Origin of the sequence: Mesorhizobium sp. WSM4312 (assembly GCF_002294875.1) — a bacterium.
GTDB lineage: Bacteria > Pseudomonadota > Alphaproteobacteria > Rhizobiales > Rhizobiaceae > Mesorhizobium.
This window is the reverse complement of record NZ_NSFU01000023.1, coordinates 1-56127: the sequence shown is the minus strand read 5'-3', so window position 1 is coordinate 56127 and position 56127 is coordinate 1. Positions and strand designations below refer to the sequence as shown.

The window sequence follows — 56127 nt, the reverse complement described above, 5'->3', positions numbered from 1 at the left end:
GTCTTCCGCTTTCCGGAACTGGCAAGCGGCGTCATTTCGCTGTCGGGGGTCTATTCGGCCCGCGATTTCTTCGGCAAGGCGCTGGAGGGCGACATCTTCTACAACTCGCCGCTCGATTACCTGCCCGGCATCGTCGATCCGAAGCTTTTGGCCCGGCTGAAGGCGCTGCGGCTGATCTTTTGCTGCGGGCAGGGCGCCTGGGAAGAACGCATGCTGGTCGAGACGCGCCAGCTGGAACAGATCCTGCGCGACAAATCCATTCCCGCCTGGGTCGACTATTGGGGCGGCGACGTCAGCCATGACTGGCCGTGGTGGCACAAGCAACTGGTCTATTTCTTCGGCCGCTGGCTGGATGATGATCTGATGCACAGGTTGGACTGATGAGCACGCGCGACGCGATCCGCCGCCTTGTCCAAGCCACCAATGCCGGCGATACCGAAGCCTTCTAGCCGCATCTAGCGACGATGCTTTCCTGAGCGACTGGGGTCGCGATTTCCGTGGCCGCAACGGGATCGCTCGGTGGAACCTGTCGGACAATATCGGCGTCCAGTCCAACCTTCGCATCGTACGCGTCGCGCAACGCGACGGCGTCTATCATGCCCGCGTCGCCGTGACGGGCAACGGCTTCAAACAGCGAGGGCGACATGCCCTTGACGCTGGACGGCGATCGGATCGCAAGCCTGGCCATCAGCTGAAGACCGGATGCGTCAAGGCGCCTTCCCGCGGTTTCGTCCAAAAATATGACTGTAATAATCATGTTTTAGTGGCAATGCCGCCGGCGCTGTGGCATGCCGACGCTTGTCGACACCGAGCTTCAGCCGGTGTCGCCGCACTGGGTATGGAAAGGCCGACGATGAAGCCCTTGAGCGCGCAAACTCGTATCCAAAGCGAAGGCATCTGCGCGGTGATGGACAGGCTGTGCGCTGAGCATAGCGACTATGAGATCGACACCGGCGTTGTCGGCCAATGGGAATTGCGCACGCATTACGGCTCGTTGAATGCCTCGTTCGAGGACGGTGGCGTGCTGATCCGCGTCGCGGCGGAGGACGAGACCTGCCTCTCCTACATGAAGATGATCTTTGCTGGCCACATCGCCGCGCATCTGCGCACGACCGAAGGGTTGCGCTGGCATGGCGACGGCGCGGATGCCGGCACGCCGGTGTTCTTCCGCGAGATTTCGGTCCTGTCCTCGACGCGATTGTCGCCGCATATGCAGCGCCTGCGTTTCTCAGGCCGCGACCTCGACCGCTTCAGCCATGGCGGATTTCATGTCCGGCTTCTGCTGCCGCCGACCGGACGGCAAGCGGTCTGGCCGACCATGGGTGCCGACGGCCTGATCGTCTGGCCGTCCGGCGAGGATGCGCTGACCGTGCGGGTCTACACGATTCGCGCGCTGGACGTGGCCGAGGGCTGGCTCGACATCGACTTCGTGCTGCATCCTGGTGCCGAGACGCCGGCCGCGGCCTTCGCGCTGGATGCGCGGAGCGGCGACGTCATCGGCATGATCGGCCCCGGCGGCGGCGGCTTGCCCGAGGCATCGAACCTGCTTCTGCTGGGCGACGATACCGCGCTTCCGGCGATCGGCCGGATGCTGGAAGAGCTTGCGCCGTCCGCTCGCGCCGAAGCCATCATCGAGGTCGATGGTCCGCGAGACCGGATGGCGCTGGCGGCGGGCAACAACATCGCCGTCCGCTGGCTTTACCGGCATGGCCGCGAAGCGGGCGGCGCCGGCCTGCTGCCCGCGGCGCTGCGTGAGCGCGGTCCCGCGGCCGACGATCTCTATGTCTGGGCCGGGTGCGAGTTCGCGGACTTCCGCGAAATCCGCAGCATCGTGCGCAAAGGATGGGGCCTGCCGCGCGACCGGCACCTGGTCACCGCCTATTGGCGCCGAGACGCGCAAGGCGAGGACGGGGCCGGCGAGGAATAGCGCTGTCTTCAGTCGCGGTCGCTGACCATGGCGATCGCCGGCGCCGCCAGCAGCGCGACCACGCCGGCGCCGCCGAACAGCGCGCCATAGCCGAGATGTTGCGCCACATAGCCGGCCAGGACGCCGCCCGCCATGCTGACCAATGCGTCCATGCATTGGAAAAGCGTGAAATCGACGCCCGCCTGCCTCGGGTCCGACCAGCGCATGAACTGCGCATAAAGCGCCACGAAGCCGAGCGCCATGATGCCCGAGGAACTCAGCATCGCTATCGCCATCAGCGGACCCGCCGGGAAAGTGCCCGAAAGCGCGAAGGCCGAGAGGGTGAATAGCGATCCGGCCTGCAGGACGAGCGCCAGGACAAGCACACTGCGCGTGCCCAGCCATCGCACGAGAGCACCGCCGGCAAGCGCGGCCGCGACGCCGAGGATCATGCTGCCGGCGCCGTTGACCAGCCCGATGGTGGCAAGGCTGAGCCCGGCATCGATCAGAAGCGGACCGAGCATGGCCAGCGCCGCCTTCTGCGCCAGAACGTAGATCGCCGATGCCGCAAGGCCGCGGCGTATCTGCGGGCGCCGCAACGCCGCGGCGAGCGCAGGAACGTGTTCGCGCATTTCCTCGCGCGATCGGCTGGCGATGCCGAGCAGGAAGGGAAGGCCGAGCAACACCAGCAGCGAGGCCATGGCCGAAACCGCCGCGCGCCAGCCATGGATTTCGACCAGATAGAGGAAAAGGCCGGCGCCGATCGCCGAGCCGAGATAAGCACCGCCGACCTGGGCGGCATTGCCCCAGCCGAGATTTTCCCCGGCAAGGTTCTGCACCGCAAAACCGTCGCAGGCGATGTCGACGGTAGAGGCCGCAAAGGCAACGACTGTCAGGCAGGCAATCACGGGCCAGAAGGCGGTGGGGCCGAGCTGGGCAACGGCCAGCAATCCGGCGATGGAAACCAGGCCGCCGACAAGGACGATCGCGCCCGTGCGGTTTTCGCCGGTCGGCGGAAGGCGGTGGCGCTCCACCGCCGGTGACCACAGGAACTTCAGCGCCCATGGCAGGGCGATCAGGGTGAGCAGGCCGATGCGGTCGAGCGGCAGGCCCTGGTCGCGCATCACGGCCGGCAGGCCGGTCCAGGTGATGCCGCCGATCACGCTCTGCGCGACATAGAGGCCGCCGATCGCCGCGACGACGGCGGCCGGCGACGACGCGGCCTGGTTTGGGACCGAGACCGACATCAGAAGCGATAGCGCAGGCTGCCGAACAGCGAGCGGCCTTCGTCGCGGTAGCAATAGCCGGCCGAGCAAATCGTCTGCTGGTTGTCGAACAGGTTCTTGGCGTTGATCTGCAGCTTGACCCCTTCGAGCTTCGGACTGCGGTAGCCGAAGTCGTAGGACAGCGAGGTGTCGACGAAGGCGCGCGCGTCGTTCTCGAAAGTGTTGGCGTCGTCGCCGTAGCTCGCGCCGGCGAAGCGTACGCCGGCGCCGAGCCCGAGCCCTTCCAGCGTGCCGTTCTCGAATTGATAATGGCCCCAGAGCGACAGGATGTGGTTCGGCGTCGCCGACAATTCCTTGCCGTCGGTGCCCTCGGCGCCGCGTTCGATCTTCACGCGCAGATAGGTGTAGGAGGCGATGACGCTGAAACCGTTGTCCAACGAGGCATTGGCTTCCAGCTCGACGCCGCGCGAGTTCAGGTCGAGCTGGCGCTGCTTGTTGATGCCGGTCGAGGCGTCGAAGACGACGCCGTCCTTCTGGTCGATGTCGAACAGCGCGGCGCTGATCGTCGCGTTATGGTCGGGGATCTCGTATTTGACGCCGATCTCCTTCTGCGTGGCAATGGTCGGGCGGGCGACGCGGCCGACAGAACTCGAGACGTCGTCATAGACAAGGCCGATGTTCGGCGAGAAGGAGGTCGAATAGTTGACATAGGGAATGATGCCCCATTCGGTCTGGTAAGACAGGCCGACGCGGCCGGAGAAGGCGCTGTCCTTCTGTTTCGACTGGCTGAAATCGGCCGCCGTTGAGGTGGTGTCGACCCAGTCGTAACGACCGCTGGTGAACAGGGTGAGATCGTTCCACTCCATCTGGTCGTGCAGGTAGACGCCGAGCTGGTTCATCTCCTGCCCGCCGGAATGCGGGACGGGGGCGGCCTCGATGTCGTCGACCGAGACGTAGGAAAGCCCGCTGCCGGCGTCATAGTCCGACCAGGCATAGTCGATGCCGGCAATCGCGGTGTGCCTGACCGGGCCGGTATCGAATTCGAGTTGCGCCATGTTGTCGACGACGAAGTTCTTCATCGCCTCGGTGTAGTGGCCCCAATAGCGCTGCAGCGGCTGGTCGGCGCCGACCGAATAGTGGCCGCTGTATTCGATGTCTGAATCGACGGCGTTGTAGCGCAGGTTCTGGCGCACCGTCAGCCAGTCGTTGAAGCGATGCTCGAACTCGTAGCCGATGCGCCCCTGGTCCTGGGTGAAGTCGTTCCAGGCCGCGTCGCCCTCATAGACATTCGACAGGACGCCATAGGCCGAATTGTAGAAGGCCGCGGTGCCGCCGGTGACGGACTTGGAATATTCGCCGAGGATGGTGAGTTTGGTGTCCTCGTCCGGCTTGAAGGTGACGGCCGGCGCCAGATAGAGCTTGTCGTCGGGATAGTCGGGCAGGCCGGTCTCGCTCAGGCGGCCAAGGCTGGTGAAGCGGTAGAGGATGCTGCCGTCGTCGTTGACCGGGCCGGAGGCGTCGAGTGCCGCCTGGAAGCGGTTGTGTTCGCCGGCCAGCAACTCGATCTCGTGGAACGGCCCGTCCTTGGGCCGCTTGGTGACGACATTGACGATGCCACCCGGACCACTGACGCCGTAAAGCGAGGAGGCCGGACCCTTGAGGACGGTGACGCCCTCGATGCCATAGGGCTCGGTCTTGAACCAGGCGGAGGGGCCGTTGTACTGGCGCAGCCCGTCGCGGAACATGCCGTTGTAGAAGGCCTGGAAGCCGCGCAGGAAGAAGGCGTCGTAGCGCGTATCGAAACCGAAGCTGTTGGGGTTGGCGCTGGCCGTGTAGCCCAGCGCGTCGTTCAGCGTGCGCGGCTTCTGGTCCTCGATCTGTTTTTGCGTGACGACCGAGACCGCCTGCGGGATCCTGGCAATCGGGGTGTCGGTCTTGGTGCCGATGCGGTCCTTCTTGGCGACGTAGCCGTCCTGTTTCAGGATCTCATTGCTCTCGGCTGTCACCTCGATCCGGTCGAGAATGGTGGCGTCGCCGCCATCCTGGGCAATTGCCGGCCAAGCATGGCAGAGGATGGCGCTGCCCGCCAGCAATGATAATCCCCGGCGCCATGTCCTCGACTGCTTCGACATTAACCCGTCTCCAACTCTCATGTTTTGGTTGCGCTTCCGCGCTCTCAAATATGAGTATAAAAGTCAAGTATTTTTTGACGCCTTGCCGGACTTGATGGCGTCACGTGGCGTCAGCCTTCCTGGCAGGCCGGGACAGGAGCGGCGTCTTGTTCCGGCGCCGAACCGCGACGTAGACCGAGGAAGACGACGATGGCGGTAAGCACGGTGATTGTCGCCAGCACGACCAGCAGCCGGTCGAAGGCCGTTTCGTAAGCATGGACCAAGGCACTGGCGTCGGCCATTGGCAGACGCTGCGCTGTTTCGCCGATGTTGCCGGTTGCCAGCAGTTGCGCTGCCGCGGCCGCTTCGGCGGGCGAGGCCAGCCCTTGAACCCCGAGTTGCGTGGCGGTGAAACCAGACAGCGTCGCCATGACGATCGCCACCGCCACGCCCTCGCAAGCGACGCGGGTGGTGTTGAAGATGCCGACCGCCATGCCGGCGCGCTCCCTGGGCACGACGCTGACGGCAAGCCCGTCCATCAACCCCCAGGGCAAGGCGATGCCGACGCCGATCAGCACCAGCGGCGCCACCAGTGCGACGGCGACCGGCGGTGTCAGGCTCAGCCAGACGAGGCCGGCGGCGGCGATGAGCAGGCCCGCGCCGCAGATCGTGGCCGGCGCGACCCAGCGCGCCAGCTGGCCGGCAAGCAAGGGCAGGATCAGCAGCGGCCCCGACAGGCAGATCATCAACTGCCCGGCCTGGATCTCGTTCATCCCTTCGATGCCGATGAAGCGGATCGGCAAAAGCACCAGCAGGACGACGAAGCCATAGGCGGGCGCCGCCGCCAGGAACTGGACGCCGACGAAGCGGGGAAAGCGAAACAGCGTGAGGTCGAGCATCGGCCTGCGCACGCGCCGCTCGACGATAACGAACGCGGCGAAGAACAGGGCGGCCGCCGCAAGCAGGGCGATGACGATGGGGTCGGCCCAACCGCTCTGCGGCGCCTGCAGGACGCCATAGGTCAGCAAAGCCAGTGCGATCGTGAAAGTGCCGGCTCCCGCCAAGTCGAGGCCGGTCGCATCCGGGTCGCGCGATTCCCGGATGGTGCGCAGGCCCAGCAGCGCCGAGGCGATCGCCAGCACTGCCACCAGAACAAAGATCGACCGCCAGCCGAGTGCGGAGATGAGCAGGCCGGAGGCGATCGGACCGAAGGCGAGGCCGATGCCGAAACTGGTGCCGAGGAACGAGAAAGCGCGGAGCCGCAGCGGCCCTTCGAACTCCTGCGCAAGTGCGGAGGCGCCGCCGGCGAAGGCCAGGGCACTGCCGATGCCTTGCGCTGCCCTGAACATGTCGAACCAAACGATGCCGGGCGCCAGCATCGCACCGAGCGACGCCAGGACATAGAGGCAGAGGCCGGCGAGGAAGATGCGCTTGCGGCCGTGGTTGTCGGCCAGCGCTCCAGCCGCCATCAGGCTGGCGCCGAAGGTCAGCATGAAGGCGTTCGTCACCCAGTTGAGCGCGATCGGGCTGCCGCCGAGATCGGCCGCGATGCGGGAGAGCGCGACGGCCGGGCCGGTGAAGGTCAAGGGCATGGTCATCGCGGCAAGGCATACCGACAAGAGCACGAGCCATCGCTCGGCCGGGCCGGTTGTGGTCTTCGAGGTCATGGATTTTCCTATCTGAAGCAGCATCCGCCGGCATGGGCGTGGGTCGCAGCGCCGGTCGCAACGATAAGATAGGTCGGCGGCCTTTCCGGAAAAATGGTATTATATCTCCTGACATACCGGACTGAAGCGCTCGAATGGAAGACTACGATGGATCGTCTCAGTGGCCTCCTGGCGTTCGCCCGCACCGCCGAGCTTGGCAGTTTCATCGCCGCCGGCCGGGCGCTCGGCATTTCGGCCTCCGCCGTCGGCAAGAGCGTCGCAAGGCTCGAGCAGGAGCTCGGCGTGCGGCTCCTGCAGCGCAGCACGCGGCGCGTCGGCCTGACGGAAGAGGGCAGGCTGTTCAACGAGCGGGTGCGGCGCATCCTCGACGATATCGACGATGCCGAGGCGATGCTGTCGCGGACACGGGAAACGCCGCACGGACGGCTGCGCGTCTCGACGCCAATCGTCACCTACCATCTGCTTTTGCCGGTGCTGTCGGAGTTCATGGCCCGCTATCCCGAGATCGAACTCGACATCGATTTCAACGACCGCATTGTCGACGTCATCGAGGAAGGCATCGACGTCGCGATCCGCAGCGGCGAGCTGCCCGATTCACGATTGGTGTCGAGACCCGTCGCACCCTTTCGCATGCTTTTGTGCGCGGCGCCCGCCTATCTCGACCGCCACGGCAAGCCCGGGGAGCCGGCGGATCTCATCCGGCATTTCGGCATCAACTTCCGCTTTCTCAACAGCGGCAGGCTGCTGGAGTGGCCATTCATGACCGGAAGCGCCGAACCGCAGATCCGCTCGAAGCTGACCTGCAACAATATGGAGGCCTTGAAGGGTGCCACGATCGCCGGGCTCGGCATCGCCTGCATGCCCGATTTCCTGGTCCGCGAGGCGTTGCTGGACGGAAGGCTGCGCACCGTGCTGGACGATCATATCGACGGCCGTGGTCAGTTCCGGATGCTGTGGCCCTCCAATCGCCATCTGTCGCCAAAGGTGCGCGTCTTCGTCGATTTCCTTCCCGAGCGGCTTGCGGCGCGATAGGGAGCCGGCGGTGAAGAGTGGCCTGTCAGTCCCTGATGCTTCTGGCAACCAGCCGGGCGACGCTCGGGCCGACGAGCAGCACGATCAGGAAGCGCGCCGATTGCAGCGCCATGACGAAAGAGATGTCGACGTGCTGCGCCGCGGCGGCGATGATGGCCACGCTGTCCATGCCGCCGGGGCTGGTCGCCAGATAGGCGGTGAGCGGATCGATGCCAAGGAGATGGCTGATCAGGAAGGCGAGCCCGCCGCAAAAGGCGATCAGCGCTACGATCGAGGCGATGATCTGCGGCAGCGCACGCGTCGCATGGCGCAGGATCGGCCTGGTGAAGTTCAGTCCGATCGACCAGCCGACCATGGCGTAGCTGATTGCCAGCAGCCAGGGCGGCAGCTGCATCTCGACATCAAGGCCGAGATGGACGACGGCGCCGAAGATGAAGGTGCCGAGGAAGAAGGGCGAGGGCAGCCGGCACAGCTTTCCCGCCAGGCCGCCGACCAGCGCGATGCCTGACGTGGCGGCGAAGGCTTGGACATCGATCGGCGGAAACCAGATGATTGGCGGGATTTCGATGCCCGATGTGTCGACCCACATTTTGGCGACGATTGCCGCCGTCATCGAAACGAAGATGACGCGCAGATACTGCATGAAGGCGACAAGGCGCTGGTCGGCGCCAAAAGCGCCGGCCATCAGCACCATGGCGGTAGCCGCACCCGGCGAGGAGCCCCAGACGGCGGTGGTGCCAGGCAGGATGCGCCAGCGGCTGATCAGCCAGCCAAGCAGGCTGGAGGCCGCGACTGTCGCAATCACTACGCCCAGGAACAGCGGCCACTCGGCATGGAAGACGGGAAAGATGGCGGCCGAGATCGACGCGGCGACGAGACAGCCGACAATGGCCTGGGCGGAGCCGAACAGCAGGCGCGGCACCCGCACCGTGGCGCCATTGGTGCCGGCGACGATGGCTGCCAGCATCGGCCCGATCAGCAACGCCGCCGGCAGGGCGGCGAATTCGAGCGCGCCTGCAAACAGGGCCGAGATGGTGAGCAGGACCATCCATTGCCAGGGCTTGCCCATCCGCGCCATGCGCTCGGTGGCGGGCTGGTCGCGAGGCTGCACCGAGGAATCCATGTGTCGGTCTTAGACCCGAAGCACGGCGATGCGAACCCCGCCGTGCTGAAAAAGCTGCCCGAAGGCCTCAGCCTGTCTTGCCGTCAGGCAACCCGAAGCCGCCAACGGGATTGGTCTCCACCTGGAACTCGAAGCCGGCGATGAAGGGTCGCGCCTTGGCGATTGCCGCCTGGACTTCCGGAAGCTGCAGCGAGGCCTTATGACTTGCCTGGTCGGTCCACACTTCGGTCACCCAGATCGCGTCGGCATCGGCCGGGTCGGTGGCGACGATATAGCTCAGGCAGCCCGGCAGGGCGCCGGTGCTGGCGCGCAGCACGTCCATGACCGCGTCGCGCTGGCCGCGCGCCGCCCGCATCTTGCCGATCAGTCCGTACATTCAGCTGTCTCCCTTCAAAATTTTCGACAAGAGTACGCGGACCGTCAGTATGCAGATAGCCGGTCACGGCATCAACTGGCCGCCATTCACCTCGATCACCTGGCCGGTGATGTAGCCGCTCAGCAGGTCCGAGGAGAGGAACAGATAGGCGCCGACGCAGTCTTCCGCCGTGCCGGCGCGGCCCTGCGGAATGGTGGCCACCATGCCCTTGATCTGCTCTTCGGTCGAATAGCGCTCATGGAAGGGTGTCAGGATCGTGCCGGGCGCCACGGCGTTGACGCGGATGCCGAAGCCGATCAGCTCCTTGGCCATGCCGCGCGTCACATTGGAAACGAAGGCCTTGGCCGAGCCGTAGAGGCCGGCGCCGCCGCCGGCACCATTGCGCGCGGCGATCGACGAGGTGTTGACGATGAAGCCGCCCTGCTTCTTCAGCCACGGCATCGCCTTGCGCGAAGCGGTCAGCACCGAACGCGCATTGAGGTCCATCACTGCGTCGTAATGCGCTTCGGTCTGGTCGGCGTAGGGTACGCGGCCGAGCATGCCGCCGGCATTGTTGACCAGCCCGTCGAGGCGGCCGAAATGCTGGGCGCTGTCCTCGACGACGCGCTCGACGTCGGCGGGGACGGAAAAATCGCCCTGGACGAGGAACACCTCGCCGCCGCTGTCGGCAATGGTCTTGGCGAGTTTCTCGGCGGCCTGGCGGCTCGAATTGTAATGCAGCGCCACCCTGGATTTCTGCGCGGCGTAGGCCAGCGCGAGTGCCGCGCCGATGCCGGTCGAGGCGCCGGTCACCAGCACCGCCTTGCCGGCGAGATCGGGAATGCTGAGCGTGTTGGTGGCTGGCACTGTTGTTCCTCCGGGATGTCTGCCGCCCTTCGTAGGCCTTTGCCACCCCGGTGTTCAAGCCTCAGGGGCGTAGATAGGCATAGCCCTGGCTTTGCAGTTCCGCGAGCTTGACGACGCCGCCCTTGTCGGCGGCATGAAAACCATCGAGCAGGTCGGCGAGCGAAATATCCATGCCCCGCATGGTGTTGCCGCAGGCTTGCGGCTCGAGGCCCTGCTGCACCAGGCCGGCGAAGCGGCCGGAGATAGCAGCCGATATGCCCTTCGACTTGAAGCTCGCCAGGGCCGGGCCATGCACGACCAGCGCGATGTCGACATTGCCGCCGGTGCCCTCATAGTGGTTCTTGATGTTGCCGAGCACGAAGTTGACCTTGTCCACATCGCTCAGGTGATAGGCGACCTTCAGCCTGGCGGGCTCCGTGGCCGCGGCCTGCGCGGCCCGCAGGCCGAGAAACGTTGCGGTCCCGGCAAGAACCGCGCGGAACATGTCGCGTCGGCGCATGGCATCCTCCTCAGATCCTACCGCGATTTGCGTGGCTGCGGCCGCAATACTAGCATAAATTGACGCTGCGTCTGTCGATGCGAGGAGAGGTCACATGACGTTCAGGGCAGGGGTATGGAAGACAGTCGCGGGCGCCGGATTTGGCGTCGTGCTGCTTGGCTTGCTGACGAGCACGGCCGTCGCCGCCGACGCACTCAAGCTTAAGGAACTCAGCCCGAACGGGGCGGACGTCTGTTTCGGCCGGGTCTATGACGCGGCCCATCTCAAGGCGCATCCGAAGCAGAAGGTGGCGCGGATCTTCTTCTACTATGGCCATGACCCGGTCAGCCGGCCGAACGAAGAGCCCACGGCAAATGCCGACACGTCCTACAATGGCTTTCTCACCACGACGGTGCGTGGCGCCAAGACGCCGCAATGGGCCGGCGGCTGGTGCAATCATGAATCCGAGGATGGCACATCAGGGCCGATCCGTTGCGGCATGGACTGCGACCGCACCATGGCCTCGCTGAAGGTCGATGACAAAGGCCGCCTGATTGTCACCGATGTCTCGGCCGACCTCTATCTCGATGCCGGATCAGAAGAGGAACTCGGCAAGGCCGAATATGACAGGCAGGCGCTGGGCTCAGAGGATGACAATTTCCGCCTCGACCCGATGCCGGCCGCGACCTGCAAGGCCGAGTTCGCGCGCATCGACCCGATCGATCCGGCGCTCGGCCCGCCGCTGCGCGAGCGGCTGAAGCCTGACCAGGCCTTCTGCTACGGCCGCGACTATGACGCGGCGCATCTGGCTTCGCATCCCGACCAACTGACGCAGTCGATCCGGGTTTTCCGCGGGCCGGTGGAACTGGCGTCCTTCGCTTCGGGCGGCGACATCGCCAACTGGCCTGACGGCGCCGACATCGCCGTCTCGGTCACGGCGCGGCTGAAGTCCGGCAAGATCACGCAGACTTATTCCTGCCAGGGCGAGGCCGATCAGTGGCGCTGCGCGGCAAGCTCGAAGATGAGCGATTTTTCCTGCGACATCGCGCAGAAGGAAATCTTCCTCAAGCGCGGCGCCAACGGCACGATGATGCTCGCCAACCCCAACAGCAGCCTGACGATCGTCGATCTCTGCTCGAAGGCAGCCGACGGCAAGACGAAGTCGGACGACAAGGTCTATCGGCTGGAGCCAATGCCGCAATCGGCCTGCGCACCATAAGCTGAAGGGCATCACGCAAACGGCACGGCCGTCGTGCCCTTGGGCAGCTTGGCCTCGTCGTCGGGCTCGACATGGATGGTGACGCGCACCGAGGGGATTTCGGCTTTCAGCGCGTCTTCGATCCGGTCGCAGATGACGTGGCTGGCGCCGACCGACATGCCGGCGTCGACGACCAGATGGAACTCGATGAAAGTGGCGCGGCCGGCGATGCGGGTTTTCAGGTCATGCACCTCCAGCGCGCCCTTGCAATTGGCCGAGATGACGTCGCGGATGCGCATGTTTTCCTGCGTGTCGACGGCACGGTCCATCAGGCCATTCATCGACGAGCCGATGACATGCCAACCCTGCCACAGGATGTTGAGCGCGACGATGACGGCGAGCGCCGGATCGAGGATCTGCCAGCCGGTCAGGATTGCCCCGACCAGGCCGCCGAAGACGCCCACCGAGGTGACGACGTCGGTCATGATGTGATTGCCGTCGGCGACCAGCGCCGGCGACTTTTCGGCCCGGCCGGCGCGGATCAGCGTCCAGGCCCAGAAGGCGTTGATCAGCGTGGCGTTACCGTTGACGGCAAGGCCATTCCAGGGCCGTTCCAGGGGCGCTGGCGCTTGCCAGGAGCGCCAGACCTCGTTGAGGATCAAAAGCGCGGCGACGACGATCAGCACGCCTTCGAGCACCGCCGAGAAATATTCCGCCTTGTGATGGCCGAACGGATGATCCTGGTCGGCCGGCTTGTAACTGACCTGGATCGCCCAGAAGGCGGCGACCGAGGCAATGACGTTGACGATCGATTCCAGAGCGTCCGAATAAAGCGCGACGGAGCCGGTAATGTACCAGGCGGCCAGCTTCAGCGCGAGCACGACAAAGGCGACCACGATCGACCAGAAGGCAAGGTTGGCGACCTTGCGCTTCGCGGCCTCCCTGGCTGCGATCGCCATCGTGTTCTCGGCTTCGGCCATCGAGGTCAGGCTGCCTTTTCCTTCGCCTTGCGCGGCAAATGAGCGACGATGTTCTCGATGATGCGCATGCCGGCATTGTGGCCGAGCGTCATGATCGATTCCGGATGGAACTGCACGGCGGCAATCGGCTCCTTGCGGTGCTCGAAGGCCATGATGATGCCGTCCTCCGTCTCGGCCGTGACAATGAAATCATCGGGCAGGCGCACCGGATCGGCGAAGATCGAGTGGTAGCGGCCGACGGTGACTTCCTTGGGCAGGCCGGAGAAGATGATGCCGGGCTTGGAGACGCGGATGCGCGAGGGCTTGCCGTGCATGGGAATGTGCAGCTGGCGCAGTTCCCCGCCATAGGCTTCGGCCAGCGCCTGCAGGCCCAGGCAGACGCCGAAGATCGGCAGGTCGCGGGCGCGCGCTCGTCTGATGGTCGCGGCGCAGTCGAAATCCTTCGGCGTGCCTGGTCCGGGCGAGAGCACGACGAGGTCCGGCTTCAGCCGCTCGAAGACTTCTTCCGGCACCGGCGTGCGCACGGTCGAGACATTGGCGCCGGTCTGGCGGAAGTAGTTGGCCAGCGTGTGGACGAACGAGTCCTCGTGGTCGACGAGCAGGATGTTGACGCCGTCGCCGACGCGCGCGGTGGTGCGCTCGGTGCTGGCGGAATTGCCCATCTTGGCGTCGCGGATGGCGGAGAGCATGGCGGATGCCTTCAGTTCGGTTTCGGCTTCTTCTTCCTCGGGAATGCTGTCGAAGAGCAATGTGGCGCCGGCGCGCACCTCGGCGATGCCGTCCTTGATGCGGATGGTGCGCAAGGTGAGGCCGGTGTTCATGTCGCCGTTGAAATTGACCATGCCGATCGCTCCGCCATACCAGGCGCGCGGGCTCTTCTCGTTCTGCTCGATGAAGCGCATGGCCCACAGTTTCGGCGCGCCGGTGACGGTGACTGCCCAGGCATGCGACAGGAAGGCGTCGAAGGCGTCCATGCCTTCGCGCAGGCGGCCCTCTATGTGGTCGACGGTGTGGATCAGGCGCGAATACATCTCGATCTGGCGGCGGCCGATGACGCGCACCGAACCCGGCTCGCAGACCCGCGACTTGTCGTTGCGGTCGACGTCCGAGCACATCGTGAGCTCGGACTCGTCCTTCTTCGAATTGAGCAGTTTCAGGATCTGCTCGCTATCCGAGATCGCATCGTCGCCGCGCTTGATGGTGCCGGAGATCGGGCAGGTTTCGACGCGGCGGCCGTTGACGCGCACGAACATTTCGGGCGAGGCGCCGATCAGATATTCGTTTTCGCCCAGATTGATGAAGAAGGAATAGGGCGAGGGGTTGATCGATTTCAGCTTGCGCGAAATCTCGGAGGGCTGGGTCTCGCAGCGCTCGTAGAACATCTGGCCGGGCACGACCTCGAACAGGTCGCCGCGCTTGAACGAGTCCATGGCGCGCCGCACAAGGTTGGCATATTCGCCCGGCTCATGGTCGCCGCGCGGCGGGATGCGGTCGGCGGTTTTGAACGGCTCGGCGACTGCGTCGCGCGGCAGGCCTTCGGTCGAAAATCCCTCGCCTGAATAGTCGTAGCGGTCGGTCCACGCCTTGGCCGAATAGTGGTCGACGACCAGGATCTCGTCGGGCAGGAACAGCACCAGGTCGCGCTGGCTCGGCTTGCGCTCGAGCTTGTAGTCGACCGGGTCGAACTGGAAGGCGAGGTCGTAACCGAAGGCGCCATAGAGGCCGAGATTGGCGTCTTCGTCGGTCTTGAACAAAGCGGTGATGGCGCGCAACACGGTAAAGACCGAAGGCACGCGGCTGCGCTCCTCCTCGGTGAAGACGCGGCCGGGTTTGACGACGTCGAGGCGGATCAGCGTCTTCGTCGTCTCTGCGATGGTGATGTCGGCAAGGCCGCCCAGCGTCTTGCCGATGACCGGCAACAGCGCCTCGCCACGGCGGTTCAGCGCTTCGATGCGCATGGCGCGGCCGCGCGCGGAGATGACCAAAGGCGGATCGATGATGGCGGTGTCCCACCGCGTGTAACGGCCGGGATATTCGTAGTTGGAGGAAAACACCGCGCCCCGGCGCGAATTCAAGCCATCGACATAGGCGTCGATCGCCCCCGCATAGGGCCGATCGTGGCGCTCACGCGCAATGGTGATGCCACCCGCGGTCACGAAACTTTCAGCGCCGTTTTCCAGAACCTTCATCGTCATTGCCGTCTCCATCAGCTTGTTGGGGCAACGGACCCGGGACTGGCTTTTAAAAAACAAATGGCCGCCCGGACTTTCCGTTGCGGCCACCCTCTTCTTTTCACGCACGCGCGTTCGAACAGGCCGCTGTCAGCAGGCCCACCACCAAATGGTCTTGGTCGAACGCATGTTCATGGCGAAATCCATAGCGGCGAAAAACCGGATGCGCAACAGGTTTGAAAGGTCCGTCCGGTGGCCGCCGCTTCAAGGGCTCATGGCACATCGCCAGGGCCGGCGGTCCCGGCTAGGCTGGACTTCCAACGATACCAAGACGGGAAACACCCATGACCGACCAGGCCCAGCGCGCGCGGACGTTCCATTCCCTTCACGTCAAGGGCAACCCGATCGTTCTCTACAATGCCTGGGATCCGGGCTCGGCCAAGATCGTCGAGAAAGCAGGGGCCAAGGCCATCGCGACGGGAAGCTGGCCGGTGGCGGCCGCCTTCGGCTATGCCGATGGCGAGAAAATCCCGCTGGAACTGGCGCTCGACAACATCAGGCGCATCGTGCAGGCGGTCGATCTGCCGGTGACCATGGATCTCGAAGGCGGCTACGGCGTCGAGCCGGAAGTCGTCGCCCGGACGGTGACACGCGCCTTGCAGGCCGGCGCTGTCGGCTTCAACTTCGAGGACCAGATCGTTGGCGGCACCGGCCTGCACGACATTGCTGTCCAGGTGAAGCGGGTCGAAGCGGCCGCGGCTGCCGTCAAGGCCTCGGGTATCCCGGCCTTCCTCAACGCCTGCACCGACATCTTCCTCAAGGCCAAGCCCGATGCGCATGACAAGACGCTGCTCGACCAGGCGATCGAGCGGGCGCATGCCTATGAAAGGGCCGGAGCGAGCGGTTTCTTTGCGCCGGGCCTTGGCGACGAGGGTCTCATCGAGGCGCTGTGCAGGGCGACAGCACTGCCGGTCAACATCATCGCATTGGCGCATGTGCCGCCGCGCCAGCGGCTGGCCGAACTCGGCGTCGCCCGCGTCAGCCACGGTCCGGTGCCATACCGGCAAATGGCGGAATGGCTGGAAGCCAAGGCGCGGCTGGCGATCTCGGGCTAGGTCAGTCCTCCAGCGTACCCGACCTGGCATCGACGCTCTTCCTGTCGCCGACCAGCTTCAGCAGATCCTCGCCGGCGCGGATGATGCGACGCGAGCGACGCGTCAGGATGATGCCGTCCTGCGGCGCGAACACTTCCGCGCGGCCATCGGTTTCGCCCGGCGCGTGGACGATGGTGGCGAGACGATCGCCCCTGATGACGCGATCGCCGGGCTTCACGTCATAGAGCACAGCGCCGGCCCGTGGCGCCGGCATCATGTCGATATTTTCCAATGGCGCGACGACGCCCTTGAATGGACCGGGCGCGGGCAGCGCGCTGTCGACGATCACACCGCGTGCCACCAGCAACCGGTAAAGCCCGTCGGCGTCCGCCGCGGCGAGCGCGCCATCGACGTCGAGTATGCCGCGATATTCGACCGTGGCGGCGACGCGCCGGTCGAACTTCGCCACGTCGGCGGGAACGTTCTGGTAGGGCATGATCGAGGCGCCCTCGAAGGTGCCGTCAGTGTCCTCGCTCCACAGTACCACTGCGTCGACGCCCATGGCGGCGGCGCAATCGGCCATGGCCGGCCACAGGCTGGTGTGGATGTAAAGATAGGCAAGGCCCTCGTCGTCGCAGTGCAGGTCGAGAACGATGTCGTGGCCGAGCGACAGCTGCACCAGGCGGGACTTCAGCCGCTGGTCGGCGCCGCCAAAGCTGGTGTCGGGCAAGAGCCTGGCGTCGGGCGCGGCAAGCAGCGGAAAGGCGCGGTTGAAATTGGTGCGGGTGCCCAGGTGAAAGCGGCCCTGATGCTCGCCGAAATGATATTGCGCGCGGCCGATCGGGTTGGCCCAGGGCACGATGGTGATGTCGCCCTTGATGCGGCCTTCGGCAGCGGCCTTGTTCAGCGCCGGCATCAGCGCGTCGATGGCGACGACGCCCGGCAGTTCGCCGGCATGGAGGGCAGCCTGCAGATAAGCCGAGGGCGTCTCCTTGTCGCTACCTGTGAAGCGGAACACCGGGAATTCGTAGGAAACGCCCTCGCTGTCGCCGGCGATGCGTTCGATCGATTTCTGCATGACTTTCTCCAGTTAGAGCGAGAAGACATGCCCATTTGAGGTATCGCTGTCGATTGGTCCAGTCGGCCGCGCTATGGGCGCAAGATTTCCGTCGCTTTGGCGAATGGATGCCTATTCGGCCGCAGCCTGGAGCGGGACAGGCGCGCGCCTGTCCAGCGCCTGCGACAGCACCGCGACGGTGACCGCCAGCAAGGCGAGCACCGTGCCGACCAGCGGCAGGTGGGCGTAGGAGACGCCCGCCGAAAGCGCCACGCCGCCAATCCAGGCGCCGCTGGCATTGCCGACATTGAAGGCGCCCTGGTTCAGCGTGGCGGCAAGGTTCGGCCCTTCGGAAGCGGCCTCGACGACGCGGATCTGCAGCGGCGGCACGACGACGAAGATGAGCAGTCCCCAAAGGAAGACGATGCCGATGGCGACGCCGGCAATCGCGCCGAACTGTGTGAAACCGACGAACAGCACCGCCATCAACAGCAGTGTGCCGATGACGGTCGGCATCAGCTTCCAGTCCGCCAGCCGCCCACCAATGATGTTGCCGATGGTCATGCCGGCGCCGAACAACAGGAGCACCCAGGTGACTGCAGAGGTCGACAGGCCGGACACGTCGGTGAGGTAGGGTTTTATATAGGTGAAGACGGCAAACAGGCTGGCCGAGGCCAGCGAGGCGATCAGCATCGCCAGCCAGACCTGCAGCCTGCCCAGCACCCGCAACTCGCCGCGCAGGCCGCCGCCGCTCGGCTCCGTGACATCCGACGGCACCAGCCAGGCGATGGCAGCGACCGAGATCAGGCCGATGCCGACCACGGCGATGAATGTGGAGCGCCAGCCGAAAGCTTCGCCAAGTGCTGTGCCGGCAGGAACGCCCAGAATGTTGGAAAGCGTCAGGCCGGCAAACATCAGCGCCATGGCGCTGGCGCGTTTGTTGCGCGGCACCAGGCTTGCGGCAACCACCGAGCCGATGCCGAAGAAAGCGCCGTGCCCAAAAGCGGTGAAGACACGCGCCGCCATCAGTGTCCAGTAGTCGGGCGCGATGGCGCAGAACAGATTGCCGACGACGAACGACGCGGCCAGCCCCACCAGCACCGGCTTGCGCGGCAGATGCGCGGTGGCCATGGCGACGATCGGGGCGCCGAAGACGACGCCGAGCGCATAGCCAGTGACCAGCAGGCCGGCCGAAGGGATCGACACGCGAAGGTCGGCGGCGACCTCCGGCAGCAGGCCCATGATGACGAATTCGGTGGTGCCGATGCAGAAGGACGCGATGGCAAGCGCAAGGATCGGCAGAGGCATGGAGCGTCCAGACTGAATCGGTTCAATCCAGAGATTGCGCGAGGAGTTGAGCTATGCGCAATGCACATTGCTGCAATGCACCAATGCAGAATGTCTGGAGCTTTAGGTGCCTCAGGCCAGCGGCTTCAGCTCCTGGGCAATCGTGGGCAGCAGTTCCGAGACAGTGGGGTGGATGTGCGTCGCGCGCGCCAGCGTGTCGACCGGCGCCTTGGCGTACATCAGATCGAGCACGCAATGCACCGCCTCGTCGCCGCCGGGACCGAGCACGCAACAGCCGAGGATCTGCCGCGTGTCGGCATCAACGAAGATCTTCATGAAGCCTTGCGTCTCGCCTTTTTCAACGGCGCGGCCGACGCGGGTCATCGGCCGCTGGCCGACCAGCGCGCGGCGTCCGGATTTCTTCACCGCCGCCTCGGTCATGCCGCAGCGGCCGAGCGGCGGGTCGATGTAAAGCGCATAGGCCTCGATGCGGTCGCTGACCTTGCGTGGGTCGTTGTCGAGCAGGTTGGCGGCGACGATTTCGTAGTCATTGTAGGAAGTGTGGGTGAAAGCGCCCTTGCCGTTGCAGTCGCCCATCGCCCAGATGCCTGGGACGCTGGTGCGCAGCTGGTCGTCCACGATAACGGCTCCACGCTTGTCGACGGCGACGCCGGCTCGGTTGAGGCCGAGATCGTCGGTGTTGAGCGTTCGGCCAAGCGCCAGCAGCACATGAGAACCGACGGCCGGCGGCTTGCCGGCCGAGAAGGCCACGGCGATATCGTCGCCCTGTTTGGCGAAACCGATGTCGTCGGCGCCGACATGGACCGTGATGCCTTCGTTTTCGAGGATGGACAGGATGGTGGCCGAGACGTCCTCGTCCTCGCGGCCGGTCAGGCGCGGGCTCTTCTCGATGACGGTGACTTCGCTGCCGAAACGGCGGAACATCTGCGCGAATTCGAGCGAGATGTAGCTGCCGCCGACGACGACCAGATGGCGCGGCAGGACCTCGAGATCCATCATCGAGGAATTGGTCAGATAGTCGATGTCGTGGACGCCGGGCAAATCGGGCACGGAAGCGCGGCCTCCGGTGTTGAGGAAGATCCTGTCGGCGGTCAGAAGGTCGTCGCCGACGCGCACCGTATTGGCGGTTTCGAAGCGCGCATGGCCGCGATAGAGCGTGCATTTGTCCATGCCGGCGATCCACGTTTCCAGCCCGGTGCGGGAGGCGCCCGAAACCTTGTCCTTGCGCGCCTTGATCTTGGCATAGTCGACACCGACAGGGCCGCTGAGCGTCACGCCATAGTCGGCGGCGCGCCGCGCCAGATGCGCGGCATAGGCGCTCGCCACCATCGTCTTGGTCGGGATGCAACCAGTGTTGACGCAGGTGCCGCCGACCAGCTTGCGTTCGATCAGCGCCACGCTCATGCCGGCTGCGTTCAGCCTGCCGGCGAGCGGTGTGCCGGCCTGGCCGGCGCCGATGATGATGGCGTCGAAAGTTTTTGCCGTCATGCCACCGCCGCCACGATCAGCAGGCCGCCGATGATCGCCACCGCGTCCTCGATGAAGGCGGCGGGCGGGTCCTTGCCGAAAGCAGCCGCAAGCCGGCCGCGCGCTTCGGCGCCGCCCAGCGTGCCGATGACGGCACCGATGGCGCCGGCGATCAGGCAGACGATGGTGGCGCCGGCGGTCGCGCCGATCACCGCGCCGGTGAAGGCGCCCATGATGATGCGGGCGCCGAACTGTTGCGGCACTTTACGGCTCGGCGTCGACGGCAGCTGGTCGGTGACCAGCTCGACGATGGCGAGGATGGTGAAGATGCCGACAGCGGCCCAATGGCTCATGAAGCTTGCCCAGGTGCCGGCAACCGGCAGCCAGCCGAGATAGGCGCCCCAGGCGACCGCGGCCGGCGCGGTCATGGCGCGCAGGCCGGCGATGACGCCGATCAGAAGTGCAAGAAGATAGAGCATGTTGATCCCCTCGATCACCAGGCCAGGACGGCCTCGAGACGGCAGGCTACCATAGGTCGGATATTTGGCCAGTACTTGGATTGGCGCTTTTCTGCTGGCCGCAACTGTGCTTTGCAAGGACGTCAATCGGAGACCCGCCATGGCTGGAAGCGAGCGCGTGAAGATGGCGGCCGGCGAATGGTACTCTTGCCTCGATAACGAGCTGGAGGCGCTGCGTGCCCTCGCGCGCGACGCGGTGTTCGAGCACAATTGCCTGCCGCCAAGGCAGCGCGGCAATCTCGGGCCGGGCCTGAAGGCATTGCTCGGCGGCGTGGGCGAGGGCGCCCGCATCGAGGCGCCGTTCCACTGCGCCTATGGCTTCAACATCGTTCTCGGCGATGGCGTCTTCCTCAACGCCGGCTGCACCATCCTCGACACGGCAAGCGTGCGCATCGGCAAGGGAACGCTGCTTGGCCCCAATGTGCAGATCTATTGCGCCGAGCACCACAGGCAAGCCGCGGGCCGACAGGCGGGGCTGGAGATCGCCAGGCCGGTCGAGATCGGCGCCCATGCCTGGATCGGCGGCAGCGCGGTCATCCTTGGCGGCGTCAGCATCGGCGAGGGCGCCATCGTCGGCGCCGGCGCGGTGGTGACGCGTGATGTGCCTGCAAACGAGACGGTGGTCGGCAATCCGGCGCGGCCGGTCAAGCGCGGCTGAATTTCCGCCGCAAGCAATCAGGCCTGCGCCATCCGTTCTTCCTGGTCAATCCGCTGGGAGAATTCGCGCCGATACTGCGCCGGCGATGTCCTCAGCCTTGCGGCGAAATGCTGGCGCAGCGAGGTGGCGCTGCCGAAGCCGGCCTCGAAGGCCACGATGTCCATCGATTTTTCCGTCGCTTCCAGCAGCCGCTGCGCCAGTTCGATGCGCTGGCTGGTCAGCCAATCGCCAAAGCTGGTGCCGATCGATTTCTGGAAGCGGCGGGTGAAGGTACGCCGCGTCAGACCGGCGGCCTCGGCGACGCTGTCGAGGCTGTGCGCCTCGCCGAGCGTGGCGCGCACCGCGTCAAGCGCCTGGGTGAAGCGATCGGCATTCGCGCTCTTTGCCACGGGGCGTTCGATGAACTGCGCCTGCCCGCCCTGCCTGTGCGGTGAGAGCACGACGTGCCGGGCGAGCCGCAGTGCCGCTTCCGCTCCATAGCGGGCGCGTACGATGTGCAGGCAGCAATCCAGCCCGGCGGCGACGCCGGCGGAGGTGACGATGTCGCCATCGTCGACATAGAGCACGTCGGCATCGACCGAGATGTCGGGGTGCAGGGCGCGCAGCTGGTCCGTATAGGCCCAGTGCGTGGTCGCCTTCCGGCCTGAAAGCAGGCCGGCGGCGGCAATGGCAAAGGTGCCGAGGCACAGGCCGACGATCAGCGCGCCGCGCCGGTGCGCGCGACCGAGCGCTTCGTCGAGCGGCCCGGCCAGCGGGGCTTCGAGATCCTTCCAGCTCGGGATGATGATGATGTCGGCATCGTCGAGCGCGGACAGACCGTGCGGGACAAGGATGCTCAGCCCGGCATCGGTCCGGATCATGCCTTGCTCGACCCCGCACACGCGGAAGTCGAAGCGCGGCAGGCCGAGCCTCGTGCGGTCGGCGCCGAACACCAGGCAAGGCACGGAGAGGTGGAACGGGCTGATGCCGTCGAAGGCGAGGGCGGCAATGATCGGGGCGGTCATGGGCGTTTCCGGTTCGGAAGCTGGATTGTCCCAATTCTTTCGAATGATGTCAATCGGGCCACTTTCGATCACTCCCGAAGCCGCTTATTTTCGGCCCATCGCATCCAAGCCGGAAGGAAAACACCATGTCTGCCCCAGCCAACATCACGCCACGCCGCGCGCTCATCGTCATCGACGTCCAGAACGACTATGATGGCGGCAATCTGGCCATCCAGCATCCGCCGTTCCGCGACAGCGTCGTCAATGTGGCGCGCGCCATGGATGCGGCTGCTGCCGCCGGCATCAAGGTGGTTGTTATCAAGCAGATGGCGCCCGAGAGCTCGCCGATCTTCGCCAAGAGTAGCCACGGCGGCGAACTGCATCCCGAAATCGCCAGGCGCGGCCGCGACCACTATGTCGAGAAGACCCTTCCATCGGCCTTCACCGGTACCGACCTCGAAGCGTGGCTGCGCGCCAATGCCATCGATACGCTCACGGTGGTCGGCTACATGACGCATAATTGCGACCTGTCGACCATCATCCATGCGGTGCATATGGGCTTCGCCGTCGAGTTCCTGTCGGACGCCACCGGCTCGGTGCCCTATGCCAACAGCGCCGGCTATGCCTCGGCCGAGGAGATCCACCGCGTGGTGACGATCATCCTGCAGTCACGTTTCGCGGCCGTACTGAAGACCGCCGAATGGGTCGAGTGCCTGAAGACCGGTGCATTGCCGGAACGCGACACGATTTACGCCTCCAACCAGCGGGCGCTGGCGCGCAACGCGGCCTAGGACCACTCCGCAAACGGAAAGGGCGCCGCATCGCTGCGGCGCCCTTTTCGTTTGGGATTTGAAGATTCTAGAACAGGCCTTCGATCTGGCCGACCTCGTTGAGGAAGATCTTTTCCGAGGACGGCGCCTTGGGCAGGCCGGGCATGGTCATGACCTCGCCGCAGATGATGACGACGAAGCCTGCGCCCGCCGAAAGCCTGACCTCGCGCACCGGCACGGTGTGGCCGGTCGGCGCGCCGCGCAGGTTCGGGTCGGTCGAGAAGGAGTACTGGGTCTTGGCCATGCAGACCGGCAGGTTGCCGTAGCCGGCCTGCTCCCAGGCGTGCAACTGGTCGCGCACCGACTTGTCGGCGATCGCTTCCGAGCCGCGATAGATGCGCTGGACGATGGTGTTGATCTTCTCGAACAGCGGCATGGCGTCGGGATAGAGCGGCGCGAATTGCGAGGCGCCGGATTCGGCCAGCGCCACCACCTTGTTGGCGAGTTCCTCGATGCCGGCCGAGCCGTTGGCCCAGTGCTTGCACAGGATCGCCTCTTCGCCCATCGAAGCGACATAGTCCTTCATCGCCTGGATTTCGGCGTCGGTGTCGGAATAGAAGTGGTTGATGGCCACCACCGCCGGCACGCCGAACTGGCGGATGTTCTCGATGTGGCGGCCAAGGTTGGCGCAGCCCTTCTTCACCGCCTCGATGTTTTCCTTGCCGAGGTCTTCCTTCTTGACGCCGCCGTTCATCTTCATGGCGCGCACGGTGGCGACGATGACGGCCGCCGCCGGCTTCAGGCCGGCCTTGCGGCACTTGATGTCGAAGAACTTTTCCGCGCCGAGATCGGCGCCGAAGCCGGCTTCGGTGACGACATAGTCGGCAAGCTTGAGCGCCGTCGTGGTGGCGACGACCGAGTTGCAGCCATGCGCGATGTTGGCGAACGGGCCGCCATGCACGAAGGCCGGGTTGTTTTCCAGAGTCTGCACCAGGTTCGGCTGCATGGCGTCCTTGAGCAGCACGGCCATGGCGCCGTCGGCCTTGAGGTCGCGGGCATAGACCGGCGACTTGTCACGGCGATAGGCGACGATGATGTCGCCGAGGCGCTTCTCGAGGTCCTTGAGGTCGGTCGACAGGCACAGGATGGCCATGACTTCCGAGGCGACGGTGATGTCGAAGCCGCCCTCGCGCGGAAAGCCGTTGGCGACGCCGCCGAGCGAACAGATCATCTCGCGCAGCGCGCGGTCGTTCATGTCCATGACGCGGCGCCAGACGACGCGGCGGGTGTCGATGCCGAGCTCGTTGCCCCAGTAGATGTGGTTGTCGATCAGCGCCGACAAAAGGTTGTGCGCCGTGGTGATGGCGTGGAAGTCGCCGGTGAAGTGGAGGTTCATGTCCTCCATCGGCACGACCTGTGCGTAGCCGCCGCCGGCTGCACCGCCCTTGACGCCGAAATTCGGGCCGAGCGAAGCCTCGCGGATGCAGACGATCGCCTTCTTGCCGATGCGGTTCAGGCCGTCGCCGAGACCAACCGTGGTGGTGGTCTTGCCTTCGCCCGCGGGCGTCGGGTTGATGGCGGTGACGAGGATCAGCCTGCCGTCCTTGTTGCCCTTCACCGATTTGATAAACTCGGCGGAAATCTTGGCTTTGTCGTGGCCGTAGGGCAAAAGGTGTTCGGTCGGAATGCCGATCTTCTGGCCGATCTCCTGGATCTGCTTCTTCTTGGCGCCGCGCGCGATCTCGATGTCGGACTTCACTTCGGCCATGACGGCTTTCCTCTGGATTGGACTGTGGAGGGGACGGGTTTGATCTCACTGGCAGGCAGGTTGGAACCGGGCGCGGGCTGTTTTAACCCTGTCGCTGCCGCGGCGTCAACTTGCATGCAACTATGTTTCCTATGAAGAAAATTCCTCTGCGGACCGGCCGACCTGTTCTCGGGTTCTTTCCGGCTCCGTTGCCGCGCCGTATAGAAGCCAGAGGACGCGCCGTTCCGCCGTCTCAAAACAGCCGCACAATGCACGGAATGCGACAGAGGCGACGGCGCAAATTCGCCATCGCCAGGCTAAAGCGCATCGCGCTTTAGCCTTTTGTTCTTATGCATGTCGTTCGCCCAAAACCGGGGCCACTTTCGGGCGACATGCACTGCGACCGGCGAACGCTATTGCGTCAGCACGTTGCTGATTTCGACCATGTTGGAGCGCACGCGCAGGATGTAGAAGCCCATTGTCGTCAGGTGCGTCGGCAGCAGCCAGCCATCCTCGCGGCCATTGGCGATGATGAAGGGCTGGATACGCAGGGCCGAGACGAATTGCGCGTCCATCGTGTCCCACAGGCTCTGCAGGTGCTTTTCCTTGATGACGTCCTCGAAGTCGGCCTGCGCGCCCTTCATCAGGCCGTAATAGGCATAGAGCTGGCCATAGGCGAACCAGTAGCGGTCGTCGGCGCGGGTGTCGAACCAGCCATTGTTGTGGTTCTCGGCGCGTTCCTTGAGGATGGCGGAAGTCGAGCCGATGTCCGATGCGATGCGGTCGATATACTGCTTCAGATTGTCGGCGCGGGCATCGAAAGTGGCCTGGCAGGTGGCGAGGCGGGCATTGAACGAGCGCAGCTTGCGCACCGCGTCGCGATAATAGCTCGGGGTCGGTGTCTTCGGGCCGAACGGGCTGACGCCGAAATACCAGGTGTATTCGTCGAACTGCAGATTGCCGCGCGCATCCTGCAGATCGGCATCGATCTGCGAAGTCGTGCGCACGCGGCCGAGATTGTCGGCGAGCTCGGTCGCCGTGCGCCGCACAGCCTGGTTGATGCCGCGCTGGAAGGACGCCTTGTTGTCCATCCACGGCGTGTTGTCCCAGTCGATGCCGAACAGGCCGAGCTTGTAGAGGATCATCGACGAGATCCAGGCATTCTGGTTGACGTTGAAGTCGGTCAGGTCCGCCGCGATCTGGGCAATGCCGGAATTGCCGCAGGTCTTTGCCGTGTCGGTGCCAGTGCCGGCGGCCACCTGCTCGCCGGCGGAAACATTGCGCTTCTCGAAAGTGTAGGTGTCAGGATAGTTCGGGTTGAAATTGTTCCACCACTGGGTGGCATAGAAGAAGTTGGCGTAGAGGCCGATCAGCACCAGCAGGGCCAGGCCGAGCACGGCCTTGAGGATCCAGCCGCGCTGCGTGTACCAGCGGCCGGCCCATAGGAACGGCCACAGGATGGCGCCGATCAGAAGGCCGATGCCGCGGCCGATCCACTGAAAAATCCTGACGAAGAAGTTCACGATCGGATCGAGCATGGCTGTGTCACCCCCTCAAAGCATGATGCCAAAAAGTTGCAGACTTTTTGGATAACATCATGTGCTAAAACAATAAGTTAGAACAAAATGACAGCTCGTTTCGTTCTAGTCGGTCAGGCCGTAGAGGCGTGTGCGAAACGCCACCTTGTCCTTCAAATATGTGGTTTTCAGAACGTCCACAACATGCGATCTCCAGGCGTCGCTGAAGCCGTCATAGTCCTTGTAGAAGCCCTGCTTGTTGAAGATGTAGCGCGAGACAAAGTCGGTCGGCACGAAATCCGAGATCAGCCGGTTGGTCAGCCAGGCGTCGGGATGGTCCGGCTTGGCGCGCACCACCAGGAAGCGCTGCTGCGGGAACACATCCTCGATCTTGAGATGGCCAAGCTGGGCGATCTCGCGCTTGGCGGCGTTGAGGAAGGGGAAATTGCCGTCCTTGGTAATCAGGTCGGCATGGCTCTGGATCCAGGTCTGCAGCCAGACCTTGTCGACATCGGTCAGATTGCGGTTGGGCTCGGCGTCACGGATCAGCGCGCGCACCACCATCTCGGCGCGGTGCTCGAGATAGCCGGACGTTTCTATCCATGAGGCGCGGGGCAGTTCGATGCGGCCGGTGCTGGCCAGGAACTTGAAGACCTTGTCGGCGTCGTTGATCGAGAGATAGCTCACCTGCCACGGCCGCGAGCGGCGAAAGCCCGGGGCCGCCGGATCGCTGATCACCGTCGTCATGTCGGGATCGACGAACACGTAGAGCCCGCCGAAATGGCTGGTCCAGTAGGCATTGTGGCGGAAGATCACCTGGTCTGGCACCAGCGCGTTCTCGCGGATGTCGCCGCAGATTTTCGCCAGCTCCACCATGCGCGTCAGCATGGCGTTGTCGCGCCAGGCATCGGGCTCCTGCTTCAGCCGGTCGACGAGCTTGCCGAGTTCAGCGGCCTTGCCCAGCACATCCTCGGCCGACAGAACCTTGAACTCGACCTGGTTGATCGACAGCAGGTCCTCGATGTCGTTGACCTTGGGAACGGAATCCTCGATCTCGCCGTAGATGACGTCCTTGATGGTCAGCGCGTCGATGGCGCGCTGGTTCTTGGACATGAACTCGAACATCAGCTGCGAGGTGTTGGAGAAGGCCGTGTGCACCACCGGCAGGTCGATCTGCGACGGCGTCAGGATGATGAAGCGGCGATTGACCTCGTTGGGGTCGAGATAGTCAGGGTCGCCGCACTCGTCGGCGATCTCGGGCGAGAAGCCGGTGCGGTCGATCTGGAAGCTCTTCAGCCTGGTCGGAGGCAGGCCAAACGCGGCCAGCGCCTTGTTGTAACGCTGGACGAGATGCGGCTCGTCGACGGTGAGCAGACGGCCGTAGATGAGTTCGTTGTCGCGCAAGAGGTCGGGTTTTTTGCTCACCTTTCCTTCTCCCCGTTCACGGGGAGAAGGTGCCCGAAGGGCGGATGAGGGGCGGCGCAAGCGCTCATTATTCTTGCTCCAACGCCGTGGCCGGCAGAAATTTCGCATCGACACCGATCATCTTGCGATCGAGTCGACCATCCAGCGCCGCGACAATCGTATCCAGCACGCTCGAAAGATTGGCTAAAACATCCGCGTGCCAGACCCTCAATACCGACCAGCCGTTGTCGTTCATCGTCTCGTCCCTGTACCGATCACTGAATTGACTGGCATGGTGGCTTCCATCGACTTCCACAACCAGATTCGCCTCGCGGCAGGCAAAGTCCGCGAAATAGGGGCCGATCGATAGTTGGCGAACAAACTTGTGACCATTCAATCGCCGTCCGCGCAATTCATGCCAAAGCCTTTCCTCGGCATCGTTCTCAACTCTCCGCAACTCGCGGGCTCTCACAATCTTTGGCTCGTTTCTTCCACGCATGGCGCTGCCCCTCATCCGCCCTTCGGGCACCTTCCCCCGTAAACGGGGAGAAGGAAAAGATCACCACAGCCCCTTCTTCTTCATCTCCTCCATCTCGCGCGCCGCCCGCTCGCGCAGCCGCGCGTCGCGCAGCAGCTTTTCCACGGCGGCGTCGTCGGACTTGTCGGAGTAGCGGAACTCGGAATCGGCGTAGCGGTTGATCTCCTGCATGACCATGTCCATCGAGAACGGGCCGCGCAGTTCCTCGATCATGGCTTTCTTCTCGTCATAGCCCTTGTGCATGAAGGCTTCCGGCTTCTCGAACCAGTCGTCGGGAAGCTCGATGTCCATGGCGCGCATCTTGATGGCGTCGGTGACGTTCTTGATGGCGCGGCCGGTGAAGCGCGGCTCGGCGTCCTTGATCAGGTGCAGGTAGGTGCCGATATCGGCCATGGTCTTGGGCGCGCCATTCTCCTTCATGTAGCGCTCATAGACCTTCATCAGGCCGTCCTCCTGCGGCTTTTCGTGCTCCTCATAAGCCTCCTCGACAGCGCGCTGGATTTCCTGTGCGGCGTAAAGCTCGTGCTTGCCCAGAGGGATTTCGTGGTTCTTGCCGGCGAGCAGCACGAAGATGTCGATATAGTCGTCGCGGGTCTGCGGGCCGTCGACCAGCCAGCGGGCACCGGCGCGCTGGCGCAGCGCGTCGTCGACATTTTCGGGATAGTTGGAGAACATGCCGAAGGAGCAGTTGCCGCGCACCACGGTTGACGCGCCGGCGAAGGCATCCATCAGGACGCCGGTGATCTCCTGCTGGCCGGCCGAGGCGCGGTCGTCGGAGCGGCGCGCCGCCACCTGGTCGATATCGTCTATGGTGCCGAAGCCGATGACGCGCGGGTTCAAGACATTGTTGATGAACTGGCGGCAGTTCTGGCCCGATTTGCCCTGATAGGACGAAATCTGGTCGACGCCGAAATTCTCATAGGCAAAAGGATAGCCGGCGACCTGGCAATAGCCGTTGACGAGGCCGGCGATCATCTGGATCAGCGTCGTCTTGCCGGTGCCCGGCGCGCCGTCGCCGATGAAGGTGAACAGAAAGCCGCCGAGCTCGACGAAGGGGTTCAGCTCGCGCTCGAAGTCGTAGGCCATCAGCATCTTGGCCAGCCTGACCGACTGGAATTTGGCGATGTGGTTGCCGACGACCTCTTCCGGCTTCTTGAAAGTCATCACCAGCGGTTTGGAGCGCTTGCCGGGGGCGACGTCGAAGCCGTCCAGGGTGAATTCATCGGCATCGATGCGGATATGGGCGTTCTCGAACGGGCCGATGCCGTCGAAGCGGCCTTTTCTGGCCAGCAGCCCATCGATGGCGACGCGGGCGAAGGCGCGTGCCCGTGTCGCCAGGTCGGCATCGTCCTTCGAGCCCGCTATCGCCTTGTCGAGGCCGGCGAGGATCGACTTCACCGCATCCTGCGGCGTGTCGAAAAGGAAGTCGGGTTCGGGGATGTCGTTGGGTGCCTCGCCGTCGCTGTCGATCAGCTGGAACAGATAGGATGCCAGGCTGAAGGCCGAGATATAGGCCGAGGCCGACAGGAGCTTCTTGAAGGCCGACGCCTCGTCGCCCTCGAGCGGGGCGCGGGTGTTCTTCGCCTGCAGGCTTTCGAGGTCGGAGCCTTCGGCGAAGACATCCGATATGGCCAGCGCGATCGCCGTGCCGCGCCGCGCGCGAAACAGAAGCGTGTGCTGCGGAATGGTGAGCAACTGGTCGTCGGGATGGACGGCGCCGACGGTCTTCGACAGCTCGACCTCGCGCGTGCGACGCACCGAGCCAACCGAGACGGTGGAGACGAAGCGGCGATTGGTGCCGGCCAGTGCCGTGCCGGACTCACGCGACGGGTCTTCCAGCACGACGATGCGGGTGATGAAGCTCTGCGCTGTGGCGCGGTGCTTCTCGATCGCCGCTTCCGGGATGGTGGTCAGGCCGGTGTCCATGAAGTGTGCTCCGTGGTGTTACGGTCAGACGTCTGAAATGACCTGCCCATTCGACAGGATGTGGACCTTGTAGCCGCCAAAGATCTTCTGTGCTTCGCCGACGGCGTAGAGCGCCTGGTAGGCCTCGTGCGGGATCAGCGCGTGGTTCTCGTAGCTGGACACGCCCTGGCGCGCGGCTTCCAAATCGTCGGTGTTGATGAAGAATTCCTGCGTCGTCTTCTCGCTGGAAAACAGCCCCTTGCGGCCGGGCTTCTCGCCCTTGGAATAGACCTCCTGGATGGTCCAGGTCAGCAGCCAGGCGTTTTCCGGCTTGCGCACCTTGGCCAGCACTTCGGTCACCGTCGAATTGTTGTCGGTAATGCCCGCGGAATAGAAGGGGCCAAGCACGACGCGGCGCAACTGCTTGGGGTGCAGCGGCTCGAAATCCTTGTCGAGATTGACCGCAATCGTCGCCGGTGACAGCGTGTAGGCGGAGTTCTTCTCGGTGAAATCGTCGAAACGGTGGGCGAGCTCGGGATTGAGCAGGCCGTCGACCGGCAGTGGGATATCGACCTTGTCGTTGAGCTTGCCGTTCCGGTCGACGAGCTGGCGGACCATGTTCTCGGAGGAATCCTCCACCGTCACCATGTAGACCAGCGGCAGGTTGGCGCTGCCGTCGAAGGTCGCCCAATGGACGAGATAGTAGGGCAATGCCGTCTTCGGATTGACCGACACCTTGGCCGTCTGCGCCAGCGTGAACGGCCCAAAAGTCTGCTCGCTCCTGACGTCCTCGAGATAGAGCCGCTCGGCCATCGACTTCTGCAGCGCCTCGGGGAATTCCTTGTGGCGCAGGATGAAGTCGGCCATCTCCTCGCGCAGCTCGCCGGCCAGCGGGATGTTGGCAAGGCGCGCATCGGCCTGGCGGCGGTCGTTTTCCAGTTCGAGCAGGTTCTGGAACACCGGGAAGCCGCTTTCGGCGCGCGAAATGCGGAACGTGTCCATGAAGCCCAGCCGGTTGCGCCAGCAGCCAAAAGACTTGTCGAGCCGGGCGATGTATTCGGCAACGATCTTGGCGACGATGCCGTGCCGGTAAAGCGGCGAGCGGTCGTCGCGCATGAACACTTCAAGACCGCTGAGCGCGGCCGTGATTGCCGAGAAATACCGCGCCGCCGCGTCGTTTTCGGGGGTCATTCTGTCAGCCCTGGGATTGTCGCACCGGTGCGCGCGGCAATTATGACTGCACGTAGTTGGCCGAATTGTGCTTCTTCAGCACCTCGTCGAAGCGCCGGGCAAAGGCATCGTCGGCGAGCTTCTTGCGGCGCTGGATATCGGAGCTGGCCACCATGTTCTTCTCGTGCATTTCGAGCAGATCGCCAATGTGCTTCTGCGAAGCGGCGCCGATGCCGGCCATGGTTTCTTCCGCCGTGTTGTCGACCTGGCTGCCCAGCGTGTTGATCTTGTGGGCGACGTCCTGCTGCGCGGCGGTCTTCAAGGAATCTTCCAGCGCCTTGTAGAGCACGATGCGCTGCTCGGTATCGATGGTCAGCTTGTTGATCAGCGTCGACTGCGCGGCGATCTGGTTGTTGAGCGAATCGACGAAGGTCTGGAACATCGAGGTGTAGCGCTCGAGCGTCTGGCTTTCGGCCAGCAGTTCCTGCTCCTTGGCCTGCTTCTCGTTGTATTCGGTGGCGAGCTTGGAGCGTTCGCCCTCAAGCTGGGTGCGGTCCTTCTGGCTTGTCGAGGCGGCGATCTTGTTTTCGATGTCGAGCAGCATGGGGTTGAGTTCCTCGATGCGTTTCTGCACGGCTTCGAGGTTCGACATGGTGGTCTTGCGGCGCTCGATGACCTGCGACAGGCTGGCCTCGGAGGTCTTGTAGCGCTGGTCGAGAACCTCCTTCTGCGCCTTCAGGATGCCGACGATGGTGTCGGACTTGGCCAGAAGTTCCTGCAGATTGCCGGCCAGCGACATGTTGCGGACGCGGTCGGTGCGCATGCGCTGCTTGCGCTGGCTGGAGAAGACACCGACGAAGTTCTCCCAGCCGGTGTAGTTCTTCATGCTCTCGAACTCGGCGCCGAAGACGTTGGTGGCGTCCTCGAGGCCGATGATCAGGTCGGCAATGTTGCCTTCCATCACCTTCTGCTGCTTCAGCACGTCCTCGATGCGGGCGTTCTCGATGTCGAAATTGGCGTCGCCGATCTTCTTGTCAGCGGTGGCAAGCGTGTCGAGCACGGTGCCGGACTGCTCGATCTTGGTGCGCATGTCCTGGACGACCTGCTTGGTCTTGGCAATTTCGGCATCGAAATTCTGCAATGTCGCCATAGGGGCCTCCCGCTTCGGCTTCCGGTCGCTGGTTGCGAACAGCGGCGAATATATGTGGGGCATCCGGGGATTGAAAGACGTGAAGACAAGGGCCGCGTGAAAACAAAAGAATCCGCCAAGGCCTTGAAAGACAATGCAGGTGGGGTCATGGCGTGATTAGCCGGTCAGTCGGGACTAGTTCAGCTGTCATTGAACTTTCATGCCGGCAAGACAGTCAGCCCCCGCCGACGCGGAAATGCTGAATTCGTCAGGGGATTGAACCGGTTGCAGCCAAACACATCAGTGCGGCCGCACCGCATAGACGCCACTCAGGGCTTCGGATCGGCCTTCAGATAGGCGATGACATTGGCGATGTCGTCATCATTCGTCAGGCCACCAAAAGCCATTTTGTTGCCGGGAACTTTGAGCTTAGGGGCCCTGAGATACTCGGTGAGATTTGCCTCGTCCCAGACGAGACCGGCAGCGCCCGCACTCTTCATGGCGTCGGAATAATGGCCAAGGAAGCTTTCCGCGCTGCCTGCGGCGCGGCCGACGACACCCTTGAGATGCGGGCCAACCTTGTCGCGGTCGGTGGCCGCCTCATGGCAGGCCATGCAGCGGTTGAAGACGTGCTTGCCCTGCACCGGGTCGCCGCCGGCATGGGCGGCAATGGAGGTGGCAATGAGAAGAAGGCTGGCTGAGGAAACGGCTCGAAGCATGGCTGACCCCGGAGAGCTCTGGCTGACGGCCTTATAGGACCGAGGCCTTAACAAACGCTGCACCGTGGCGAGTGGGCCGGTCGTACCTGCTCGCGTCCCCGGCATCGGCCAGCATGTTCCCGCGCATGCAGCGGCTGGCTGGTCAGCATCGGCGTGCTGCACACCGGCATTGCCTATGTGCTGATGAACTCGGCCTTTCCGCGCCTGACGACGCCGGTGATCGGCATCATCACCTTCACCTATCCGGTCGTTGCCATCATCATCATCATCGACTGGGCGGTTACGGGCATCCGCTCGGGCCGGCGCAGGCCGCCGGCATGGCGCTGATCGCCGTGGCGACGCTCGGTGTCCGGCTGGGCTGGCGGTTTCCGCTGTGGCGTGTCTCTGCGGCCTGACGCGGGTCGCAGGGAAGCTGGGTCAAGATTTCATGAAGCCGATGAAATCGTCGGGCGCGGCGCGGCCCATTTCTTCTTCCCAGTGACGGCGGCAGAGCGAGACATAGACATCCTTGCCGATCGCCACCTGTTCACCCTGGTGGGCCACCTTGCCGTCCGGGCCGAGGCGCACGACCATCGTCGCCTTACGGCCACAGCGGCAAATGGTGCGCACCTCGCGCAGGTCGTCGGCGATCGCCAGCAGCGCGCGCGAGCCGGAAAACAGCTTGCCCTGGAAATCGGTGCGCAGGCCGTAGCACATGACCGGGATGTTCAGCCGGTCGGCGATGCGGGCCAATTGCCAGACCTGCTCTTCCTCGAGAAACTGCGCCTCGTCGACGAAGACGCAGTGCACCGTCGTATGGTCGTGATGTTCGGCGACGCGGGCGAACAGGTCGTCGCCGTCGCGGAACATCTCGGCTTCGGTCTCCAGCCCGATGCGCGACGAGATCAGGCCGCTGTCCCCCTTGCGGTAATGGCCGGCGACGAACAGCATCGTCGTCATGCCGCGTTCGCGATAATTGTACGAGGCCTGCAAGAGCATCGTCGTCTTGCCGGCATTCATCGTTGCGTAGTTGAAGTAGAGCTTGGCCATGCCGTCCTTTACGGTCCGTCGATATTCAGGCGATGCCGGCCTGCAAATGGCCGTCCCCTGCGCTTCCCCGTTCTACTGCGTCGCAGTAGATCTGTGCTCACATGCCCAAAAGTACGCTCCGCTCCGGTTCTCGGGCCCCACCATTTTCGTCTCAGCCTGACCTGAATCCAAACAGACCTTAAGCCGAGTTGCCTCTGCGCGGGGAGGGGCCGCTGGCGCATTCCCCTGAAAAAGCCGGCTCGCCGCTGAAAAAGATGAGCGGCGTGACAAAAGCGTCAGCCGTGTCGCTGATTGGCCATTCCGCGCCGTTGATCGTGATTGCCTTAGCGCTTGAAACTACACCAGAATGGTGTTTGGCTGACGAAACAAGGCGGGCAGAGAAACCGTTACGACGCTTCGCCAAAGAATCACAATGGGAGACTGTCTATGTCGCGTATGAATTCCTTCGTCGCCGGCCTCGGCCTGGCGGCGTTCCTGTCCACGAGTGCCGCCTTTGCCGGCGATCCGGCGAGCTGCAAGGCGGTGCGTCTTTCCGATGTCGGCTGGACCGACATCCAGGCCACCACGGGGCTCGCTTCGGTGCTGCTCACCGCGCTCGGCTATGAGCCGCAGGTGATCCAGCTCTCGGTTCCGGTGACCTATGCGTCGCTGAAGAACAAGGACCTCGATGTGTTCCTGGGGAACTGGATGCCGTCGATGACCAACGACATCAAGGACTATACCGCCGACGGTTCGGTCGAGACCGTCAGCCAGAACCTCTCGGGCGCCGGCTATGGCATCGTCGTGCCGACCTATGTCGCGGACGCCGGCGTCAAGACGCTGACCGATCTTGGCAAGTTCAAGGACAAGTTCAACGGCAAGATCTATGGCATCGAGGCCGGCAATGACGGCAACCGCATCATCCTCGACATGATCAAGAACCCGAAGGACAATCTCGAGGGCTTCGAACTGGTCGAGTCCTCGGAGGCCGGCATGCTGACGCAGGCCGAGCAGTCGATGAAGAACAATGAATGGATCGCCTTCCTCGGCTGGACGCCGCATCCGGTGATGGGCGCCATGAAGATCACCTATCTCGACGGCATGGGCGACAGCGGCTTCGGCGCTGCCACCGTGTCGACCAATGTGCGCAAGGGCTACACGACCGAATGCCCGAATGTCGGCAAGTTCATCACCAACCTGAAGTTCAATCTGGATATGGAAGGCCAGATGATGGACGCGATCCTGAAGGGCGGTGACGCCCAGACGGTCGCCACCGACTGGCTGAAGAAGAACCCGGACGCGGTCAAGCCGTGGATCGCCGGCGTGACCACCTTCGACGGCGGCGACGCCGCAGCGGCGGTCAAGACCGCGCTCGGAAGCTGAGCCGACTTCGCATCCGGCATGACCGGATGAAGATGGGCAGCCGTTTGACAAAGGGCTGCCCTTTTTCACATCCTGTGACAAGATGACGTTGCGACAGCGCGGGGCCGAAGTCAGAGCCCTGGTGGAAGAGGGGTGAGATGGATCCGATTTCCAAATTCATGGTCGATCACAAGATCCCGATCGGCGCTTGGGGAAAGTCCTTTTTCGGGTTCCTGACCGATAATTTCGACACCATCTTCAGAGCCTTCTCCAACGGTCTGAATTTCATTCTCGACGGGCTAGTCGACCTCCTGCTGATGGTGCCGCCGGTGCTGCTGGCGCTGGTCATCGTTGGTATTGCCTGGTTGCTGCAGCGCTCGCGGCCGCTCGCCATCGGCGTCTTTCTCGGCCTGATCTTCATCATCAACCAGAACCTGTGGAAGCAGACCGTGCAGACGCTCGTGCTGGTCGTCGCCGCCGCCGCCATGGCGATGGCCATCGGCGTGCCGCTCGGCATCTGGGCGGCGCACAAGCCGAAGGTCTACCGCGTCATGCTGCCGGTGCTCGATCTGATGCAGACCCTGCCGACCTTCGTCTACCTGATCCCGGTCTTGACGCTGTTCGGCCTCGGCAACGCGCCCGGCCTCATCGTCACCATCATCTTCGTCATCCCGACAGCGGTCAGGCTCACTCACCTCGGCGTCGTCTCGGTGCCAAAGTCGATCATCGAGGCCGGCGAGGCGTTCGGCGCCACCAAGAGCCAGCTGTTGTGGAAGGTGGAACTGCCGTCGGCGCTGCCCACCATCATGGCGGGTCTGACGCAATCGATCATGCTGTCGCTGTCGATGGTGGTGTTCGCGGCTCTCATCGGCGCCGGTGGGCTGGGCACCGAGATCAACCGCGCGCTCGGCTCGCGCCGCATCGATCTCGGGCTTGAGGCGGGCCTCGCCATCGTCGTGCTGGCCATCGTGCTCGACCGAATGACCCGCATTGGCGTTGGAGGCAAGAAATGACCGTCGCCGTCGATTTCAAGAACGTCGATATCGTCTTCGGCGCCGACCAGGCCGGTTCGCTTGCGATGATCGACAAGGGCGCCACACGCGCCGAAATCCTGGAGAAAACCGGCAATGTGCTGGGCTGCGCCGGCGCCAGCCTTACCGTGCATGAGGGCGAGATCTCCGTGCTGATGGGTCTGTCGGGCTCCGGCAAGTCGACCCTGCTTCGGGCCGTCAACAGGCTCAATGTGGTGTCGCGCGGCCAGGTTCTGGTCAAGGACGGCGACAAGATCGTCGACGTCGTCACCTGCGACGAGTCGACCTTGCGGCGCTTGCGCCAGAAGCAGGTTGCGATGGTGTTCCAGCAGTTCGGCCTGCTGCCGTGGCGCACGGTCGAGGAAAATGTCGGCCTCGGCCTCGAACTTGCCGGCGTGCCGGACGCCGAACGCAAGGAGCGCGTGCACAGGCAGCTCAAGCTGGTCAATCTCGACCAGTGGTCGAAGAAATACGCGCACGAGCTGTCGGGCGGCATGCAGCAGCGCGTCGGCCTGGCCCGTGCCTTCGCCACCGAAGCGCCGATCCTGTTGATGGACGAGCCGTTCTCCGCGCTCGACCCGCTGATCCGCACCAAGCTGCAGGACGAACTGCTGCAGCTGCAGGCCGAGCTGAAGAAAACCATCATCTTCGTCAGCCATGACCTGGAAGAGGCGCTGAAGATCGGCAGCCATATCACCATCATGGAGGGCGGGCGCATCGTCCAGACCGGCGCGCCGGAAGACATCGTGCTGCGCCCCGCCAACGACTATGTCCGCGACTTCATCGCCAATGTGAACCCGCTCTCGGTGCTGACCGCCTGGAACGTCATGCGCGATCGCCGCGACCTCGAGCACGGCGACAATGGCTGGGTGTGGCTAGACCGGCGCAAGACGACGCGCTTCAAGATCGACGATCACGGCCTGGTGGCGGCGGCCGAACGCGATGGCAAGCCGGCGGTGTGGGTGTCCTGCGCCGATGTCGAGGGCCAGCCGGAGGAAGTGGCGCAAGTGTTCTGGGCCAATCCCGGCACGTCGCTGAAAACCGTCATGCTGGCCATGCACCGTTCGCAGACAGCACCCGTGGCACTGTTCGACGACCAGTCCCGCTTTGTCGGCGCCATCGGCATCCGCGACGTACTGAGCGCGGTGCTGCGGCGCTAGCAATAGAGGAGCGGCGAGTCCTCCTTCAACTATCTTCAACTATCAGGAAAAGGCGCTTTGGAGCGGATTTTGGGTTGGCTGTCTAAACCGCGGACCGCGCAAACTGCGCTCGGGGTACTGCTCGTGATTGCGATGCGATCGATCCTGGAGTTTTTCAGGATCGGCGGTGCGAGCGGCACGCAACTGAGTGCAAATCAGCTCTTTTATATCGAAGGGACGCTCGCAGCCATCATTGCCGCATTCGCAGTCCTTGTCCTGCATGCATTCGGGCGGCATGGTTGGGCGACCCTCTTCAGCGGCGCAGCGATAGTTGCCCTGCTGGCATGGAAGATCGCCGTCATCCGTTGAAAAACGGCAAAACGGGAACACATCCGAGGCGACCTGCGTCAGGCCGCCAATGGCAGGCGCAGCTCCGTTACCAGCCCACCGTCCGGATGGTTGGACAGGCGGATCTCGCCGCCGGCGGCGCGCGCGATGTTGCGGGCGATGGTTAGGCCCAGCCCAAGGCCGCCGGTCTGGCGGTTGCGGGACTGTTCGAGGCGCACGAAGGAGCCGAAGACGGCATCGATCTGTGCCTGCGGTATGCCAGGCCCTTCGTCGCGGATGGTGAGCGTGATCGTGCCGTCCGAGCGGTGCAGGCTGAGATGCGCCTTCTTGCCGTAAGTGACGGCGTTCTGCACCAGATTGGTGACGCAGCGTTTGAGTGCCACCGGCCGCGCGATGCAGATCAGGCCGCGAGAACGGGTGTCGTCATTGTCGAACGAGACTTCCGGATAGGGGTCGGCGATCGATTCCACGAGCGACCAGAAGTCGATGCGCTCGGTCTTTTCCTCGTTCACCTCGAAAGTGGCGAAGTCGATCACTGAACTGGCGATGCTCTCGACATCGGCGAGATCATGCGCCAGCGCCTCGCGAACCGCCGATTTGCGCAACAGTTCGAGCCGCAGCCGCATGCGTGTCATCGGCGTGCGCAAATCATGCGCGAGTGCCGCGGCGAGATGTTCGCGGTCCTCGACATATTCGCGCAGCCTCTTCTGCATGGCGTTGATCGCCCTGGCGGCGGCCCGCACCTCTCGGCTGCCCGACTCGGCGATCGGCGGGCTTTTCAGGTCCTTGCCGATCCGGTTCACGGCGGTTTCCATCATCCGGTAGGGCGCGGTCAGCCGGCGCAGCGACCAGATCGACATGATCACCACCAGGCCGGCGATCAGCGAATAGAGCGGCAGGCTGTCGAAGCTCAGGATCGGGCCGACGGGCGTGATCGGCTCGGTGAAGTTCAGCCACTGGCCGTCGGCGAAGCGCAAGGAGGCCGTCAGCTTGTCGCTCTGGGCGAAATCGGCGGCGAGCACCAGAAGGTCGCGCTCGACCTGGCCGATATCGGGGCCGGATGCGGTGCCGCTGGCGTCGTCGGCCTCACGCGTTGCCGGATCGCGCCGCACGCGCGCATCGGTGATGCCGAACTTCGACAGCCGGCCGACGAGAATGTCCTCGAGTTCGGCCAGTTCGTCGTCGCCGGCGATAGAGGAGGTGACGGCGGGCGTGTCGGAGACGGTAAGGGCGTAAGTCGAGTTGAACAGGCCCGCCGCGGTTGCCTTGCGCTCCTCGGGCGTGGCGCCGCTCATCAGCTGCACCAAGGAGAACGCGCGGTCGTTGAGCCGGTAGAGGTCGACCACGTCATTGGCGGCGGCGCGGTCGCGCGACACGATATAGAGGGTCGCGACCTGGCTGATCAGCAGGCCGGCAATGACGATCAGCAGCACCCAGACAGGCAAGGTCTGCGGCAGGAAACGTCTCATTCGGAGGTCGTCTCGGGCAGGAACTGGTAGCCGCCGCTGCGCACCGTCAGGATCAGTTTCGGCGTTTTCGGGTCATCTTCCATCTTGCGCCGCAGCCGGCTGACCAGGATGTCGATGCTGCGGTCGAAGGAATAGTCGCTGTCGCCGCCGGAGAGCTCGATGAGCTGGTCGCGGGTCAGCACGCGCTGGGCGCTCTTGACGAAGGTCTGCAGCAGGTTGAATTCGGCCATGGTCAGCTCGACCCTGACATCGTCGGGCGCGGTCAGCCGGCGCCGCGAACAGTCCATCGTCCAGCCGGCGAAACGGTAGATCTGCTTGGTAGTGGCGCGTTTCGGTTCGGAAGTACCATTGCGCCGCAGCACGGCACGGATACGCGCCAGGAGTTCGCGCGGGTCGAAGGGCTTGGGCACATAGTCGTCGGCACCCATCTCCAGGCCGACGACGCGGTCGGTGGTCTCGGTGACGGCGGTCAGCATGATGATCGGTGTCGTATACTGGGCGCGCAGGTCACGGCATAGTTCCAGCCCGCTCTTGCCGGGCAACATCACGTCGAGCACAATGAGGTCCACCTGCGCGCGGCGCAGGACGGCCTCCATCTCGGTACCGTCGGCGGCAACTGAAGTGTGCAGGCCCCGCTTCTGGAAGAATTCCTGAAGCAGGTCGCGGATGCCCTTGTCGTCGTCGACGATCAATATGTGTGCGTCGGATTTCACGAGGTGCCCTGTCTCGATTGCCGGCCAAGTCATTCCTGGCAGGTGAGCCACACGATAGAATTCGGGCCATATGTTGGCCAGTGCCTTGCTTTTCAAGGGAGAACGAATTCAGCCTTCTCCACATGGAAAGCGATGGCCGTGCTGAAGCTCTCTGTTTCCATGCGTGCGGTTCCCAAAATCGGGACCGATTTGGACGATACGCATGAGGCGGGCGGGACAGACACAATCCAGAAACAAAATTCTACAATTGGGAAAAACTCCTGAAAAGGTAGGGCGGCATAACGGTGCCGTGGCGGTCAGATTACCGGCTGCGACGCAAAATCTCCGGGTTCACGGAAAAACCAATGCCAAGCTTGTCGATCAGTTTGTTGGGTGCGTTGCTGGGCCTTGGCCTGGTCACCGCCGCTGCTGGACAATCGGACGCAAAGGCGCCGCTCACCCGGAGCGAACGGTGCGCCAATCTCAGCCACCAATTTGATGAAGCCCTCGAAACCCATGCCACGGCAACGCAGGTCACCGCGGCAAAGGCACTTCAGAGAAAGGGCAACCGGTATTGTGCTGCCAAGAAACAGGCACAGGGCATCCGGATGCTCGCCAACGCTTTGAAGCTGCTTGGAGTGACACCGAACGACCCGGTCCAGTGACGCTCAAAATCGACCCGCATAAAAAGGAAATGAAGCCATGAAAAAGTCCCTCCTGTCGGCCCTCGGTCTCTCCGTTGCTCTTGCCTTCTCGATGCCGGCTCTTGGCAACGCTGCCGCCACCACGACCGCTGCCCCGGCTGCCGCCACCACGACCACAGCTCCGGCCGCTGCCGCGACGACCACCGCACCGGCCAAGGCTGCTCCGAAGAAGGTTGCCAAGAAGGGCGCCTGCAAGGTGACCAAGAAGCACAAGTGCCCGGTCAAGAAGGCCCCTGCCAAGGCGGCCCCCGCGAAGGCAGCCCCCGCCATGGCGGCCCCGAAGGCTGCTGCCAAGAAGCCCTGATCAGTTTCGAGGTCAGTTCTAGCAAGGCCGCCCCGCCGCAACCGGCTGGGGCGGCCTTGCGCCGAATGCATGGTCGATGAGCTGAACACCGGCGGCTTGCAGCCGCGCATCTCGATCGTGCTTAACCCGTTTGCAACGCCGGTCGTGTAGGACAATCCGCATGAAGAAGCGGCTTTCGTCCATTTTGCGTTCGATGGTGATCGGCGGCCTGGTTGCCACCGGTGTCGCCAGGGGGCTGATTCTGCTCACCGCCAGCCCCGTGCCCGATCCTGCCAGTAGCCGCACCGAGCCCTCGCTGTTCGCGCCGATAATTTCCAGCAACTGGGACTACATCACGCCTGTCCAGGCGTGGCTGCTGATCGTGCTGCTTGCCGTGACGCTGGTCTGCGTTGTCGGATGGCTGATCGCGGCCTGGGTGGAGCGCCGGGCGGATGCCGGCGCGAACCGCCGTATCTTCGGCCGCCAGGGCCGTTGAACGGCGCCCGACAATTTCCCACATGATTGCCAATGACCGGGCCGGCCCGCCGGCCGCCCGCATGCCACTCAAAATGGACGATCGCTGCCGCCCGTGGCAAAATACCGGGTAAAGCCCGATCGCGAAACTGTCGGTTCCGATGCCAGAAATCACCACAAAACCGCGAACCAAGGTCAAGCCGCAGACCGAGCGGCCGAAGCTCTACAAGGTCATCCTCATCAATGACGATTTCACGCCGCGCGAATTCGTGGTGACGGTGCTGAAGGGCGAGTTCAAGCTCAGCGAGGATCAGGCGCACCGCATCATGATCACCGCGCACCGGCGCGGCGTCTGCGTGGTCGCGGTCTTCACCAAGGATGTCGCCGAGACCAAGGCGACGCGAGCCACCGACGCCGGCAAGGCCAAGGGCTACCCGCTGCTGTTCACGACCGAGCCGGAGGAGTGAGTGATCGGTTCGCCACAGGCGAATTCATCGTGCCAGTGGCACGATGAAAGGTCACGAACGCTGGGGAGTTGCCGCAGGCAACGGGGCCTCGGCAGGTGCCGTTTGACATAAAGCGCGGACAGCTTTGGCGCCAACGCCTGATTAGCATCAATGCTTCAGAGGTCAGCGCCGCCCCTCATCCGCCCTTCGGGCACCCGTGAAACCGGGGAAAAGGGAAGCTTACCGTCCCTCGCGATACCACATCGATCCCATCGCCAGGAGCAGCAGGCCGAGGCCGAGGAAGCCGCCGAACAGCGGCACGCGCGAGACGGCCTTCAAGACGCTGTCGTCGGTGGTGCGCAGGCCGATCCAGTCGCTGCCGGAGGCATCGCCGGCCGAGCGAACCGGCACGATGGACGGCAGGGTCACGTCGCTGCCAAGGGCCGTCGATGACGCCAGCCGGCGCACGCTGCCGCCGGTGGCTTCCGCCGGTGCCTTCAGCCGGTTTTCGGTGGAGATGACATCGGCGAATTCCGGCGCATTGACCGGCCCGACATGGGCGAGCGCGGTGAGATCGCCATTGGCGACCTGGAAGAGGCCGATCTCATTGGTCTGGACGCTGCCGAGGAAGACGCCGGGCTCGGATTTATCGAGCTTGACGGTCACCGTCTTACCTGAAGGCGTGATGATCTGAGCGGAGCCTGGATCGTCGGCCATGGTCTGGCGGCGAATCTCCAGCACCATGCCGCGTCCCTCGGCGGTCAGCCGCTCTTCCTCGAGCTCGGGTTCCTTCATCAGCCAGTGGGCGATGCGCCTATAGAGCTGGACGTGCGGACCGCCGCCCTCGAAGCCCCGCGCCCACAGCCAGCCCTGGTCGGACAAAAGCATGCCGACACGGCCTTCGCCCTTGCGATCGAGCAGCAGCAGGGGCCGGTTGTCGGCGCCCTTCATCACCACCTCGCCTTGCGGGTTCTGCACGCCAATGGTGCGGAACCAGCGGCTCCAGTGCGGCGGCTCGGTGGCCGAACCGTCGAGGCCGCGCGTCACCGGATGACGCTGGCCGAGGTCGGTGAGGCGCGGATAGAAGGCCTTTTCGAGCACTTCGCCGGTCGGCATGGCGGGCAAAGCCGACATCAGCGGCGTGCGTGCGATCGAAGACTCGCCGGCATATTCGGGGCCGGCGGCGATCAGCAGCGCGCCGCCCTTTTCGACATATTCGGAGATGTAGTCGTAATAGAGGATCGGCAGCACGTCGCGGTGCTGGTAGCGGTCGAAGATGATGAGGTCGAAATCCTTGATCTTCTCGACGAACAGTTCGCGCGTCGGGAAGGCGATCAGCGACAATTCGTTGATCGGCGTGCCGTCTTGCTTCTCGGGCGGCCGCAGAATGGTGAAATGGACGAGATCGACCGAGGCGTCCGATTTCAACAGATTGCGCCAGGTGCGCTCGCCCGCATGCGGTTCGCCCGAAACGAGCAGCACGCGCAAATTCTCGCGGATGCCGTCGACCAGAGCGATGGCGCGGTTGTTGGTGTCGGTCAGTTCGCCGGGTTCGCGGTCGATGGCGAGTTCGATGATGTTGCGACCGGCGCCCGGAATGGTCACCTGCAGCGGCATGGCCTGGCCGACGGTGGCATGCTCGACCGCGACCTGCTCGCCATTGACCGAGACGCGCACATCGACCGGGCCGGCTTCGTTTTCCGTCGAGATGACGCGGTAGGTCATGTCGAGCGGCTTGCCGACGATGCCGAAACGCGGCGCGTTCTCGAAGCGGATGCGGCGATCCTTTTCGTGGTCGTTGCCGGTGATCAAGGCGTGCAGCGGGGCGTTGAAGTCGGGCGCGCCCGGGGGCGCGTCGTGCACCTCGCCATCGGTGATCATGATGGCGCCGCCGATGCGCGACGGCGGCACGTCGCGCAAGGCGCCTTCCAGCGCGCCGAACAGCCGTGTTTCGGTACGCTCCTCGGCGGCATCGGACTTGCCGGCCTCGACGACGCGGACGTCGAACTGCTTGAAGCGGCCTAGACGCTGCTGCAGTCCGGCGAGCGCTTCATCGGTCTGCCTGGTGCGGTCGCCGATGTCCTGGCTCTGGCTGCGGTCGACAATCAGCGCGACGACGCTTTTCAGCGGCTCGCGCTCCTCGTTGAGGAACACCGGGTTGAACAGGGCGGCGGCCAGCGCCAGCAGGGCGATGAAGCGCAGGACACCGCCGCGCTGGCGAAACCACAGGCCGACAAGCGCCAGCAGCGCCAGCGGTACCAGCACGAGGGCCAGCAATGGCCAGGAGATCAGCGGTTCGAAGGAGATCGACCAGTTCATTGGTTACTGCCCCAGCCGTTCAAGCAGAATGGGGACATGCACCTGGTCGGATTTGTAGTTGCCGGTCAGCATATACATCATGATGTTGACGCCGGCGCGCAGCGCATAGATGCGCTGCATCGGGTCGGCCGGCACCGTCGGCAGCAGCGGGTCGCCGTTCTCGTCGACGGCCCAGGCGCCGGCGAAATCATTGGCGGTGATCATGATCGGCGAGACACCATCGCCGGTGCGCACCGGCCGGTTGTCGGCGTTGCTGGCGTCGAGCGATGCCTCGACCCAGAGCGGGCTGCCGGCGAAGCGGCCAGGGAACTCCGGCAGGATGAAGAAGGACTTGGTCAGCACGTGGTCCGACGGCACCGGCTCCAGCGGCGGCACGTTGAGGTTGCCGAGGATGTCGCGCAGCCGCTCTGTCGCCGGGCTGGTCGAATCGGCGCCGATGCCGTTGGCGAACTGGTCGCGCGTGTCGAACAGTACCGTGCCGCCCTGTTGCATATAGGCGTCGATACAGGCGATCGCGGCCTGGCTCGGCATGGGGGCGGCCGGATCGATCGGCCAGTAGATCAGCGGATAGAAGGACAGTTCGTCCTTCGCAATGTCGACGCCGGCCGGCTCGCCGGGTTCCAGCGCGGTCTTCTCGATCAGGAAGCGGGTCAGGCCCTCGAGCCCGGCACGGCTGATCGAATCGTCGCCCGGCACGCCGGTCAGCACATAGGCGATGCGGGTTTTCGAAATCGCCGTGATGGCCGCCTCGTCGCCCGGCTTGGCGTCGTCGGCGCGGGCGAAATCGGCATGGCCGAACAATGCGCCAAGTGCGATCAGGATCGCAGCGGTGGTGGCCACAGCGCCGGCACGGCGCCGCCGGCGCGCGAACAGCCCGCCCATCCAGAACACCGCCAGCGTGTCGAGCAGCATCAGCAACAGGGCGGCGGTGACCAGCGAACCTTTCAGATTGCGGGATTCATCGAAGGCGTACTGGATTGATGTGACCGGAACCGTGAGTTGCGGGCGCGCCAGCGGCACGAAGGTGCTTGCGGCATCGAGCAAATTGTGGGCGAAGACGCCGGTTTCCGAGCCGTAGAGGCCGGGCGGGTTCTCCAAGGTCACCCGCGCGCCGGCGCTCGGCACCAGCGGCCGTGCATCCGGCGTCGGCGGCACCAGCGAGCCGTCGGCCGCGATCATGCGGTAGGGTGCCAGCGATGTGGCGGCGGCTTCGGCATTGGCGATCGCCGCGCCCTGGTTGCGCGACAGCTGCACGATGCGACGCAGCATCTCGACGAAGCTGCCCGAGATCGGCAGGTTCGACCATGTCGCCTCGGGCGTAACGTGGAACAGCACCAGCGTGCCCTTGCCTTTCTTCAGCCCGGTGACCAGCGGCGTGCCGTCGGCAAGAGCGGCCCAGGTGCGCTCGACGATATCGGGTGTCGGTTCGGCCAGCACCTGCCTGCTCACTGTGACTTCCGTAGGCGGCGCCAGATCGGCGAAAGGACCGGCCTTGGGAAATTCGGTGACCGGCTGCGGCGAGGTCCAGGACAGTGCGCCGCCCAGCGAACGCTCGCCGGTGCGCAGGCGGACCGGCAGCAGATCGTCGTCATTGCCTGCAGCGGCCAGCCGCGAGCCGGCGAAACGCACCAGCGTGCCGCCATTGTCGACCCAGTCGACCAATCGCTGCCGGACCTGCGCCGGAATGGTGCCGATGTCGGCCATGATGATCATCGCCGGCTTCTGGTCGAGGATCTGCGGGATGGCGTCGGCGAGATCGGCGCTGGAGGGTTCGACCAGATCGGCGAAGGGCTGCAGCGCGCGCCTGATGTAATAGAGCGGTGACAGAAGCGGCTGCGCCTGGTCGGCCTCGGCCTGCGATAACAGCCCGACGCGGCGGCGCTTGGAGCTTTCGTCGAGCACGCGCACTGCACCCGCCTGGCGCTCGCCGTCGAGGGCGATCGAAGCGAAGTCGTTGCGCAGCTCGAACGGCACCGCCATGGTGCCGGTGGCGGTGGCTTCGCCGGGCGCGAAGGTCAGCGTCGCATCGGCGATGCGGCGGCCCTTGTCGTCGAAGGCGCCGGCGGTGACCTGCGCCGGTGCCGGGTCACCCGGCGCGCGGATGGCGGTGAGCGCAAAACCGTCGACCTGGTTGTCGGCGGCGGTGAGGCCGGTCAGCGAAAGCCGATCGGCCGTTGCCCAAACCACGCGTGCCGCATTCTTCGACAACAGCGTGTTGAAGGCGGCCTCGTCGCCCTTGGCCGCGAGGCCGTCGGCCAGCACGGCGACGCTGGCGCCGGGCAAGGTCTCCAGCACGCCGGCGACGCGGGCATAGACGGCGGGCCGATCGGTCGGGATCGGCCGCGGCTTGGCGGCGCGCAGCCGGTCGAGCGCGGCGGCGGCATCGAAGGGGCCGATCTCCGCATTGGCCTTTTCGGCGGTAAACGCGATGATGACCGGCACGCCGTTCGAGCCGGCATCCTTGATCAGCCGCTCGGCGGTGGCGACGCGCTTGTTCCAGTCGGCGGCACTCGCCCAGTCATTGTCGATGACCAGAGCAAGGGCCGCGCCCTCGGCCGGCAGCTTTTCGCGCGGGTTGAAGACCGGTTCGGCCAGGGCCGCGACGATGAGGCCCGCCATCAGCAGCCTGAGCAGCGTCAGCCACCAAGGGCTTTGATGCGGCGTTTCCTCGCGCTTCAAGACGCGTGCCAGGATCTTCAGCGGCGGGAAAATCTCGGCCTGCGGCTTGGGCGGCGTCAGCCTGAGCAGCCACCAGATCACCGGGAGCGCCAGCAGACCCCACAGCACCATGGGCGCGCCAAAGGAGAGCGGCAGCCAGCTCATGCGACCGCCTTTCCAGGCTGACCGGTACGACCGCTACCGGCATAGCCGCCATCGGCTGTCATCGCCATGTGCAGGCGCACCAGCGCGTCGGACGCCAGCCGATCGGTGTGGTTGACGGTAAAGCTCCAGCCGAGCCGCTTGCACCAGCCGGCCAGCTCCTGGCGGCGGGCGGTGTAGAGCAGGCGGTATTCGTCGCCGAGCATCTCGGCGCGTCCGGCGGTCAGCTTTTCGCCGGTCTCGGGATCGGTGAATTCGGTGCGGCCGGCATAGGGAAAGGTTTCCTCGGCCGGGTCGGCAACCTCGATCAGATGGGCGCGCACGCCGTGGCGGGCGAGCACGTCGAGCCATTCCATCGTCTCCTCGACCGGGTCGAGGAAATCGCTGGCGATGACGATGTCGCAGAAGCGCCTGATGTCGGTGAGGTCAGGCTTGGCTGGCAAGTCGCCGGCATGCATCAGCTGGGCGGCGATGCGCTCGGCGCCGTTGCGGGCGGTGAATGGATCGGTCAGGCCCGGCCAGGCGATGCGTTCGCCGCTGCGCGACAACAGTTCGGCCATGGCCAGCGCCAGCACCAGCGCGCGCGACTGCTTGGAGACGCTGGCGCCGGTCGATTTGTAGAGCATGGACGGCGAAGGGTCGGCCCACAGCCATACCGTATGGGCGGCTTCCCATTCGCGGTCGCGCACATAGGTGTGGTCGTCGCGGGCCGAGCGACGCCAGTCGATACGCGAGGAATCGCCCTCGACATAGGGCCGGAACTGCCAGAAATTCTCACCGATGCCGCGCTTGCGGCGGCCATGCCAGCCGGCGATCACGGTGTTGACGATGCGGCGCGCCTCGACCAGCAGGTCGGGCACCAGCGAAGCCCGCAACCGGCCACGGGCGAGCGCGTCGCGCGTTGCTGCCGGGGCCTGGACCTCGCCGATGCGCGCCATCAAATCCCTTTCACAAGCTTCGCCACCACGTCGCGCACGCTGGTGCCTTCTGCGCGGGCGGCGAAAGTCAGCGCCATGCGGTGCTGCAACACCGGCTCGGCCAGCGCCCGCACATCGTCGACCGAGGGCGCCAGGCGCCCGTCATAGAGCGCCCGCGCCCTCGTGCACAGCATCAGCGCCTGGCTGGCGCGCGGGCCGGGGCCCCAGGCGACATGCTTGTCGGTATCGGCATTGCCCTGGCCTGGACGGGCCGAGCGCACCAGAGTGAGGATCGCCTCGACGACGCTTTCGGGCACCGGCATGCGGCGGATCAGCGTCTGGATTTCCTTCAATCGAGCCGGCTGCAGCACATTCTGCGCCTTGGCATCCTCGATGCCGGTGGTTTCCAGGAGGATGCGGCGCTCGGCCTCGATTTCGGGATAGAGGATGTCGACCTGCATCAGGAAGCGGTCAAGCTGGGCTTCTGGCAGCGGATAGGTGCCTTCCTGCTCCAGCGGGTTCTGGGTCGCCAGCACATGGAACGGTGCGGGCAGGTCATAGCGGGCGCCGGCGATGGTGACATGGTATTCCTGCATGGCCTGCAGCAGCGCCGACTGGGTACGCGGCGAGGCGCGGTTGATCTCATCGGCCATCAGCAACTGGGCGAAGATCGGGCCGGAGATGAAGCGGAAGGAGCGCTTGCCGGTCTCGTCCTGTTCCATCACCTCGGAGCCGAGGATGTCGGACGGCATCAGGTCGGGCGTGAACTGGATGCGGCGCGAATCGAGGCCGAGCACGATTCCCAGCGTTTCGACCAGCTTGGTCTTGGCAAGGCCGGGAACACCGACCAGCAGCGCATGGCCACCGGCCAGCAGCGCCACGAGCGTGCGCTCGACGACATTCTCCTGGCCGAAGATCACCCGGCCGACCCCGTCGCGGATCCTGGAAATGTCTGCCAGTGCCTTTTCGGCCTCGGCGATCATGTCCGTTTCGCTGATCGGGCTTTCCTTGACCATCACGCTCATTCGGCTCGATCCCTTCGCTTGGAAATACCGGCCCGCACCATATCATAGGTTGCCGCGATTCGGCCTCGCGTGGCGCCTATGGCCGAACTTAAATCACAGACTTAGGCTGACAAGCGGAACAACAGTGACTATTTCGTGACGATGACGGAACACGACGAACATCGCCAACAAAGCCTTACGCAGGCAACCGAGGCGCGCGGCCTGGAGGCGCTGATCTCGCGCGCGGCGCATGCCGGCAAGGGCGCTGCGCCCGTCGAGCGCTGGAATCCCGACTTTTGCGGCGATCTCGACATGGAGATCAAGGCCGACGGCACCTGGTTCTATCTCGGCACGCCGATCGGTCGCATGCCGCTGGTGCAGCTCTTCTCCTCGGTGCTGCGCAAGGACGCGGATGGCAGGACCTATCTGGTGACGCCTGTGGAAAAGGTCGGCATCCGCGTCGCCGATGCGCCGTTCATCGCCGTCGAAATGGATGTTTCGGGCAGTGGCGACGAACAGATCATCACCTTCCGCACCAATGTCGGCGACGTGGTCGAGGCCGGACCGGAACGGCCGCTGCGTTTCGTCGACGAGAACGAGACCGGGGGCCTGAAGCCCTATGTGCTGGTGCGCGGCAGGCTGGAAGCGCTGGTGGGGCGGCCCGTCATGTACGAGCTGGTCGGACATGGCGAGGAGATCGAGATCGGCGGCAAGGCGATGTTTGCCGTGCGCTCGAAGGGCGCGGTGTTTGCGATCATGCCGGCGGACCAGTTGAAGCGGCTGAGCGCATGATGGATCGCCTGTCACTGATGCCGTTTTCGTCGGCGGATTTTCGCGCGCGCTTCGCCGCGCAGCCAGAGGCGCATGCCGGCGACGACTATGGCGACCATCGCTTCAATCCGGGTCATCCGCGCCTCAACCAGGGCAAGGTGCTGCGCAATGCAGCGGTGCTGATCCCGGTGGTCGATCACGAAGACGAGGCGACGGTTTTGCTGACCAAACGGGCCGAAAAGCTGCGCAACCATTCGGGGCAGGTGGCCTTTCCCGGCGGCACCATCGATGCGACCGATGCCAGCCCGGAGGCGGCGGCGCTGCGCGAAACCTTCGAGGAGATCGGCCTTGACCAGGACCGCATCGAGATCATCGGCCGCATGCCCGACTATGTCGCCGGCAGCGGCTACCGCATCGCTCCCGTACTGGGCATCGTGCGGGCCGGCTTCCAGCTGGCCCTGAATGCCGACGAAGTCGATGCAGCCTTCGAAGTGCCGCTGCGCTTCCTGATGGACCCGGTGAATCACAAGCGGGACAGCCGCATGTGGAACGATCTCGAATGGTTCTTCTACGACATGCCCTATGGCGACCGCCGCATCTGGGGCGTCACCGCCGGGATCATCCGCACGCTCTATGAAAGGCTCTATGCGTGAGTGTTTCGATCGCGGGCAGGGCCGACTGGCTCGCCGACAAGCATTTGCAGCGCCTGCTTGCCGCCCTGGCTGAAGGCGGCGAAGAGGCGCGTGTCGCCGGCGGCGCCGTGCGCAACACGCTGATGGGCCAGCCGGTCGCCGATGTCGACATCGCCACCACCTGTTTGCCGCAGGAAATCATCCGCCGCGCCGAGACGGAGGGTTTCAAGCCGGTGCCGACCGGCATCGAGCACGGCACCATCACGGTGGTCGCCGGCGGCAAACCCTATGAAATCACCACTTTGCGCGCCGATGTCGAGACCGACGGCCGCCGCGCCAAAGTGTCGTTCGGGCGCGACTGGAAGCTGGATGCGGAGCGGCGCGACTTCACCATCAACGCCCTCTACGCCGACGCGGATGGCTCCATCGTCGACCTGGTCGGCGGCATCGCCGATATCGAGGCGCGGCGGCTGCGCTTCATCGGTGATGCGGAAGCACGGATTCGTGAGGATTATCTGCGCATCCTGCGCTTCTTCCGCTTCTTCGCCTGGTATGGCGAAGGCCGGCCGGATGCCGAGGGGCTGAAGGCCTGCGCCCGGCTGAAGGAAGGCCTGGCCCATCTTTCGGCGGAGCGCGTCTGGTCCGAGTTGAAGAAACTGCTTTCGGCGCCTGATCCGTCGCGGGCGCTGCTGTGGATGCGGCAGGCCGGCGTCTTGACCGCCGCGCTGCCGGAAAGCGAGAAATGGGGCATCGACGCCATCCACGGGCTGACCAAGGCCGAGAAGGATCTGGGCTGGGCGGCCGATCCGATGCTGCGGCTGGAGGCGATCGTGCCGCCGGATGCCGCGCGCATGAAGACGCTGGCCGAGCGGCTGAGGTTTTCGACCGCGGAATTGGACCGTTTGCGCTACTGGGCGCTCTCGACGGCGGTCGAGCCGAAGACGACCGAGGGCGAACTGGCGAAAAGGCTCTATCGCGGCGACCGGCAAGGGGTTGTCGACCGCCTGCGGCTATCGCTTGCCGGAGCCCGGGTGCGCGCCGTCGAGAACAATGACGCGCTGCTCGAAGCCGGCGGCTTTTCGCGCCTGCTGGCCTTCGCGCTCAAATGGGAAAAACCGGTGTTTCCGCTGAAAGGCGCCGATCTGACGGCGCTCGGCGCCACGCCAGGGCCGAAGCTGGGCGAAATCCTCAAGAACCTCGAAACGGAATGGATCGAGGCGGGATTTGCCGCCGATCGCGGCACGCTGCTGGACCGCGCCGCGAAGGCGCTTGAAACTTAGACTGGAGCTTGCCCGGACGACCGTGCCGATCAAAAGGCATAGCCGAGGCGACGATTTGACCGGGCGAAAGGTCGCTCTCCTACCTGATCGCCGTGGGAGCCAGGGCGCGCGAAAGGCTTGCCTCGCCCTTGCCGTAGACCGAGGCCCTGTAGTTGACCAGCGTGTCGGTACGAGCCGTGTTGAGCAGATCGTTGGTGATCTGGGTCGCCGTGGCCGTGGTGAACTTGCTGCCGATGATCGCCGCATATCCTGAAATGATCGGCGCGGCGAAGGAGGTGCCATAAAGGCCTGTCTTGCTTCCATCGACACCAACCACGAGGAAGTGGCTTTGCACCAGCGCATTGGAGCCGGCGGTATTCGAATACCAGGCAAGCTGGGCCTTGCTGGACGTCGTGCCGTTGGTGGACAGCGCGCCGACGAAGATCGCGGATGGTTTTCCGATCAGGGCAAGGTCGAGATAGTCCTGCTGGCCGTTCGTGACCCCGCCCACGGCGACCGAATCGTTGCCCGCGGCCTTCGAAACGACAGCCGTCCCCCTGGTGGCGTAGGAGATGATGGAGGCTTCCTCCGGGGCCCAGCCGATCTGGTTCGAGCTGTAGCCCGCCCTGGCGTACATGCCGTAGCTCAGATTGAGCACGTTCAGGCCGGGCGCAAGGCCGACGGCCGAACCGGTTGAGAAGTCCTTCGACCTGATGGTCGCCAAGGGCGCGATCATGCCGGCTTCCTCACGCGTCCATTCACCGTGGCGCTGGGTTTGAACCCCAACACCGAAATTGCCGGAGAACCGCGATGTACTGGAGAAATCGTCGACGATCGTAATCGTGACGCCCTTGCCCTTGTATCCGGCGGCCCACGCCGCGCCAATTTCGGGGCTCATCCACCGCTGCACTGCTTGCGTGCCCGCGACCGGGATCGTTGCGCTCACGCATGTGGACAGGCCGCCGCCGTGGCACAGCGCGGCCATCTCGTCCGCATTGACGGCCTCCTGTGCCGATGCCATCGGCGCCGACAGGATGGCGAGAGCCGTGGCGATGCCGAATTTGAAGCAACTCCCTGACATGCTGTTACTCCGTTCAAACAAGAACCAAGACGGGTGATCGCGAGTTTCGGGGCGAGATGATTTTCATTTGCATCCTCCCGGCGATCAGAAAGTTACACGGTAATTCAGCCAGATGTGCTGGCTCTCCGGTTTAGCGTTAACCAGATATTTCAAGGTTTCCTCAGGCGCCATCCGGCTGGCCGCGAGCCGGCAATTGACGCTGTAGGTGCCAAAATCGCCGTAATCGGCTTCGCAGGACTTTTCGGTAAGCTTGCCGCCGATGGTCGTAGTGAGCGAAAGGGAAAGAGTGCTGTTCGGGTTCGGATGCATCTGGGTGAGGAACCCAAGCTTGAGGCTTGGCTCGATCCGATACTTCACGCCCTCTTCTCCGGTCCCAAAGCCCCAAAGGATGCCGGTATCCTCCGTGATCTGGGTGAGCAGGTCCACATGCATGTCGACCCAGTTTGCCCGGTACCATTGGTTGAACGAGACAAAGGTCCCGTTCTGCAGTTCGTAGCCGCCATTGCCAAGGCTCCTCGCGCGGTCGCTGAGCGGCGAGCCCTGATGTATGTCGACCAACGATGTCGTCATGTCCTGGGCGGCTGCCGGCGACGCCCCGATGAGCGCGCACAGCAGGAGCGCCATCGTGCGGAACCTCACTCGACTGCCGGACTTTTCGCGCATGCGCGAAACACCTCGCCCACCTGATTCCGGATCAGCGCCTGGTGGCGACGGGCTCCTCTGGCAGCCCACTGTGGCCGGGTTATCCTCGGGACGGTGGCACGGGTTCGGTTACCGCGTGGTTTATTTTAGCTGATGCAAATGTGATTTTTTGACCCCGTAGGGTCCGGCTCCGAGGCGCCCGCGGCGGCGCCCCGATCTCGAAGCGCCAACGCGGCTGGTTGCTAACGCTGGCGAAAGCAGGCCGGCCAAAGCCTAGGCGGCGTCGCGGACTTTTTCAATGCGCGAGCGGATCGCCTCGATCATGGTTTCGCGGATGGTCGTCTCGCCATGCGTCTCGCGCATATGCTCGACGGCACGGCGCATCACTTCGGCTTCCTCGTCGGCACGGGTGTGCCACTCACAGCCGGGAACAAGCGAGCCGCAGTGGAATTGCTTCATCGGATTTCTCCTTTTCCTCCAGGGAGCCTGTCGAGGCTCCGCGACTTTTTTAGCCCACGGTCCATTCCCGGACGTGGGCGGGGCGAGAGCTATAACACGGGAGGAGCGGTCTGGTTGCATCAAAGCATCGTGCACCGCCCGCCCTGTCTCCTCGACTTGACGCGATTCCAGAATGGAATTGCTCCGGCTGATCCTACGGCCAGCGCACCTCCGGCGGCAGGCTCGACAGGATCGAGGCGACATTGCCGCCGGTCTTCAGGCCGAAGATGGTGCCGCGATCGTGAAGCAGGTTGAACTCGACATAGCGGCCGCGGCGGATGAGCTGTTCGTCGCGGTCGCCGTCCGTCCAGTTCTCGTTGAAATTGGCGCGCACGAGGTGGCCGTAGACGACGAGGAAGGAGCGTCCGACGTCCTGGACGAAGTTGAAGTCGGCGTTCCAACCGCCTCTGTCCTCGCCAGAATGCAGCCAGTCGAAGAAAATGCCGCCAACGCCGCGCGGCTCGTTGCGGTGGGGCAGGAAGAAATACTCGTCGCACCGGGCCTTGAATTTCGGGTGGTCGGCGACGGCGGCGTTCTTTTCGCAGGCGAACTGCATGGCGCGGTGGAAGGCGACAGTGTCGGGGTCGTCCTGGGTACGGCGGCGGTCGAGCACCGGCGTCAGATCGGCGCCGCCGCCGAACCATTGCCTCGAGGTGACGACCATGCGCGTGTTCATGTGCACGGCCGGAACGTTGGGATTCCAGGGGTGCGCGATCAGCGAGATGCCGGAGGCCCAGAAGCGCGGGTCTTCCTCGGCGCCGGGCATTTGCTTCCTGAATTCGGGCGAGAACTCGCCGTAGACGGTCGAGGTGTGGACGCCGACCTTCTCGAAGACGCGGCCATGCATCATCGACATGGTGCCGCCGCCACCCTTGCCCTGGTCACGCTCCCACGGCGTCTTTTCGAAACGGCCCGGCGACCATGAGGCGAGGGGGCCCTGGAGATCCTGCTCGATCTGCTCGAAAGCGCCGCAAATGCGTTCGCGCAGCGCCTCGAACCACAGGCGCGCCTTCATCTTCTTCTCTTCAATGTCGGCGGGCAGGCCAGCGGGTATTTCAGGTCGTTCCAAAGTGCCGTCTCCGGTTGCGGGGTGGCCCGCCCCTACAAATGACTCGTCTTTTGCCGGCGCGATCCCTAATCTCTTAGGGGACAGGGTCAAGTCACTTTGCTTTTGCGCATGATCCTTTCGGGGGCATGTGCCAGGTGCAGGGAGTTGTTTGGTGCGCACCCCGGCAAGACCGCCGCTGGATGGCCTGAGGAAGAGGCTCGATCAGAGCCGGACCGAGCGCGCACGCATGCCGCGCGACGGCTTTCTGCGCGAGACCTTCGTCCTGCCGCGCTCCGATGCGCGGCTCAAGGCCAAGGAATGGTTCGAGCGCTTTCCCAAGCAAGCCTACTGGACGGAGATCGAAAGCTGGTTCGAGCGGCCGGGGGATTTGATCGAGTTCACCATCAGGCGGCTGCCGGCGGCGGATTAAAGTTACAAACGTCGATTTGAACTTTGTGATTCCAGCAAATAGTCGTATTTTTCCTTCATGTCTGCTCTTCCGAGAAAGCCGTAAATTCTAGAGAGAGTCTCGTATAGAACGGGTTCTCCGCCATATAGATCGATTTCTCTTTCAATAAATTCTCTAGATAAATCAATTTTATCCAATTTTTGCTTGTTGATTATAATATTACCTCCATGTGTGCCTAGTACTTCCTCAAAGTACAATATTCCGGCATAACCTATGTATTCTTTTCCAGGATACATGTAGTATGTTCTCAGAAGCTCATTGGCGCCCGCATCAAACGAGCTATCAGAATAGTTATCTAAAATTATTTCAGAGTCAATTTTATTAGCCATCGCCGGGAAGAAAGTTTTATCGTATTTTAGAGATTCGGTAAACCACAGTAAAGCTTTTTTCAACAGCTTGCGGCTGGCCTCTTTGTCTTGCGACTTTGTGCTATCGGCTGCATAAGTGATTCCAATTAGATTTGCATACCACTTCAAGTCCCTATTTTCGGACATATTTACCAAAGCTCTTTGCCGCACAAAATCTGTATCGAATTTTGATGTATTATATAATGTATAATACTCATCTGAGGCAGATACTACTCCTTTACATATCCTGTCTCTTATACACATCT

Annotated in this window: 55 protein-coding genes (1 of these 55 only partly in view); 20 read left to right on the top strand and 35 right to left on the bottom strand. The window is 64.1% G+C overall.

The genetic code is table 11. From position 1 onward, the window contains the following. Nucleotides 1–381: the 3' portion of an alpha/beta hydrolase-fold protein gene (locus tag CK228_RS29780; protein ID WP_095773474.1), read on the top strand. Its footprint begins 396 nt before the window's first position; the window shows 381 of its 777 coding nt (coding positions 397–777); the start codon falls outside the window, past its left edge; its stop codon occupies nucleotides 379–381. A 64-nt stretch (nucleotides 382–445) separates the two neighbouring features. On the opposite strand, the gene CK228_RS35510 is transcribed toward CK228_RS29780, so the two are convergent. Next, the gene (locus tag CK228_RS35510; RefSeq protein WP_179296084.1) at nucleotides 446–688 is read right to left on the bottom strand and encodes a hypothetical protein; all 243 of its coding nucleotides are present in this window, start codon (nucleotides 686–688) and stop codon (nucleotides 446–448) included. Between the two features lie 165 nt (nucleotides 689–853). Here CK228_RS35510 and CK228_RS29770 point away from each other — a divergent pair, with 165 nt between their 5' ends. Continuing rightward, nucleotides 854–1927 carry a siderophore-interacting protein gene (locus CK228_RS29770; protein WP_095790152.1) on the top strand — a complete coding sequence of 358 codons (1074 nt, stop codon included), beginning with the start codon at nucleotides 854–856 and terminating at the stop codon, nucleotides 1925–1927. An 8-nt stretch (nucleotides 1928–1935) separates the two neighbouring features. Here the strand turns inward: CK228_RS29770 and CK228_RS29765 are convergent, their stop codons facing one another. From CK228_RS29765 to CK228_RS29755, 3 genes are all read right to left on the bottom strand, one after another. After that, nucleotides 1936–3153: an MFS transporter gene (locus CK228_RS29765; RefSeq protein ID WP_095790131.1), complete on the bottom strand. Its 1218-nt coding sequence runs from the start codon at nucleotides 3151–3153 to the stop codon at nucleotides 1936–1938. Beyond that, nucleotides 3153–5264, bottom strand: coding sequence for a TonB-dependent siderophore receptor (locus CK228_RS29760; RefSeq protein ID WP_095790130.1), 2112 nt, complete (start codon nucleotides 5262–5264; stop codon nucleotides 3153–3155). Before CK228_RS29760 ends, CK228_RS29765 begins: the two co-directional genes overlap by 1 nt. 110 nt (nucleotides 5265–5374) lie before the next feature. Beyond that, entirely contained in the window at nucleotides 5375–6910 is a 1536-nt protein-coding gene (locus CK228_RS29755; RefSeq protein WP_095773706.1) for an MFS transporter, read from the bottom strand. Nucleotides 6911–7057: 147 nt separating this feature from the next. Between CK228_RS29755 and CK228_RS29750 the strand changes: the two genes are divergently transcribed. Beyond that, the gene (locus CK228_RS29750) at nucleotides 7058–7942 is read left to right on the top strand and encodes a LysR family transcriptional regulator (protein ID WP_095773478.1); all 885 of its coding nucleotides are present in this window, start codon (nucleotides 7058–7060) and stop codon (nucleotides 7940–7942) included. 25 nt (nucleotides 7943–7967) lie between these two features. Here CK228_RS29750 and CK228_RS29745 read toward each other — a convergent pair whose 3' ends face one another. The 4 genes from CK228_RS29745 to CK228_RS29730 form a co-directional block, all read right to left on the bottom strand. Beyond that, complete coding sequence (locus CK228_RS29745; RefSeq protein ID WP_095773479.1) at nucleotides 7968–9065, bottom strand: AbrB family transcriptional regulator; 1098 nt, start codon at nucleotides 9063–9065, stop codon at nucleotides 7968–7970. A 67-nt stretch (nucleotides 9066–9132) separates the two neighbouring features. After that, entirely contained in the window at nucleotides 9133–9441 is a 309-nt protein-coding gene (locus tag CK228_RS29740) for a putative quinol monooxygenase (RefSeq protein WP_095773480.1), read from the bottom strand. Nucleotides 9442–9504: 63 nt separating this feature from the next. After that, the gene (locus CK228_RS29735; RefSeq protein WP_095790129.1) at nucleotides 9505–10287 is read right to left on the bottom strand and encodes an SDR family oxidoreductase; all 783 of its coding nucleotides are present in this window, start codon (nucleotides 10285–10287) and stop codon (nucleotides 9505–9507) included. A 61-nt stretch (nucleotides 10288–10348) separates the two neighbouring features. Further along, complete coding sequence (locus CK228_RS29730; RefSeq protein WP_095790128.1) at nucleotides 10349–10786, bottom strand: DsrE family protein; 438 nt, start codon at nucleotides 10784–10786, stop codon at nucleotides 10349–10351. A 94-nt stretch (nucleotides 10787–10880) separates the two neighbouring features. On the opposite strand from CK228_RS29730, the gene CK228_RS29725 reads away from it, so the two are divergent. Beyond that, nucleotides 10881–11984 carry a hypothetical protein gene (locus tag CK228_RS29725; protein ID WP_095790127.1) on the top strand — a complete coding sequence of 368 codons (1104 nt, stop codon included), beginning with the start codon at nucleotides 10881–10883 and terminating at the stop codon, nucleotides 11982–11984. Between the two features lie 11 nt (nucleotides 11985–11995). Here the strand turns inward: CK228_RS29725 and CK228_RS29720 are convergent, their stop codons facing one another. Both CK228_RS29720 and CK228_RS29715 read right to left on the bottom strand, forming a co-directional pair. After that, nucleotides 11996–12943 (bottom strand): cation diffusion facilitator family transporter, encoded by a 948-nt coding sequence (locus CK228_RS29720; RefSeq protein ID WP_095790126.1) that lies wholly within the window; start codon nucleotides 12941–12943, stop codon nucleotides 11996–11998. A gap of 5 nt (nucleotides 12944–12948) precedes the next feature. After that, nucleotides 12949–15138, bottom strand: coding sequence for an anthranilate synthase (locus CK228_RS29715; RefSeq protein ID WP_095790151.1), 2190 nt, complete (start codon nucleotides 15136–15138; stop codon nucleotides 12949–12951). A gap of 320 nt (nucleotides 15139–15458) precedes the next feature. Here CK228_RS29715 and CK228_RS29710 point away from each other — a divergent pair, with 320 nt between their 5' ends. Next, entirely contained in the window at nucleotides 15459–16229 is a 771-nt protein-coding gene (locus CK228_RS29710) for an isocitrate lyase/phosphoenolpyruvate mutase family protein (RefSeq protein ID WP_095790125.1), read from the top strand. 1 nt (nucleotide 16230) lies between these two features. Here CK228_RS29710 and CK228_RS29705 read toward each other — a convergent pair whose 3' ends face one another. From CK228_RS29705 to CK228_RS29690, 4 genes are all read right to left on the bottom strand, one after another. Continuing rightward, nucleotides 16231–17286, bottom strand: a complete 1056-nt coding sequence (locus CK228_RS29705; RefSeq protein ID WP_095790124.1) for a succinylglutamate desuccinylase/aspartoacylase family protein — start codon at nucleotides 17284–17286, stop codon at nucleotides 16231–16233. Between the two features lie 111 nt (nucleotides 17287–17397). Beyond that, entirely contained in the window at nucleotides 17398–18573 is a 1176-nt protein-coding gene (locus CK228_RS29700; protein WP_095790123.1) for an MFS transporter, read from the bottom strand. Between the two features lie 111 nt (nucleotides 18574–18684). Next, nucleotides 18685–20061: an FAD-containing oxidoreductase gene (locus CK228_RS29695; RefSeq protein WP_095773488.1), complete on the bottom strand. Its 1377-nt coding sequence runs from the start codon at nucleotides 20059–20061 to the stop codon at nucleotides 18685–18687. Then, on the bottom strand, nucleotides 20058–20519 hold the full coding sequence (locus tag CK228_RS29690) for a DUF4126 domain-containing protein (RefSeq protein ID WP_095790150.1): 462 nt from the start codon (nucleotides 20517–20519) through the stop codon (nucleotides 20058–20060). Before CK228_RS29690 ends, CK228_RS29695 begins: the two co-directional genes overlap by 4 nt. A gap of 139 nt (nucleotides 20520–20658) precedes the next feature. Between CK228_RS29690 and CK228_RS29685 the strand changes: the two genes are divergently transcribed. Continuing rightward, the gene (locus CK228_RS29685; RefSeq protein WP_095790122.1) at nucleotides 20659–21216 is read left to right on the top strand and encodes a sugar O-acetyltransferase; all 558 of its coding nucleotides are present in this window, start codon (nucleotides 20659–20661) and stop codon (nucleotides 21214–21216) included. Nucleotides 21217–21233: 17 nt separating this feature from the next. Here the strand turns inward: CK228_RS29685 and CK228_RS29680 are convergent, their stop codons facing one another. After that, the gene (locus tag CK228_RS29680) at nucleotides 21234–22220 is read right to left on the bottom strand and encodes a helix-turn-helix domain-containing protein (protein ID WP_095773709.1); all 987 of its coding nucleotides are present in this window, start codon (nucleotides 22218–22220) and stop codon (nucleotides 21234–21236) included. A 125-nt stretch (nucleotides 22221–22345) separates the two neighbouring features. On the opposite strand from CK228_RS29680, the gene CK228_RS29675 reads away from it, so the two are divergent. Then, entirely contained in the window at nucleotides 22346–22990 is a 645-nt protein-coding gene (locus tag CK228_RS29675) for a cysteine hydrolase family protein (RefSeq protein WP_095790121.1), read from the top strand. A gap of 67 nt (nucleotides 22991–23057) precedes the next feature. Here the strand turns inward: CK228_RS29675 and CK228_RS29670 are convergent, their stop codons facing one another. The 8 genes from CK228_RS29670 to CK228_RS29635 all read right to left on the bottom strand — a co-directional run bounded on the left by CK228_RS29670 (nucleotide 23058) and on the right by CK228_RS29635 (nucleotide 33098). Further along, a complete protein-coding gene (locus tag CK228_RS29670) occupies nucleotides 23058–24737 on the bottom strand; it encodes a formate--tetrahydrofolate ligase (RefSeq protein WP_095773491.1) in 1680 nt (559 codons plus the stop codon). Between the two features lie 392 nt (nucleotides 24738–25129). After that, nucleotides 25130–26254, bottom strand: coding sequence for a DUF2333 family protein (locus tag CK228_RS29665; protein ID WP_010911160.1), 1125 nt, complete (start codon nucleotides 26252–26254; stop codon nucleotides 25130–25132). A gap of 105 nt (nucleotides 26255–26359) precedes the next feature. Then, a complete protein-coding gene (locus tag CK228_RS29660) occupies nucleotides 26360–27658 on the bottom strand; it encodes a DUF6638 family protein (protein ID WP_095790120.1) in 1299 nt (432 codons plus the stop codon). Nucleotides 27659–27725: 67 nt separating this feature from the next. Next, complete coding sequence (locus tag CK228_RS29655) at nucleotides 27726–28136, bottom strand: DUF559 domain-containing protein (protein WP_095790149.1); 411 nt, start codon at nucleotides 28134–28136, stop codon at nucleotides 27726–27728. Between the two features lie 60 nt (nucleotides 28137–28196). Then, the gene (locus CK228_RS29650; protein WP_095790119.1) at nucleotides 28197–30101 is read right to left on the bottom strand and encodes an ATP-binding protein; all 1905 of its coding nucleotides are present in this window, start codon (nucleotides 30099–30101) and stop codon (nucleotides 28197–28199) included. A gap of 24 nt (nucleotides 30102–30125) precedes the next feature. Next, complete coding sequence (locus CK228_RS29645) at nucleotides 30126–31271, bottom strand: hypothetical protein (RefSeq protein WP_095773495.1); 1146 nt, start codon at nucleotides 31269–31271, stop codon at nucleotides 30126–30128. A 40-nt stretch (nucleotides 31272–31311) separates the two neighbouring features. Continuing rightward, complete coding sequence (locus CK228_RS29640) at nucleotides 31312–32400, bottom strand: hypothetical protein (protein ID WP_095790148.1); 1089 nt, start codon at nucleotides 32398–32400, stop codon at nucleotides 31312–31314. Nucleotides 32401–32708: 308 nt separating this feature from the next. Then, entirely contained in the window at nucleotides 32709–33098 is a 390-nt protein-coding gene (locus tag CK228_RS29635) for a cytochrome c family protein (protein ID WP_095790118.1), read from the bottom strand. A 153-nt stretch (nucleotides 33099–33251) separates the two neighbouring features. Between CK228_RS29635 and CK228_RS36105 the strand changes: the two genes are divergently transcribed. Continuing rightward, the gene (locus tag CK228_RS36105) at nucleotides 33252–33425 is read left to right on the top strand and encodes a hypothetical protein (RefSeq protein ID WP_245438139.1); all 174 of its coding nucleotides are present in this window, start codon (nucleotides 33252–33254) and stop codon (nucleotides 33423–33425) included. Between the two features lie 90 nt (nucleotides 33426–33515). Here CK228_RS36105 and CK228_RS29625 read toward each other — a convergent pair whose 3' ends face one another. Further along, on the bottom strand, nucleotides 33516–34127 hold the full coding sequence (locus CK228_RS29625) for a thymidine kinase (protein WP_095790117.1): 612 nt from the start codon (nucleotides 34125–34127) through the stop codon (nucleotides 33516–33518). Nucleotides 34128–34553: 426 nt separating this feature from the next. On the opposite strand from CK228_RS29625, the gene CK228_RS29620 reads away from it, so the two are divergent. From CK228_RS29620 to CK228_RS29605, 4 genes are all read left to right on the top strand, one after another. Further along, the gene (locus CK228_RS29620; RefSeq protein WP_095790116.1) at nucleotides 34554–35489 is read left to right on the top strand and encodes a choline ABC transporter substrate-binding protein; all 936 of its coding nucleotides are present in this window, start codon (nucleotides 34554–34556) and stop codon (nucleotides 35487–35489) included. Nucleotides 35490–35626: 137 nt separating this feature from the next. Beyond that, nucleotides 35627–36481, top strand: coding sequence for a choline ABC transporter permease subunit (gene choW / locus CK228_RS29615; RefSeq protein WP_095790115.1), 855 nt, complete (start codon nucleotides 35627–35629; stop codon nucleotides 36479–36481). Beyond that, the gene (gene choV / locus CK228_RS29610; RefSeq protein ID WP_095790114.1) at nucleotides 36478–37659 is read left to right on the top strand and encodes a choline ABC transporter ATP-binding protein; all 1182 of its coding nucleotides are present in this window, start codon (nucleotides 36478–36480) and stop codon (nucleotides 37657–37659) included. The genes choW and choV overlap by 4 nt, the downstream gene beginning before the upstream one ends. Before the next feature lie 57 nt (nucleotides 37660–37716). Then, complete coding sequence (locus CK228_RS29605; protein ID WP_095790113.1) at nucleotides 37717–38007, top strand: hypothetical protein; 291 nt, start codon at nucleotides 37717–37719, stop codon at nucleotides 38005–38007. Nucleotides 38008–38045: 38 nt separating this feature from the next. Here the strand turns inward: CK228_RS29605 and CK228_RS29600 are convergent, their stop codons facing one another. Together CK228_RS29600 and CK228_RS29595 are read right to left on the bottom strand one after the other, a co-directional pair. Then, the gene (locus CK228_RS29600; protein WP_095790112.1) at nucleotides 38046–39455 is read right to left on the bottom strand and encodes an ATP-binding protein; all 1410 of its coding nucleotides are present in this window, start codon (nucleotides 39453–39455) and stop codon (nucleotides 38046–38048) included. Next, nucleotides 39452–40168: a response regulator transcription factor gene (locus tag CK228_RS29595; RefSeq protein WP_095773711.1), complete on the bottom strand. Its 717-nt coding sequence runs from the start codon at nucleotides 40166–40168 to the stop codon at nucleotides 39452–39454. Before CK228_RS29595 ends, CK228_RS29600 begins: the two co-directional genes overlap by 4 nt. Nucleotides 40169–40512: 344 nt before the next feature. Here CK228_RS29595 and CK228_RS29590 point away from each other — a divergent pair, with 344 nt between their 5' ends. From CK228_RS29590 to clpS, 4 genes are all read left to right on the top strand, one after another. Next, nucleotides 40513–40812 (top strand): hypothetical protein, encoded by a 300-nt coding sequence (locus CK228_RS29590; RefSeq protein WP_095773502.1) that lies wholly within the window; start codon nucleotides 40513–40515, stop codon nucleotides 40810–40812. Between the two features lie 37 nt (nucleotides 40813–40849). Continuing rightward, nucleotides 40850–41155 carry a hypothetical protein gene (locus CK228_RS29585; RefSeq protein WP_095773503.1) on the top strand — a complete coding sequence of 102 codons (306 nt, stop codon included), beginning with the start codon at nucleotides 40850–40852 and terminating at the stop codon, nucleotides 41153–41155. Nucleotides 41156–41315: 160 nt separating this feature from the next. Continuing rightward, a complete protein-coding gene (locus CK228_RS29580) occupies nucleotides 41316–41630 on the top strand; it encodes a hypothetical protein (RefSeq protein WP_095790111.1) in 315 nt (104 codons plus the stop codon). 139 nt (nucleotides 41631–41769) lie between these two features. Next, on the top strand, nucleotides 41770–42075 hold the full coding sequence (gene clpS, locus CK228_RS29575; RefSeq protein WP_010911143.1) for an ATP-dependent Clp protease adapter ClpS: 306 nt from the start codon (nucleotides 41770–41772) through the stop codon (nucleotides 42073–42075). A gap of 219 nt (nucleotides 42076–42294) precedes the next feature. Here the strand turns inward: clpS and CK228_RS29570 are convergent, their stop codons facing one another. The 4 genes from CK228_RS29570 to CK228_RS29555 are packed head-to-tail and all read right to left on the bottom strand — an operon-like array spanning nucleotide 42295 to nucleotide 49135. Further along, the gene (locus CK228_RS29570; RefSeq protein ID WP_095790110.1) at nucleotides 42295–44373 is read right to left on the bottom strand and encodes a hypothetical protein; all 2079 of its coding nucleotides are present in this window, start codon (nucleotides 44371–44373) and stop codon (nucleotides 42295–42297) included. A gap of 3 nt (nucleotides 44374–44376) precedes the next feature. Further along, entirely contained in the window at nucleotides 44377–47196 is a 2820-nt protein-coding gene (locus tag CK228_RS29565; RefSeq protein WP_095790109.1) for a DUF4159 domain-containing protein, read from the bottom strand. After that, complete coding sequence (locus CK228_RS29560) at nucleotides 47193–48131, bottom strand: DUF58 domain-containing protein (protein WP_095773507.1); 939 nt, start codon at nucleotides 48129–48131, stop codon at nucleotides 47193–47195. Before CK228_RS29560 ends, CK228_RS29565 begins: the two co-directional genes overlap by 4 nt. Next, nucleotides 48131–49135 (bottom strand): MoxR family ATPase, encoded by a 1005-nt coding sequence (locus CK228_RS29555; RefSeq protein WP_095773508.1) that lies wholly within the window; start codon nucleotides 49133–49135, stop codon nucleotides 48131–48133. Before CK228_RS29555 ends, CK228_RS29560 begins: the two co-directional genes overlap by 1 nt. 141 nt (nucleotides 49136–49276) lie before the next feature. Here CK228_RS29555 and CK228_RS29550 point away from each other — a divergent pair, with 141 nt between their 5' ends. From CK228_RS29550 to CK228_RS29540, 3 genes are read left to right on the top strand one after another with little or no spacing between them, the layout of a single operon-like run. Next, entirely contained in the window at nucleotides 49277–49906 is a 630-nt protein-coding gene (locus CK228_RS29550) for a DUF1285 domain-containing protein (protein ID WP_095790108.1), read from the top strand. Next, nucleotides 49906–50538 (top strand): CoA pyrophosphatase, encoded by a 633-nt coding sequence (locus tag CK228_RS29545; protein WP_095773510.1) that lies wholly within the window; start codon nucleotides 49906–49908, stop codon nucleotides 50536–50538. The genes CK228_RS29550 and CK228_RS29545 overlap by 1 nt, the downstream gene beginning before the upstream one ends. Beyond that, nucleotides 50535–51797 (top strand): CCA tRNA nucleotidyltransferase, encoded by a 1263-nt coding sequence (locus tag CK228_RS29540; protein WP_095790107.1) that lies wholly within the window; start codon nucleotides 50535–50537, stop codon nucleotides 51795–51797. The genes CK228_RS29545 and CK228_RS29540 overlap by 4 nt, the downstream gene beginning before the upstream one ends. A 79-nt stretch (nucleotides 51798–51876) precedes the next feature. On the opposite strand, the gene CK228_RS29535 is transcribed toward CK228_RS29540, so the two are convergent. The 4 genes from CK228_RS29535 to hemF form a co-directional block, all read right to left on the bottom strand. Further along, nucleotides 51877–52857, bottom strand: coding sequence for a S8 family serine peptidase (locus CK228_RS29535; protein WP_095790106.1), 981 nt, complete (start codon nucleotides 52855–52857; stop codon nucleotides 51877–51879). A gap of 84 nt (nucleotides 52858–52941) precedes the next feature. Beyond that, entirely contained in the window at nucleotides 52942–53520 is a 579-nt protein-coding gene (locus CK228_RS29530; protein WP_095773513.1) for a hypothetical protein, read from the bottom strand. A 252-nt stretch (nucleotides 53521–53772) separates the two neighbouring features. Continuing rightward, nucleotides 53773–53958 carry a DUF1059 domain-containing protein gene (locus tag CK228_RS29525; protein WP_027047304.1) on the bottom strand — a complete coding sequence of 62 codons (186 nt, stop codon included), beginning with the start codon at nucleotides 53956–53958 and terminating at the stop codon, nucleotides 53773–53775. A gap of 193 nt (nucleotides 53959–54151) precedes the next feature. After that, a complete protein-coding gene (hemF, locus tag CK228_RS29520) occupies nucleotides 54152–55066 on the bottom strand; it encodes an oxygen-dependent coproporphyrinogen oxidase (protein ID WP_095790105.1) in 915 nt (304 codons plus the stop codon). Between the two features lie 151 nt (nucleotides 55067–55217). On the opposite strand from hemF, the gene CK228_RS29515 reads away from it, so the two are divergent. Further along, nucleotides 55218–55475: a hypothetical protein gene (locus CK228_RS29515; protein ID WP_095790147.1), complete on the top strand. Its 258-nt coding sequence runs from the start codon at nucleotides 55218–55220 to the stop codon at nucleotides 55473–55475. 2 nt (nucleotides 55476–55477) lie between these two features. Here CK228_RS29515 and CK228_RS29510 read toward each other — a convergent pair. Further along, nucleotides 55478–56127 (bottom strand): hypothetical protein (locus tag CK228_RS29510; protein WP_210202906.1); only part of this gene is annotated, 650 nt, incomplete at its 5' end.

Bases quoted from the DNA above. Each gene is read 5' to 3' on its own strand.
- CK228_RS35510 (WP_179296084.1), bottom strand. From the start codon at position 688: ATGGCCAGGCTTGCGATCCGATCGCCGTCCAGCGTCAAGGGCATGTCG.
- CK228_RS29770 (WP_095790152.1), top strand. From the start codon at position 854: ATGAAGCCCTTGAGCGCGCAAACTCGTATCCAAAGCGAAGGCATCTGC.
- CK228_RS29765 (WP_095790131.1), bottom strand. From the start codon at position 3,153: ATGTCGGTCTCGGTCCCAAACCAGGCCGCGTCGTCGCCGGCCGCCGTC.
- CK228_RS29760 (WP_095790130.1), bottom strand. From the start codon at position 5,264: ATGTCGAAGCAGTCGAGGACATGGCGCCGGGGATTATCATTGCTGGCG.
- CK228_RS29755 (WP_095773706.1), bottom strand. From the start codon at position 6,910: ATGACCTCGAAGACCACAACCGGCCCGGCCGAGCGATGGCTCGTGCTC.
- CK228_RS29750 (WP_095773478.1), top strand. From the start codon at position 7,058: ATGGATCGTCTCAGTGGCCTCCTGGCGTTCGCCCGCACCGCCGAGCTT.
- CK228_RS29745 (WP_095773479.1), bottom strand. From the start codon at position 9,065: ATGGATTCCTCGGTGCAGCCTCGCGACCAGCCCGCCACCGAGCGCATG.
- CK228_RS29740 (WP_095773480.1), bottom strand. From the start codon at position 9,441: ATGTACGGACTGATCGGCAAGATGCGGGCGGCGCGCGGCCAGCGCGAC.
- CK228_RS29730 (WP_095790128.1), bottom strand. From the start codon at position 10,786: ATGCGCCGACGCGACATGTTCCGCGCGGTTCTTGCCGGGACCGCAACG.
- CK228_RS29725 (WP_095790127.1), top strand. From the start codon at position 10,881: ATGACGTTCAGGGCAGGGGTATGGAAGACAGTCGCGGGCGCCGGATTT.
- CK228_RS29720 (WP_095790126.1), bottom strand. From the start codon at position 12,943: ATGGCCGAAGCCGAGAACACGATGGCGATCGCAGCCAGGGAGGCCGCG.
- CK228_RS29715 (WP_095790151.1), bottom strand. From the start codon at position 15,138: ATGACGATGAAGGTTCTGGAAAACGGCGCTGAAAGTTTCGTGACCGCG.
- CK228_RS29710 (WP_095790125.1), top strand. From the start codon at position 15,459: ATGACCGACCAGGCCCAGCGCGCGCGGACGTTCCATTCCCTTCACGTC.
- CK228_RS29705 (WP_095790124.1), bottom strand. From the start codon at position 17,286: ATGCAGAAATCGATCGAACGCATCGCCGGCGACAGCGAGGGCGTTTCC.
- CK228_RS29700 (WP_095790123.1), bottom strand. From the start codon at position 18,573: ATGCCTCTGCCGATCCTTGCGCTTGCCATCGCGTCCTTCTGCATCGGC.
- CK228_RS29695 (WP_095773488.1), bottom strand. From the start codon at position 20,061: ATGACGGCAAAAACTTTCGACGCCATCATCATCGGCGCCGGCCAGGCC.
- CK228_RS29690 (WP_095790150.1), bottom strand. From the start codon at position 20,519: ATGCTCTATCTTCTTGCACTTCTGATCGGCGTCATCGCCGGCCTGCGC.
- CK228_RS29685 (WP_095790122.1), top strand. From the start codon at position 20,659: ATGGCTGGAAGCGAGCGCGTGAAGATGGCGGCCGGCGAATGGTACTCT.
- CK228_RS29680 (WP_095773709.1), bottom strand. From the start codon at position 22,220: ATGACCGCCCCGATCATTGCCGCCCTCGCCTTCGACGGCATCAGCCCG.
- CK228_RS29675 (WP_095790121.1), top strand. From the start codon at position 22,346: ATGTCTGCCCCAGCCAACATCACGCCACGCCGCGCGCTCATCGTCATC.
- CK228_RS29670 (WP_095773491.1), bottom strand. From the start codon at position 24,737: ATGGCCGAAGTGAAGTCCGACATCGAGATCGCGCGCGGCGCCAAGAAG.
- CK228_RS29665 (WP_010911160.1), bottom strand. From the start codon at position 26,254: ATGCTCGATCCGATCGTGAACTTCTTCGTCAGGATTTTTCAGTGGATC.
- CK228_RS29655 (WP_095790149.1), bottom strand. From the start codon at position 28,136: ATGCGTGGAAGAAACGAGCCAAAGATTGTGAGAGCCCGCGAGTTGCGG.
- CK228_RS29650 (WP_095790119.1), bottom strand. From the start codon at position 30,101: ATGGACACCGGCCTGACCACCATCCCGGAAGCGGCGATCGAGAAGCAC.
- CK228_RS29645 (WP_095773495.1), bottom strand. From the start codon at position 31,271: ATGACCCCCGAAAACGACGCGGCGGCGCGGTATTTCTCGGCAATCACG.
- CK228_RS29640 (WP_095790148.1), bottom strand. From the start codon at position 32,400: ATGGCGACATTGCAGAATTTCGATGCCGAAATTGCCAAGACCAAGCAG.
- CK228_RS29635 (WP_095790118.1), bottom strand. From the start codon at position 33,098: ATGCTTCGAGCCGTTTCCTCAGCCAGCCTTCTTCTCATTGCCACCTCC.
- CK228_RS29625 (WP_095790117.1), bottom strand. From the start codon at position 34,127: ATGGCCAAGCTCTACTTCAACTACGCAACGATGAATGCCGGCAAGACG.
- CK228_RS29620 (WP_095790116.1), top strand. From the start codon at position 34,554: ATGTCGCGTATGAATTCCTTCGTCGCCGGCCTCGGCCTGGCGGCGTTC.
- choW (WP_095790115.1), top strand. From the start codon at position 35,627: ATGGATCCGATTTCCAAATTCATGGTCGATCACAAGATCCCGATCGGC.
- choV (WP_095790114.1), top strand. From the start codon at position 36,478: ATGACCGTCGCCGTCGATTTCAAGAACGTCGATATCGTCTTCGGCGCC.
- CK228_RS29600 (WP_095790112.1), bottom strand. From the start codon at position 39,455: ATGAGACGTTTCCTGCCGCAGACCTTGCCTGTCTGGGTGCTGCTGATC.
- CK228_RS29590 (WP_095773502.1), top strand. From the start codon at position 40,513: ATGCCAAGCTTGTCGATCAGTTTGTTGGGTGCGTTGCTGGGCCTTGGC.
- CK228_RS29585 (WP_095773503.1), top strand. From the start codon at position 40,850: ATGAAAAAGTCCCTCCTGTCGGCCCTCGGTCTCTCCGTTGCTCTTGCC.
- CK228_RS29580 (WP_095790111.1), top strand. From the start codon at position 41,316: ATGAAGAAGCGGCTTTCGTCCATTTTGCGTTCGATGGTGATCGGCGGC.
- clpS (WP_010911143.1), top strand. From the start codon at position 41,770: ATGCCAGAAATCACCACAAAACCGCGAACCAAGGTCAAGCCGCAGACC.
- CK228_RS29570 (WP_095790110.1), bottom strand. From the start codon at position 44,373: ATGAACTGGTCGATCTCCTTCGAACCGCTGATCTCCTGGCCATTGCTG.
- CK228_RS29565 (WP_095790109.1), bottom strand. From the start codon at position 47,196: ATGAGCTGGCTGCCGCTCTCCTTTGGCGCGCCCATGGTGCTGTGGGGT.
- CK228_RS29560 (WP_095773507.1), bottom strand. From the start codon at position 48,131: ATGGCGCGCATCGGCGAGGTCCAGGCCCCGGCAGCAACGCGCGACGCG.
- CK228_RS29555 (WP_095773508.1), bottom strand. From the start codon at position 49,135: ATGAGCGTGATGGTCAAGGAAAGCCCGATCAGCGAAACGGACATGATC.
- CK228_RS29550 (WP_095790108.1), top strand. From the start codon at position 49,277: ATGACGGAACACGACGAACATCGCCAACAAAGCCTTACGCAGGCAACC.
- CK228_RS29545 (WP_095773510.1), top strand. From the start codon at position 49,906: ATGGATCGCCTGTCACTGATGCCGTTTTCGTCGGCGGATTTTCGCGCG.
- CK228_RS29535 (WP_095790106.1), bottom strand. From the start codon at position 52,857: ATGTCAGGGAGTTGCTTCAAATTCGGCATCGCCACGGCTCTCGCCATC.
- CK228_RS29530 (WP_095773513.1), bottom strand. From the start codon at position 53,520: ATGCGCGAAAAGTCCGGCAGTCGAGTGAGGTTCCGCACGATGGCGCTC.
- CK228_RS29525 (WP_027047304.1), bottom strand. From the start codon at position 53,958: ATGAAGCAATTCCACTGCGGCTCGCTTGTTCCCGGCTGTGAGTGGCAC.